We start from the raw sequence: 57,671 nt of genomic DNA, 5'->3' as shown, positions 1-57,671 counted from the left end.
TGGTGCTCAAGGTGCCCAGGTATTGGGTCTTGGCCTGTTGCAGGTCGAGTTCGGCTTGCTGGCCACTGTTGAACAGCTTTTCGGTGATCTCGAAGTTGCGCTTTTGCTGTACCGCGTTTTCCCTGGCGACGCGCAAACGGGCTTCGGTGGTGCGCAGAGAGAAATAAGTCTCGGCCACTTGCGCGCGCAACAGCACCAGCACGTCTTCATAGTTGGCCTGGGCGGCAAAGTAGCTGGCATCGGACGACTCGATGGCGCGACTGAAGCGCCCCCAGAAATCCAGCTCCCAGCCAATGTCGAATGCGGCGCTGTGTTGCCAGAAATGACTGTCCTGGGGATTGGTGCCTCCGAACTGCCGACGGTTGAAGTACAGGCTGTCAACGCTGGCCTGCTGCAGCTGCGGGTAACGTCCGCTTTGCGCGATACCCAGCTGGGCGCGGGCTTCCATTACCCGCAGGCCGGCGATTTTCAGGTCGGCATTGTGCGCATCGGACTCGGCAATCAGCCGATCCAGGACCGGATCGGCGAACACTTGCCACCACTGCCGCAGATCCGGGTTCAGGCTGCGTTGACTGGACTGCTCGAGGGCCGGGCTACCCCACTGCTTGACCCATGCCTCCCCAGGCGCCTGGAAATCCGGCCCGAGCCGTACACAGCCGCAAAGACCCAGCACGCCAAGCAGCAGGAGCCGGCCTGGCCGACACAGCAAGGCTCTACATGACTGCATTTACGCTGTTCCCGGCCGACGAAGTTCACTGGAGCATAGACGCCCAAACGGGCAAACGGCTGCTAAGCTTTTTTAACATCCCCATATCTGCAGCGACCGGTTAAAAGGTACGACACTCATGAATACAAACCAGGCTACTGTTGAACCTCATTCAGCCGGCTGGCGCTTCAAGTTTGGCATCATCATTCTCTGCGTGATGTTGGGCTCCTGGCTGTTGGTACCCCTTGCCGCGCTGTTCGGTGTGGCGGGTTCAAGGATCGCCGCGCTGACCGGGGTGCTGTTCATCAGTAACAAGGTGCTGCTGATCATTGTCATTGCGGTGATGGGCAAAGCCGGGTTCCAGCAGCTGAAGCGCACCGTGTTTGGTTATGTGTCGTCGATGACGCCCAGCATGGATGCCGAAGTCGGTCCGTGGCGGCATCGAATCGGCATCGTCATGTTCTTCGTGCCGCTGGTCTCGGCCTTTCTTGAACCCTACGTCGACACCCTCTGGCCGGGCCTGAGGCCCAACCTCTGGCAGTTGCAGGCACTGGGCGACTTGATGCTGATCGCCAGTTTCTTCGTGCTGGGGGGCAATTTCTGGGAGAAGGTGCGCGCGCTGTTCATACGAAAAGCGCGGGTCGCCAATGCAGAAGCGATCTAACGCGGGACATCTGACGGGGCGCGAATCAGGTTGCGGCATGTCCTTCCCGGACCCGCACCACCAAAGCACTTTGCAAGCAGTGGAGTCCTTATGAACAAGTCCATTTTACCTTGCGTCGCGACGGTGTTCTCCATGGTCTGCCTGTGCGCGACGGCCGAGACCGTGACGCCGCTCAAAGGGCAGTCCCCGGACATCATCCAGCAGGACATAAGCGCCTGCCAGGCTCAGGCCGGCGGTACCGGCAGCACCAGCACCAGCCCTCAAACCGGTGGACGGGCCCGTGGTGCCGCGACTGGCGCAGTCGCGGGCGCGGCGGTGGCCGGGGCCCGCGGTCGTCAGCATGACGAGTTTTACGATCGGGTCGATGACGATGTGAAACAGGAATATCGGCAGAACAAGGCCAAGGATGCGGCGGTGGCCGGCGCAGTTGTCGGCGGTTCCCGGCAACGTCAGGATCGCCGTCAGGATCGGCGCAGTGACGAGCAGAATACGGCTGCCGCTTCTTCCGCCTATGCCAGTTGCATGCAGCAGCGTGGGTATCAGGTCATCCCCTAAGCACACTATTTGTGAATGACCGCGATCCTGTGGGAGCGAGCTTGCTCCGGGCGGCGCTCCGACGAAGGCGGACTGACATCCGGCATCGTAGTCGACTGACACACCGCCTTCGCTGGCAAGCCAGCTCCTACAGGGTTTTGCGCCATCCGGCATCGTAGTCGACTGACACACCGCCTTCGCTGCGGTGCGACGATTCGATCCCGAACTCAAACCGCACCGCCTGGACGATCCCGCCGATGACATCCTCGACCAGCCATTGGCCCTTGTCGGCGCTGGAGCCCCGGGCCGATGACAGCACGCCGCTTTGCGGCACCCATTCGGTTTGCGTCGGGTACATATCGTAAACGGGGAATTGCGCTGGCCCGTGGTCCGGGATCTGGTCCAGGGCAACCAGATGCGGGTGGTAGTGCAACATCATAGAGGTCTCGATGACGGCGGCATGTTCCAGCGCGATGCCGGGAAACCCGTCCGGAAAGATCCTGTCGAGGGTTTGTGACCGGACGAACTCCCAGTGCTCGAGGCGCATGACCCGCAGTCCGGCATCCGGACTGATATCGCGCAGGGCCAGGTCGATGCCCTCGGTGACGAACCACTGATTTTCATAATGACCGATCACCAGCACCAGGCGCTTCACGCCATGGCGATGAAATTCGCGCACAGCGTCGCGGACCATGGCGATCAAGGTGGCGCCATCCACGCTGGTGGTGCCGCAGAAGTGTTGCCCTCCTCCGCATTTTGGCTGGGACTTGTAGCCATAGGACAGCGCCGGGGCGACGACGCCGTCGAGTGCCCTGGCCACGTCTTCGCTGATGGCGCTGGCCAGCAAGGCGTCGGTACCCAGAGGCAAATGCGGACCGTGCTGTTCAGTCGCGCCGATGGGCAGAAAGACCACGGCGCCTGCTTGCACCCGCCGCTCGTAATCGACCCAGCTGAGGTTATCCATTCGTACAGTGTTCATGAGGCAGTACTCCCAATGTCGATTGCACACGACTAAACGTCTCAGCGCCCATCAGCGCTGAGACGATGCCGCGTTGATCAGGCTCGCGGTGGATACCAGGACTCGGGTTCCGGGTAATCCCAATCGGCAGGAAACGCGTAGGTTTCAAAGACAGTGGTGGTATCCGTTTCTGTGCCGAAGAACGCAAAATGATTCACGCCCATCCAGGAACCCGACTGCACGCACTTGAAGCCGCGACGGGTCAGTTCGTTGATGCGATCTTCGAACGGGATGTTGTTGCAGTCGTAGGCGACGTGCTGGATGCCTTCGCCGTGTTGCTCAAGGAAATCGGCGAAAATCGTCGGCCCGGAAACTGGCTCCATCAACTCCCAGACCATGTTGCCGGACTGTGCGAAGCAGACTTTCAAGACGAATTCGGCGGGTTCGCCATGGTAAGTCTGGTTGTCGGTGTTTTGCGGACTGAAGGTGTACACCCGCCATGGGCCGATCCCCAGCTTGAGCAAGCCGTCCATGGTGCGCTGGTGGTCACGGGTCACGATCGCGATCTCCACGACGTTACCGAGGAACGCATCGACTTCGGCTCCTGCGCTCAACGCCGTCAGCACATTGGTTTGTTCAAGATGAGACATGGGTACTTACCTCTTTATTAATTAAATCGTTGAATAAATAATTACTTGACCATCAGCGATGAACGAACAACGTCCGTTCGCCGTGAACGGTGCAAGAAGTAGTAAATCCCACCGCCCACACCAAACCCGGCCAGCCAGGACAAGTCAATGCCGCCAAGTGCCATTGCAATGGGGCCCTGTAGCGATTTAATGGTGCCCACTTGAAATAACCATGCCGCCAGTACGCCTGTCGCAAGGGCACATACTCCTCTCCAGTTAATATCAGTGCAGGCGCTGTCCGAGTGATGGCAATACAGCGACTGCAGATCGATCTGGCCACGGCGGATAAGAAAAAAATCCACCAGGGTGATGCCGGCCCAGGGGCTGATCCACACCACGAAAAACACCATCAGGTTTTCAAAGGCGTGCACGAACTCGCCCGATTGCAGGAACAGATAGAGGATGAACAGCGCCACCACCCCCGAGACCGTCGACACCATCCAGCGTGGCACTCGCAGGTCCAGCGACAGCGTGGCCAGTGCGGCCGAATAGATGACCACGATGTTGGTGGCGACCGGGCCATGTAACAGCACCAGCAGCACCGGCAGCGCCATCGTACCGAACACCGCAATGATCAGTTGCGCAGGGTCCGAGCCCGCGCCGGCCGAGGCGATCGCCGCACCGAGAAAGGCCAGCCAGACGGTGGGCAGGAACATGCCGAGAAAGGTCGAGCTGAACACCTGGCCGTCGGACAGTGTGCTTTGAGTGAACCGGGTGTAGTCCGAGGCGTACACCAGCCAGGAAATACCCCAGCCAATGCCGATGGCCGTCATCAGGCTGCTCATGGCCGACAGCTTGCCGATGCCGGCAGTGGTCGAGGCCTGCCACTGGATGTCCACATGGGTGAACGCCAGCCCGGTCATCACCACCATGATCAGCAGGATCACCGGCATGGTGTAGCGTTCGAAGCACTTGATGGCGTTGAAGCCCCAAGCGGCGATGCCGACCTGGAGCAGCATGACGATCAACGCGATGCCGTACTTGAGCTCCATGCCACCGCTGATGCCGACCCTGTCCAGGGCGGCCACCGCGAGATCCAGGACGATCCAGGTGTTGGTGGCCACCCAGCCCATGGGCATCAATACCTGCATGATCGTTGGCAGGTAGGCACCGCGGCGGCCGAACGCCAGCCGGGACAGCACCATCTGCGGCACGCCCGTGCGGTGGCCCATGATGCAGATGGCGCCGAACAAGGCGGCGCCCAGCAGATTGCCGACCACGATCACCAGCAGGGTTTCGATCAGGCTCAAACCCAGCTGGATACCGATTGCCCCCAGCACCCAGTTGATGGGCGCCACATTCGCTCCGGCCCAGATCCAGAACTGGTCCAGCGGCGTTGAAGTGCGTTGGCTATCGGGCACCGGCTCGATGCCCAGGGCATCGTAGTTGGCCTCGTTGATTAAACTTTTTTCAGACTTGCGACGCATGGACATTATTGTTTTCCTCGCTGACCGGCGACCCCGTGAATCGCCCCGAGCCATTAAAGCGAGGACGGTCAGATAAGGTAATTGATAATAACTAAACCGCTCTTTAGAAAAATTGCCGCTTCAAGTATTACTCAATTGCGTAACGCCCCCGAACATGCAGCCCGCACTTCAAGCTTTAAATAAAAGTGGAGTTAACCCGACACCTCAAACAAAACTCGCTCGTTGAGTTTTATTTGTCGCCACTCAAATAAATGTCAATAGCCTGGCCGTCGAAGATCGTGGCCAACTTGTTGCAGTCACCGAGGCAATCGGGTCTCGGGCTTAACAGGACACTGCACATGACTACCCTTCTTCATATCGATGCCAGCGCACGAACCGATCGTTCCCTGAGCCGTCAATTGTCCCGGGCATTTGTCGAGGCCTGGGTCGAGCGAGATCACCGCACAAACGTCATTGTTCGTGACGTCGGGCTCAACCCTCCACCTTTCGTGACGCAGGACTGGATTGCCGCGGCCTTTACCCCCGAAGAACAGATGACCGCCGAAAAACGCGGGGAGCTACGGCTTTCGGATCAACTGATCGATGAGATCGAGCGCGCCGACGTCATCGTGATCGGCACCCCGATGTACAACTACGGCATGCCGGCCGCGCTCAAATCCTGGTTCGACAAAGTGATTCGTATCGGCAAGACTTTCACCTTTGATCTGGACCGCGGTGACTACCCTCTGGAGCCGGTCCTGAGCGGCAAGAAGCTGGTGGTTTTGTCTTCCCGAGGCGAATTCGGCTTCGGCCCGGGTGGCGTTCGCGAAAAAATGAACCACCTCGACACTCACATCCAGACCTGCGCCCACTACCTGGGTGTCCACGAGACCCACGTCATCGCCATTGACTACCAGGAATTTGGCGACGCGCGCCATGAAGCCTCGATCGCCGATGCATTCGATGCCGTGCCGGTCCTGGCCAGGCAAATGATCGAAGCCCGAGCAAGCCGGTTTTCACTGGTTTGACCGCCCTGACGCACCGCCACCGATGGGAGCAATCATGATCACCCTGCAGCCGAACCACCGCCGGTTCCATTACCCGGTCCGAGGCTGCGCCGTCGCTCAAGGAGGCGTCGGTCAACGGATTGGTCGGGGAAACGCGGATTCGAAGCCTGCGGGTGGAACTGATGTCGACCATCGAGCGCAGCCGGTTTCAAGGGGTAAGCGCCATCTGCTGTCCGGCCAGGTCATCCAGGGTGTTCTCCCGGAATGACCTGGCCTGGTCCAGCAACCAGTCCCTGAACAGCGCCAGACTGCGCCGTGGTACCGACCTTGTGTCTTCGATCAGATGGTAGGTGAACCCGGGCAGGCTCGGTCCTTGCACTCGACGCATTCGCCCGCGGCGAAGCTCGTCGTCGATCAGCACATTGCTGCACAGCAACGGCCCCAGTCCCTGCTCGACCGCATGCAGCGCGAGGGTCTCCTCGCTGTACCAGGAGGTGCGCAAATCCCGCGAGCTGTCGTGTTCGACCGCGGCCAGCCAGGTTGACCACGACGGTGCTTGCAGCGCCTGATTCTTCCATTTGAACGCCAGCAGCGAGCGGTTGTGGAAGTCGTCTATCGTCGGGGTACGCCCGGGCGGACAGATGCTGTTGTCCGCGACCGCGACGTACTTGTCCTCAAACAATACTGACCCGCACCCGTCGGCATCTTTGGGGCCATAGCGAATCGCCAGGTCAACGGCCTCCTCACGCAGGTCCACAACTTTCTCCGAGGCATGAATCGACACCATTATGTCCGGATAGACCGCATTGAACCTGGCCAGACGCGGCATCAGCCAGCGCTCGGCGAAAGCACGGGTGGTGGACACCTGAATGGCATCACCCGCCTTTGGCGCACCCAGTTGGGCAAACGCCTGGGCAATCTGGTCGAAACCGTCGCGCAACAGCGGGTAGATGGCTTTGCCTGCACCGGTGAGGGTCACCGTGCGGCCCCTTTCCAGCAGCTTTTGTCCCAATCCGTCTTCCAGTTGCCGGACTTGATGGCTGACCGCGGCGACCGTGACAGAGAGCTCGTTCGCCGCTGCGGAAAAACTCTGGTGACGTGCCACAGCCTCGAAGGCTCGCACGGAATTCAAGGGGGGTATCTTGCGCATGGCGTTCTCCGGACATCTGATGTTGTGCTGGTATCAAGGCGTTAATCGACATCAGCTGATGCTGTAGTGAACATCCTGCGGCGACATGCCATTGACGGCCGTGATGTCCTGGGGACAGGCGCTGAGCACCACGATGACGTCCATCTCTGCTTTCAGGCGAACGTACTGCCCGGCTTCACTGACCGGCGCCGCGAACTCTATGCGTCCGTCCTGATAAACCGGAACGTTCATGAACAGGTTCAAGGGACTTGGCGTTTCAGTAACCGCCAGCCCCAGCGCATCCAGGGCCAGGAACAGGTTTTCGTTGCAGCTGTCATGATGGCCCACCACCCCCAATTGCCGGTAGCGGGTTGGATCGCAAGCAGCAACGAGCGTGTCGTGTACGCCGGGTGTGGTGTCCTCGGTAAGGGTGAGGATTTTGCGCCGTTGGTTGGTGACGAGGCTGTCACCCTGGCGCGGGTTGAGCTTCAACCAGAAAGGCCGGCTGTGTTCCATCGACATGGCTTCGCGCAGGTCATCCGGGTTGAAGGCCCAGGTGTCCACGACCTGCTGCCCGTGGGTATTGATCAGGGTGAGGATTTGCCCCCGTTCAAGTCTGATCGCGACACCGCGCCGGGCCGGCAAGCGGATCCGTTCACCGGGCTGGATCGACGTCATTGTATTCATGCCTCGTTCTCCTATCAGTCAGGGGCTGAGTGCCTGTAACCAAGGAAAACATATGGGAAAAGCGCAAACCAATAATATAAAGTGGCTTCGGTATAAGCTAAATCTATAGGGTGGTCCATGCGCATCCGCCAGCTCGAATGCTTCAGAACCTTGATGATCCACGGCACCATGACCCGTGCAGCGGAGCTGTTGAGCATTTCCCAGCCGGCCATCAGCAGCACCATTGCCAACCTGGAGCATGAAACGGGCCTGAAGCTGTTCGTGCGCAAGGGCGGTCGCCTGCAGCCCACCCCCGAAGCGCGGCTGTTTTTCGTCGAGGCGGTACGGGCGCTGGAAGCGGTGGAGAAAACCAATCGCATCGCCAAGGAAATTCGAACCGGCAAGCGTGGCCATCTGGCGATCGCCGCCTACGCCAGCATCTCGATCAATCTGCTGCCGCGCTTGATGGCCGAGTTTGCCAAAGAGCGTTCGGGGCTCGAGCTGAAGATCATCACCCGCAACTCGCAGTCGGTGCGTGAGCTGATGACGACCCAGCAATTCGACCTGGCCATTGCCGAGCTGCCCCTGGACTACCCGACTTCGAACATGCAGGTGATTTCCTATGAATGCCAGTGCATGGTGCCGATCGGGCATCCCCTCGCCGAACGGGAGGTGATTACCCCGGCGGATCTGGACGGCGTGCCCTTCGTTTCGCTGTTCAAGGGTGACCCCATCTACCAGCAACTGGCACTGGCCTTTTCGGCATACGGTTCAGCCTGGAACGTGGTGGCCGAGACCGAGTTCTTTTCGACGGCCTGCGAGCTGGTCCGCTCGGGCATGGGGGTCGGGATCGTCGATCCGGTGGTCAGCCTGCCTTTCACCAGGGATCTGGTCCTGAAGCCGTTCTCACCGGCGATCCACTACCAGATCGCACTATTGCTGCCCACCCAGGAAGAGCCCTCGCAACTGGCACGGGAATTTGCCCATTACCTCAAGCAACACCTGTAAAGCGTCTGAAACCCTTCCAGCGTTCGAGGCCACCATGGGCGCGCAGTACCTCCTCCAGCAGATCCTGATGCGGCCCGCTCATGGTGACTGCTCTCCTCACGCCTGTGGCTTGTCCTGCACCCATTGCCAGAATAATTGATACCCGACCGCCAGCACCACCGGACCGATGAACAGCCCGATGATGCCGCTGGTGACCATGCCGCCCAGCGCGCCGATCAATATCACCGGCATTGGCACATCTACGCCGCGGCCCAGCAGCAATGGCTTGAGCACGTTATCGACAAGGCCTGCGACGAAGACATAGATGGCGAAGATGATCGTCGCCGTGCTGGCGCCTTCGGTGGCGAACACAAAGGCAATCACCGGCAGCGTAATCAGGGTCGCCGGCAGTTGCATGATACCCAGCAACAGCACGGCCAGCGCCAGCAGCCCGGCTCCCGGGACACCCTTGAAGACAAATCCGAGGCCCACCAGCAGCATCTGGATGAAGGCAATGCCGACCACCCCCAGCGCCACCGCACGGATCGTGGCAGTGCACAGCGCGGCAATTTGCCGGCCCTTTTCCGGGCCGCTGAGGCGCGATGCAATCTGCACCGAACTGCGGTGCCCGCTTTCGCCATAGGCCATGATGATCCCGGCGATGATCAAGGCGAAAATGAACATCAGCAAACCCATGCCGACGCCAGCCAGCTTGCTCAACAGGCTCAGGCTGGCGTGTTTGATCTGCGGCAGGTACTTCGCGGCCAGGTCGGGAAGGTCGGTGGAAGCCTGTCGCCAAAGGGCCGACAGCGGCTCGCCGATCAACGGCCAACCGGCAACTGATTCGGCGGGTGGCGGAATATGGAAATCGCCACCCTTGACGATCGCCATGGCATGTTCGACCGAATCCGCGATCGAGATTCCCAGCAGGTAGATCGGCACCACGAGGATCAAGATGGCAACCAGCACGATCAGGGTGGCAATCAGCCCATCCTTGTCACCGAGTGGTTCCCTAAGCCGCACTTGCAGCGGGTAAAGGGTGATTGCGAGGATCACCGACCACAGGATGAGGTCGCGGAACGGGCTGAATATCTCGAAGCAGAACAGCACCAGGACCAGAATCAGCCCGAATCGAATCAGCACATCGAGCATACTGCGGGTGAACGTCTTTTCGGAGATCGACGTGGGCTCCATGGATTCCTCTTTGCAGATCACTGCAAGGTAGGGGATCGGTTAGCCCAGCATAGACCCTCGCTGGAAAATGCGAGGTCTCAACGCAGATTCAATGGATCGACCAGCTGCGCGGCGATCGCCATGCCCACCAGGTCCGGCAAGGTGCTGGCCTGCATGCGTTTCATCACCCGCGAGCGATACAGGTCGACGGTTTTGGCGCTCACCCCCAGTTGCTCGGCGATTTCCCTGGTGGTATAGCCCTGCACCAGCGGCAGCAAGACGTCGCGCTCCCGTGGCGTGAGGGTGAGCAGGCGCGCCTGCAAGGCGTCGTGGCCCTGACTGCCCGAGCGGTTGGCCGCGCAGTTGTTCAGGGCCTGGTGCACGCTGTCCAGCAGCAATTGCTCGTTGTAGGGTTTCTCGATGAAGTCATGGGCGCCGGCTTTGAACGCTCGAACCACGATCGGCACATCGGCGTGACCGCTGACGAAAATGATCGGCAGGTTCAGCTCCCGTGCGCGCATTTCTTCCTGCACGTTCAAGCCGCCCATGCCGGGCATGCGCACATCGAGCAGTACGCAGGCATCGAGACTGGCATCACAGGCACTGAGAAACTCCGCGCCACTGGTAAAGGGCAAGGCCTTGAGCCCCACCGACTCCAGGAGCCAGACCGTTGAATCGAGCATGCCTTGATCGTCGTCGACCACATACACCACGTGCTCCGTCGCACCTGCCATTGCATTATTCCTGTTGTTGTTTTGTCGGACCGGCCAGCGGCAAGCGGCAACACATCAGCAACCCGACCGGCTGACGGCGGGCCTGCAACCCGCCACCGAAACCTTCGATGATGCTGCGGCTCATGGACAACCCAAGGCCCAGGCCATCGGGCTTGCTGGTATAGAACGGGGTGAATATCTGTTCGAGTTCCGGCTCGCTGACGCCGGGTCCCTGGTCCTGCACGCTGATTTCCACTGTCGCGCCACCGCCCTGCCCGGCCGCCATCACGATCAGCGAAGGCTGCCCCGGATGCTGTTCGCGGTTGGCATCGATGGCATTGCGCAGCAGATTGAGCAAGACCTGCTCCAGCAGTACCCGGTCGGCGTAAACCGGCGGCAGATTATCCGGCAGTCGATCCTCGATTGTCACTTGGCAATTGTTCGCTTCCCAGGCGCACAAGCGCACGGCTTCGCGGGCGACATCGGTGAAGTTCAGGGCCTGCATGCGCCGCTGGCCCTTGCGTAGAAACGCGCGCAAACGCCGGATGACCTCCGAAGCATGGGTCGCGTGGTAGGTGATGCGTTCCAGGCCTTGCGCGACTCTGGCGGCGGCCTGGGGGTTGGAGTCCAGCGTCTGCAGATAACGCTGGCTGGCGTTGGCGTAATTGACCACGGCCGCCAGCGGCTGATTGATTTCGTGGGCGATGCCCGAGGCCAGTTCCCCCAGGGTCACCAGCCGCGCGGTGTGGGCCAGTTCGTCCTGATGGCGGCGCTGTTGCACTTCGCGCAGTTCGCGCTCGGTCATATCCCGCGCGACCAATGAGTAATAGCGCTCGCCACCGGCGGAACGGTGCGCCAGCAGCACCAGCGAGACCGGCACCGACGTGCCGCCGCCCGGAGGTTGCAGGCGGGCATCGGTGCTCCACACGCCGTTGCGCTCGGCGCCGCTCCAGCCGTCGCGTTGCAGACGGACCAGGTCGCTGCTGGCGAACAACTGCGCCAGGGTCGGCATCGGCTGATGCTCGTCGACCGCGAGGATGCGCCGGGCCGCCGGGTTGAGATAAGTGACTTGCCCCTCGGGGTCGATGAACAGCACCGGATCGGTGTTGACCTCGACCACTTCGGCCAGGCGTCGTTTGTTCTCCTCGGCCTGCACCCGGGCGGTGATGTCTCGGGACACGCTGACCACTTCCACCACCGCACCGGTGTAGGTTTCCCGGATCGCCCGGCTGGCGGTTTCGAACCACAGGTAGTGCCCGTCCCGATGGCGAATGCGATAGGTCATGGTGTGGTAACCGTCCTGCTCCAGGGCATCGCGCGCACGCTGCATCAGGCTGGCCAGGTCCTGGCCATGGAACAGGCCCTGGGCCATTTGCCCGCGCAACTCTTCCGGCCAGTAGCCGAGCAAGGTCCAGGATGCCGGCGATGCATCGAGAAAGCGTCCGTCCGGGGTGTGGCGGGAAATCAGGTCGGTGGTGTTCTCGATGATCAGCCGGTACAGCCGGCGCGCCTTGGTCGCTTCGCGCTCGGCCAGCACTTGCGCGGTGGCGTCGCGGCAACGGGCGAGTACGCGGTTGTCCTGGGGATCGGGGATGAAGGTCCAGATCAGGATCTGCGCTTCGTACCGGGCTTCGACCCCTTCGATGGCGCGTTGCTGGTCGAGACAGGCGCGCACCAGCACCCGATGATTTACCGGCAGAAAACCCGGCAACTCGGTCAGCGGCTTTTCCGCGAGCAACGCCAGCAGCGCCGCATTGAACTCCAGCGGCCGGCCCCGGGCATCGAGTAACAGACTCGGCTGCGGGTCGTGGCCCAACAGCGGCGAGCCGCGCAGCATGCCGTTGACGCTGCTGAGCAGGGTCGTCAGCAAATCCTGCACCCAACCGAGCCAATCAAGGCTTACGCCCTCGCACACTTCCACCAACAACAACCCCGGCTGGTCCGCCTGCAGGGCCAGATCAAATACCTGGCCGTGGCTGATGGCGGCCCGGCGCAGGCGGCCGGCCAGCCAGCAATCGAGTTGCCGCACTTGCGCCAGGTCCAGCCGCCCCGCCTCGACCAGGCGCTCGAACAGCCGTTGATCGCTGGCTTGCGAAGGGTCACCCAGGCCCGGTGGGAAATGCTGGGCGGCACCTTCGTGACTGTAGATTCGCGATTTTGCCTGCCAGCTCAGGTAGACCGCCCGGCGCACCTCGGGGCAATCCTGCAACGCACGGCACAAGGCATCGGCGCGGGCGGCCAGGGACACACCTTCGCGCTGCAGGCGCAACCAACTGTGCAATCGAACGGGGGTCAGGGTCATCACAGGTCCGCTTCGTTGGGGAAACCAAGGATATACGTAATGCCGTTCAGTTAAGAAAGCGGTCCACTGTAGGAGCGAGCTTGCTCGCGATGGGCTCACGAGCGACGCGTTCAGTCAGTAAACACGCGTTATCGTTAACGACCATCGCGAGCAAGCTCGCTCCTACAGTGGCACAAGGATATACCGGCCATGTGGGGTTAGGTCGCATTCATTTAGAGCCACATGAATCATCTATAGTATAAGTACTATACGCTATAGGTTGTACTTCCATATCGATGGCTGAATGTTATATAAAGCACACCGGACATAAAAGGTGGCCTCAGCGGGAACGCTGCAGCGCCACCATAGAGCTAACAATCAGCCACCGAGTACCCGCGCATGTCGATCTATGAACAAGGGCTAGGCCCTGCGGCTGTCAACCACATTGCCCTGTCTCCGCTCAGCTTCATCGAGCGCACTGCCAGCGTTTACCCCAACTACCCTGCCGTGATCCACGGTTCGATCCGTCGCACCTGGGCCCAGACCTACACCCGCTGCCGGCGCCTGGCTTCGGCACTGGCCGGGCGCGGCATCGGCAAGAACGACACGGTGGCAGTGATGCTGCCGAACATTCCCGAAATGCTGGAAGTGCACTTCGGCGTGCCGATGATCGGCGCGGTGCTCAACCCGCTCAACGTGCGCCTGGATGCCGAAGCCATTGCCTTCATGCTGCAGCATGGCGAGGCGAAGGTGCTGATCACCGACCGCGAGTTTCATAGCGTGATCCACGCGGCGATCGGCATGCTGGATCACCCGCCGCTGGTCATCGACGTCAATGATCCCGAGTACGGTGAAGGCGAGGCCGCCAGCGACCTTGACTATGAAGCGCTACTGGCCGAGGGCGACCCGGCCTTCGACTGGCACTGGCCGGTGAACGAATGGCAAGCCATCGCGCTGAACTACACCTCAGGCACCACCGGTAACCCCAAAGGCGTGGTTTATCACCATCGCGGTGCGTACCTCAACGCTCTGGGCAACCAGATGACCTGGGCCATGGGCAACCATCCGGTGTACCTCTGGACCCTGCCGATGTTTCACTGCAACGGTTGGTGCTACCCGTGGACCATCACCGCACTGGCCGGCGTGCATGTGTTTCTGCGCCGGGTCGATCCACAGAAAATCCTCACGCTGATCCGTGAGCATCAGGTCACTCACCTCTGTGCCGCGCCGATCGTGCTCAATGCCCTGGTCAACATGCCGGAATCGGCGAAGGCCGCCATCGATCACCCGGTCAATGCCATGGTCGCCGGCGCCGCACCGCCGGCCAAGGTGATCGGCGCCGTGGAGCAAATGGGCATCAAGGTCACCCACGTCTATGGCCTGACCGAAACCTATGGCCCGGTGACCCTCTGTGCCTGGCACGCCGAATGGGACGAACTGCCGCTGGAGGAACGGGCGCAGGTCAAATCCCGTCAGGGCGTGCGTTATCCAACGCTCGAAGGTGTGATGGTCGCGGACTCCAAGACCCTGGAGCCGACCCCGCGGGACGGTCAGACCATCGGCGAAATCTTCATGCGCGGCAATACCGTGATGAAGGGCTACCTGAAAAACCCGACCGCCACCGCCGAAGCGTTTGAAGGCGGCTGGTTCCACACCGGCGACCTGGCGGTCTGTCACCCCGACGGTTATGTCGAGATCAAGGACCGGCTCAAGGACATCATCATTTCCGGCGGCGAGAACATTTCCACCATCGAACTCGAGGGCGTGCTCTATCGCCACCCGGGCGTGATGGAAGCGGCGGTCGTGGCCCGTCCCGATGAAAAATGGGGAGAAACCCCCTGCGCCTTCATCACCTTGAAGGCCGATCACCAGGACGTGCGCGAGGCCGACATCATCAGTTTCTGCCGCGAACACCTGGCCGGTTTCAAGGTCCCGCGCACGGTGATCTTCACCCTGTTGCCGAAGACGTCCACCGGCAAAATCCAGAAGTACGTCCTGCGCGACAGGGCTAAAGCGCTCTAACCGAATCGACGTTGTAACCACCAGGCGGCAGGTGCCTTTACCTGCCGCTTCGGGCTCGTGCAGGCCGAATTCGGCCCTGCCTAGCCCACCCCACATGCACCGATAACAAAAACAAGGTGGAGCCACCCATGATCGACATCCATTCAACCGATACCCAACGCTGTGAACGTATCCGGGCCAACCCGAAGTTCCTTCAATTAGTGAGCAGCCGTTCGCGCCTGGCCTGGTCGCTCAGTGCCGCGGTGCTCGTGACGTACTACGCCTTCATGCTGGTGGTCGCGTTCGCTCCGCAATGGCTGCATGCACCGATCGCCGAGCACCGGATGTTGACCCTGGGCATGCCCGTCGGCGCTGCGATCATCATTTTTTCCTGGCTGCTGACCGGCTGGTACGTCTACAGCGCCAACACCCGCTTCGATGCACTGGGCGCGGCCATTCTCGAGGAGAGCAAGTGATGACTCAGCTACGTAAACTCATGCTCGCCGCGGCGTGCCTGTTGCCGGCCTCCGTGGCACTCGCGGCACCAGCCCTGGGTGTCGTGGAAAAACAACCGCTGAACCTGCATGCGATCGGCATGTTCTTCGTGTTCGTCCTTGGCACGCTGGCCATTACCTGGTGGGCGGCGCGCCAGACCAAATCCACTTCTGACTTCTACACCGCTGGCGGTGGCATCACCGGGTTCCAGAACGGTCTGGCGATTGCCGGTGACTACATGTCCGCGGCCACCTTGCTGGGGTTGTCCAGCCTGGTGTTCGCCAAGGGCTACGATGGCTTCATCTATACCATCGGTTTTTTCGTCGGCTGGCCGATCATCACCTTCCTGATGGCCGAGCGCCTGCGCAACCTGGGGCGCTATACCTTCGCCGACATCGTGTCCTATCGACTGGACCAGAACAAAGTGCGGATCTTCGCTGCCTTCGGTTCGTTGACGGTGGTGTGCTGCTACCTGATCGTGCAGATGGTCGGTGCCGGCCAGTTGATCAAGTTGCTGTTTGGTCTCGACTACCCGGTAGCCGTCGTCATCGTCGGCGCGTTGATGCTGGTGTATGTGATTTTCGGCGGCATGATCGCCACCACCTGGGTACAGATCATCAAGGCGGTGTTGTTGCTCGCCGGCGGCACGACCCTGGCCGTCATGGCCATGTCGCAGTTCGGTTTCAGCTACGAAGCCCTGGCCACCAAGGCGGTCGAAGCTCACGCCAGCGGCTGGAACATCATGGGCCCAGGCTCGATGCTCGCCGACCCGATCAACACCGCGTCGATGTCCCTGGGCCTGGTGTTCGGCATTGCCGGCCTGCCGCATATCCTGATGCGCTTCTTCACCGTGCCCAATGCCAAGGAAGCCCGCAAGTCGGTGTTCTACGCCACCGGCTTCATCGGTTTCTTCTTCCTGGTGGTGTGCACCCTGGGTTTTGCCGCGATGGTAATCATCGGTACCGACCCGCAGTACTACGTCAATGGTGAAGTCGGCGGTGCCCTGATAGGCGGCGGCAACATGGTCGCCATGCACCTGGCCAAAGCGGTGGGCGGCAACCTGTTTTTCGGTTTCCTTGCGGCCGTGGCCTTCGCCACCATCCTCGCGGTGGTCTCCGGGCTGGCCCTGGCCGGTGCTTCGGCGATTTCCCACGATCTCTACGCCACCGTGTTCAAGAAAGGCAAGGCCAGCGAGAAGCAGGAAATGCGCGTGACCCGCATGGCCACTGTCGGCCTGGGCATCATCGCGATCCTGTTGGGCATCCTGTTCGAGAAGATGAACGTCGCGTTCCTGGTGGGTCTGACCTTCGGCATCGCCGCCTCGACCAACTTCCCGGTGCTGATCATGGCCATGTACTGGAAAGGCCTGACCACCAAGGGCGCGATCATCGGCGGTTTCTCCGGCCTGATCTGCGCGCTGGTGCTGGTGATTCTGTCGCCAGCCGTCTGGGTCACCGTGCTCGGCAATGCCCACGCGATCTTCCCTTACGACCACCCGGCACTGTTCTCCATGCCGCTGGCGTTCCTGGTGATCGTGGTCGTCTCCCGGCTTGACCGCAGCGTGCGCGCCGACAAGGAGCGTGACGCCTACGCCGACCAGTTCGTTCGCGCCCAGACCGGCCTCGGTGCCGCCAGCGCTTCCAGCCACTGACAGACAAGGCACGGCCTGCCACATCGGCGCCGTGCCCTATCGTCCCATTGAGGTTCACGTTATGCCCGAATTCAACGCCCCGTTGCGCGACATGCGCTTTGTGCTGCATGAAGTGTTCGACGCCCCGGCCCTCTGGGCGCGCCTGCCGGCCCTGGCCGACAGTGTCGACGCCGCCACCGCCGACGCGATTCTCGAGGAGGCGGCCAAAGTCACCTCGCACCTGATTGCCCCCTTGAACCGCAGTGGCGACGAGGAAGGCGCCCAGTGGCAAGACGGCCAGGTCAGCACCCCGATCGGTTTCAAACAGGCGTACGCCACCTACATCGAAGGCGGCTGGGTCGGCCTGTCCGGCAACGCCGGTTTCGGCGGCATGGGCATGCCGAAGATGCTCGCGGTGCAGTTCGAGGAAATGCTCTACGGCGCCAACTCCAGCTTTGCCCTGTATTCGGCCTTGAGTTCCGGCGCCTGCCTGGCCCTGGACGCCCATGCCAGCGAGACCCTGAAAAGCCTGTACCTGCCGCCGATGTATGAAGGCCGTTGGGCCGGCTCCATGTGCCTGACCGAAGCCCATGCCGGTACCGACCTGGGGCTGATTCGCACCCGGGCCGAGCCCCGGGCCGATGGCAGCTTCAGCATCACCGGCAGCAAGATCTTCATTACCGGCGGCGATCAGGACCTGACTGAAAACATCGTGCACCTGGTGCTGGCCAAGTTGCCGGACGCGCCGGCTGGCCCGAAAGGCATTTCGCTGTTCGTGGTGCCCAAGGTGCTGGTCAATCCCGATGGTTCCCTCGGCAACCCCAACGCCGTGAGTTGCGGTTCGATCGAACACAAGATGGGCATCAAGGCCTCGGCCACCTGCGTGATGAACTTCGACGGCGCCAGCGGCTGGCTGGTCGGCGAGGCCAACAAAGGTCTGGCGGCGATGTTCACCATGATGAACTATGAACGCCTGTCGATCGGCATCCAGGGCATCGGTTGCGCCGAAGCGTCCTACCAGAGCGCCGTGGCTTATGCCCGTGAACGGGTGCAGAGCCGTGCACCGACCGGTGCCATCGCCCCGGACAAAGTGGCCGACCCGATCATCGTCCACCCCGATGTCCGGCGCATGCTGCTCAGCATGAAAGCCATGACCGAAGGCGGCCGTGCGTTTGCCAGCTATGTGGGGCAGCAGCTGGACCTGGCGAAATTTTCCTATGACGCCCAGGAACGCGACACCGCGCAAACCCTGGTCGCGCTGTTGACGCCGGTGGCCAAGGCGTTTTTCACCGACACCGGCCTGGAAAGCTGCATCAACGGCCAACAGGTATTCGGCGGCCATGGCTATATCCGCGAATGGGGCCAGGAACAGTTGGTCCGCGATGTGCGCATCGCGCAAATCTATGAAGGCACCAACGGCATTCAGGCGCTGGACCTGTTGGGTCGCAAAGTGCTGTCCGACAACGGTTTCGCCCTGCGCCAGTTCACCGGCGAGATCCGCCATTTCGCCCGGCAGCCCGACGCGCCCTATAGCGCTCAATTGCTCGACGCCGTGCAGCGCCTGGAAGACCTGAGCGACTGGCTACAGGACCAGGCCGCGACCAACCGCAACGAAATTGGCGCCGCCTCGGTGGAATACCTGCACCTGTTCGGCTACGTCGCCTACGCCTGGCTGTGGGCGCGCATGGCCCAGGTCGCCGGGCACAAACGCGGCGAAGACGAGACGTTTTACGGCGCGAAAATCGCCACCGCCGATTTCTATATCCATCGCCTGCTGCCGCGCATCTTGAGCCTGGAGCAATCCATCCGCGCCGGCAGTGCCTCCCTCTATGGCCTGTCTGCCGAACAGTTTTAACGGTTGAACCCACGCGGCGCCACGCTCCTCTCTTTTCGGCGCCTGCGTTTTTATCTATAAGCCCTCGCCCGTCCGGCGAGGGTCGCGGGACCTGTCTTTGCATAATAAAAACAAAGGGGCTTCACCATGGACCGTAACACCCGCAACCTCATGACCCGACTGTTGCTGGCCGGTGGCGTCATCAGCCTCTCGGCCCCCGCCGCTGCTGACTTTGTCAAGGACAGCAAGGCCAGCCTGGAGCTGCGCAATTTCTACTTCAACCGTGATTTTCGCCAAGACAACGCTGCGCAATCCAAACAGGAGGAATGGGCCCAGGGCTTTCTGCTGCGCTTCGAATCGGGCTACACCGAAGGCTTGATAGGCGTCGGCTTCGATGGCATCGGCCTGGTCGGCGTCAAACTCGATTCCAGCCCCGACCGCGCCGGCTCCGGCCTGCTCAAGCGCCATGGCGACACCAGCCAGGGCGCACAGGACGAGTACGGCGAATTGGGCCTGACCGCCAAACTGCGCGCCTCCAAAAGCACGCTGAAACTCGGCACCCTGCTGCCCAAGCTACCCACGGTGCTGGCCAACGATTCGCGACTGTTGCCGCAAACCTTCGAAGGCGGTCAGTTGACCTCGCTGGAATTCGAAGGCCTGACCCTGGACGCCGGGCGCCTGACCCAGGTCAACCAGCGTGACTCCTCGGACTACGAGGACATGGGCATTACCCGCACCGGCGCCAAGGGCATCGTTACCCGGCATGCGACCAGCGACAGCTTCGATTTCGCCAGCGTCAACTACAAATGGACCGGCAACCTGGCCACCGGCTACAGCTACGGTCATCTGGATAATCTCTACAGCCAGCATCTGGTGAATCTGACCTACGTGTTGCCGGTCGCCACCGGCCAGTCGCTCAAGACTGATCTGCGGTACGCCCGCTCCACGGACGATGGCGGCAGCAACGTCGACAACAACGCGATTGGCGCAATGTTCACCTACAGCCTCGGCGGGCATGCGTTCGGCCTCGGCTATCAAGGCATGAGCGGCGACACCGGTTACGCCTACATCAACGGTACCGATGCGTTCCTGGTCAACTTCGTACAGATCGGCGATTTCGCCAGCAAGGACGAACAATCCTGGCAGGCGCGTTACGACTACAACTTCGCGGCGCTGGGCGTTCCGGGCCTGACCTTCATGACCCGCTACCTCTCCGGTTCCGATATCGACCTGGGCAACAACCGCCCGGAAGGCAAGGAATGGGAGCGCGATACCGATATCGGTTATGTGGTGCAGAGCGGGCCGCTGAAGAACGTCGGGGTGAAATGGCGCAATGCGACGGTGCGCTCGAGCAACTTTGGCAGTGACCTGGATGAGAATCGGTTGATTGTCAGTTATAGCTTGGCGATCTGGTAGGCCGATTCGGGCTGCATGAGGGGGACTCGCTGGATGGCGCAGTCCCTTTTTTTCTTCTGGATTTGCGGTGTTATGGAGGGCCCCTTCGCCGGCAAGCCGGCTCCTACAGTTGACCGTGTCTTTCTGAAGAACCCGGTCAACTGTAGGAGCCGGCTTGCTGGCGAAGGCGTCTTCGAAGGCAACAAAGATGTCGGCCCCGGGTTCCCCTCCCCGACACCAATCCGCGGCAGTGCCCATAGTAGAGTAAGATGCGCGCTTAACAGGCCCGCCGCGAGACGCCCGCATGACCGATACCACCCCCCGCCTGATCAAGAAATACCCCAATCGCCGGCTGTATGACACCCATACCAGCAGTCACCTGACCCTGGCCGACATCCGCCAGCTGGTCGTCGACAAGGTTCCGTTCCAGGTGGTCGATGCCAAGAGCGGCGAGGATTTGACTCGCAGCATCCTGCTGCAAGTGATTCTTGAGGCTGAAAGCGGCGGCGAGCCGATCTTCTCCAGTGAAATGCTGATGGGCATCATCCAGTTCTACGGTCCTTATCAGGGTGTGCTCGGCAGCTACCTGGACAAGAGCATCCAGACCGTGATCGACATCCAGTCCCAGACCGGCGCGCAATCGTCAGAAGCCTGGACAGCGTTCATGCACCAGCAGGCGCCGGTGATGCAGGATCTGATGCGTCAGTATGTCGATCAGTCCAAGGCGCTGTATCTCAACACCCAGAACATGTTCGGCCTGTTTGGCGCCAAGCCGCCGAAGAAAGACGGTGAGTGAAGCACGGCCTGGTCATTGACAGTAGCGCGACGTCGACTAGGCTCACAGTCATCCTGCCTCCCCAACCGAACCACGGCACTTCGAAACGCAAGGCCTGGTGAGGTCATCAATTTATACAGCCTGTCCGTCGCTGTTCGAATGCAGACATCCGGCATCCCCGGCACAGAGGGCTGACGCTCTTTCGCGCGCGTTCATTCTCACGTACGCAAAGCGACTGAACCGCCACTTTCCACTGCACTTTCACCTTGGGAGGCAGTCGTGCAAAAAGTCTTGAAGCTCGTCAGCTATGCAGTGCTCGTGCTGATGGCCAGCGCGGTCGTTTATGCCGCAATCATCGGCATCACCTATTGGACCGGCATCGGCGTATAGAGAGATCGCAATGAACAAACGTCAAACACGCTCGTTCGCGCTGATATCGACCGCCATCGCCACGGTGGTATTCCTGGGAATGACGGTCGATAGCCATCGACAATTCCCGACACTGACCAACGCCCAGCAGATCACGCCCCAGGTCACCCGCGGCAAGGATGTCTGGCATGAATACAACTGCATCAATTGCCACACCTTGTTTGGTGAAGGCGCGTATTACGCCCCGGACCTGACAAAAATCACTCAGCTGCGCGGCGCCCCTTATCTCACGGCATTCCTCAAAGACCCATCAAAGTTTTATGACGAGCAACGCCATCGCCGATTGATGCCGAACCTGAACCTCTCCGATGAAGAAATCGCCGCCCTGATCGCCTTCATGGACTGGGTGAGCAAGGTCGACAATCAAGGCTGGCCACCGCGGCCGATTCTGGTGACCGGTACCTCGATTCCCGGCATGGACCTCACCGTGGCGCAGCAGAATGTCACCGGCGGCGGCAACCAGCCCCCCGCCGCACGTCCGGTGTCCGGCAAGGACGACCCGATCGCACTGGGCGAGGCACTGTTTCGAACCACCGCCACACCGGTGTGCAGCGCTTGCCATTCGATTGCACCGGGGGTCAATCTCGCCGGGCCGACACTGGCCGGGTTGGCCGGTCGGGCCAGGCAGGTCATTGCCTCGCCTGACTACAAGGGCAAGGCCAAGGACGTCGAAAGTTTCATCCGCGAATCGATCGTCGCGCCGAGCGCCTACCTGCATCCGGGCGACATGTACTCCGCCAGCGGCATGTCCTTCATGCCGGACACCTTCGCCAAATCGCTAACGCCCGAACAGGTCGATCAACTGGTCGCCTACCTGGCGTCGTTCCAGTAACCCAAGGGGATGACCATGCGCTACAGATCTCAATCCGTCGCCTACTGGTACTTCGCCGTGGCCATGGTGCTGTTTGGCCTGCAACTGGTATTCGGCCTGCTCTCGGCGGCCAAATACCTCGGGCCCGACCCGCTGCTGGACCTGTTGCCCTTCGATGTCACCAAGGCCATTCACACCAATCTGTTGATCGTCTGGGTGCTGACCGGGTTCATGGGCGCGACCTACTGGATGGTGCCGGACGAATCCCGTGGCGAGTTGCACAGCACCAAACTGGCCTACATCCAGCTCGGGTTGTGGACGGCCATGGGCGTCACCGCTGTCCTGGGCTACCTGTTCGGATATGGCACCGGGAACAAACTGCTCGAACAGCCGTTGCCGCACAAGATTGTGATCGTGATCTGCATGCTGATGTTTCTCTACAACATCGGCATGACCATCAGGAAAGCCGGACGCTTCACCGCCACCGAAGGCGTGCTGCTGCTGGGCCTGGCCAGTGCCGCCGTGCTCTACCTGCCGGCGTTGCTGCATTATGAAAACTACGTGGTGTCGATCTACTACCGCTGGTGGACGATCCACCTGTGGGTCGAAGGCGTCTGGGAGATGATCCAGGGCGGTTTTCTCGCCTATCTGCTGATCAGACTTTCCGGCGCTGATCGTGAGGTCATGGAAAAGTGGCTGTACGTGATCGTCGGCCTGGTGTTCATTGCCGGCATCCTCGGCACCGCCCACCATTATTACTGGATCGGCGTGCCCCACTACTGGCTGCCACTGGGCGGCTTCTTCAGTGCGCTCGAACCCATGGCGCTGGTCGGCATGGCGATCTATGCGTACAACGCGATGCGCCGCTCCGGTCTCTCCCACCCCAACAAACTGGCCTTGCACTGGACCATGGGCAGTGCCGTGTTCACAATGTTCGGTGCCGGGCTCCTTGGCCTGGCCCACACCTTCCCCGATGTCAACAAATGGACCCATGGCACCCTGATCACCGCCATGCATGGCCATGCCGCCTTTTATGGGGCCTACGTCATGATTGTCCTGGCAATGATCACGTATGCGCTGCCGGGCATGACCCGTCGTCCCGTGGAGGAAAGCAGTATCGGCTATTGGGCATTCTGGCTGCAGTTGGGCGGCATGTTCGGCATGACCCTGTCTTTTGCCACCGCGGGCATTGCCCAGGTGTACCTGGAACGTATTCTCGGCATGGGCTACCTGGATGTGCAGCTGAAAATCCAGGTGCACTTCCTGATGCTGGTGGCCACGGCGTCGATGTTCAGCCTGGGTGCAGGGCTGTTTATCTTCGATTTTTTCCGCCATGCGCCGCAATTCAATGTCGATGAAGCCGATCCGGTGCTGGATGCGCCTCGAGCATCAGGTGCAGCATTGTGATAGATCGTTCGCTGATGCAGCAGCAAATGCAGGCCGCAGAATCCGCATTGCCGCAAGCCGAACCCTATTACCAACCCTGCGGCGACGAGGTAGAGATCTTCGAGCAGTGTCACGCCCGGCAAATGGCGATCATGCTCAAAGGGCCCACCGGGTGTGGCAAGACCCGCTTTGTCGAACACATGGCCTGGCGACTGCAACGCCCGTTGATCACCATCTCCTGCCATGACGACCTGAGTGCCAGCGACCTGGTCGGACGCTTCCTGATCGGTCATCAAGGCACCCATTGGGCGGAGGGCCCACTGACACGAGCAGTACGCGAAGGCGCGATCTGCTACCTCGATGAAGTGGTCGAAGCGCGGCAGGACACGGTGGTGGTATTGCACCCACTGACCGACCACCGGCGCATCCTGCCACTGGACAAGATCGGCGAGATTCTCGAAGCCTCGCCCTATTTTCAACTGGTGGTGTCTTACAACCCTGGTTACCAGCGGATACTCAAGGACCTCAAGCCCAGTACCCGCCAGCGCTTCGTGGCGCTGGATTTCGACTTCCCGCCGGCCGAGCGTGAGATCGCCATCGTTATCCATGAGGGCGCAACCGACTACGCCACCGCCCATGCCCTGGTCACCCTCGCCCATCGGCTGCGCGCCTTGCAAGACCGGGGCCTGGCGGAAGTTCCCAGTACGCGCCTGCTGATCGCGACTGCCCGCTTGATCACCAGCGGCATTGCCGCTCAGGCCGCCTGCCGGGCCGCGCTGATCTCACCGCTGTCCGATGACGCGGTGCTGGTGGCAGCCATGCGCGACCTGGTTGACCTGACCTTTATCTAAATGGCCGAAGCCGAAGACCTCATCACCGATGTCGCACGCCATGCAACGGTGTACGCCCAGGCGCTGTGGCGCCGTCACCGGGGCCCCGCCACCCGTGGAAAAGTCGTCACCCTGGCGGATGTCGCGCAACACCTTGATTTGCTGATCCAGGCTCTGTTTGGCACTCACTATCCGCTGCGCGTCGCACAACCGCCCACGCGCCCCACGTTGCTGAAAAAGCTTTTTCTGCGGAGTGAGAACCCGGGTCGGCAACGCGCCGTGCCAGCGACCGACGGCGTGTCTGTCTGGCTGCCGGAGTCTTCAGGTAGCGACGATGGACTGCTCGCCACGCAACGTTTCAGGACCCAGGCCTTGCAACAGACCATGCGCGCGCAAAGGGGCAGTGCCGACCATCTGCGGGATCTTGCCGATCCGATGCAACGCAGCGTCTATCTGCTGCTCGAAGCCTGGGCTGCCGACCGGGATCTGGTGCGATTGCTGCCGGGGCTGGCGACACCGATCCGGGGGTTGCGCCAGCAGGCACTGGCCATGCGCCCGCCCCTTCAGGCGTTTGCCGAACATCGACGGCCCCTGGAAAATCTGCTTCGTCGAATCCTGGCCACTGAATGCGGCGAATCCGTGGAGGGGCTGGCAATACCCGCCACCGCCACCGATTCGCTGCGTCAGGCACAAACCCTCGCGGCAAGCCTCTTGTCCGCCGACGTAACTCACCGGCATTGCGCACATCTGTTGCTGCTCGATGCCTGGACCGGCGACTTGCGCGAGCCGTCGGCCCAACAAGAGGTGCCGACGCTGCCCGGCGCCATCGATATCACTGACACGCTGCCACGCAGCGCCCGTCTCGAACGCCAGCCAAAGGTGCGCGAGGCCCGGGCCGACGAAGACAACGATCAGGAACAAGGCCCTTGGATGGTGCAATCCGCCGAGCCCCTGGAAAAGGCCGAAGACCCCGTGGGCATGCAACGCCCGGTCGACCGGGATACGGACATCCCGGCAGATGATTTTGCCGACGGATTGTCCGAACTCGACGAAGCCCGACTGGTGGTCGCAGCAGGCAGCCCCAAAGAAGTGTTGCTGAGTGACGATCCACCTCAGACCCGCGTTCGACACCTGGCACCCGCGCTTGCCGAAAACGCAATCAGCTACCCCGAATGGGACTACCGCACTCAGGTCTACCGTGATCCGGGTACAACCTTGCAGCTGTGCCCCGCCCATGAAGGCCCACAGCAATGGGTCGACCAAACCCTTGAAAGCCATCGGTCGATGCTCACTGCCATCCGCCAGCATTTTGAAAAGCTGCGCGCCCAGCGCGTCAGGTTGCGCAAACAAATGGACGGCGATGACATCGACCTGGAAGCCTATATCGACGGTTGTGCCGAGGCCCGCGCCGGCTTGAGCATGCCCCAGGCGTTGTATCAGTCCCAGCGGCGCAGTCGGCGCGACATGGCGATCATGTTGCTGATTGACGTCAGCGGTTCCACCGACAGCTGGCTGTCGCGCCATCGCCGGATCATCGATGTCGAGCGCGAGGCGTTGCTGCTGGTCTGTCTGGCGCTGGAGAGCCTGTGCGAACCCTATAGCGTGCTGGCGTTTTCCGGCGAGGGGCCGCAGCGGGTGACGATCCGCACCCTCAAGGCTTTCGACGAGCGCTACAGCGCTGCCGTGGGTCGGCGCATTGCCGCACTGGAACCGGAGCGCTATACCCGGGCAGGTGCAGCCATTCGCCACGCCAGTACCTTGTTGATGCGACAAGCGGCGACCCACCGGCTGCTCTTGCTGCTCTCCGATGGCAAGCCCAACGATGTCGACCTGTATGAAGGCCGCTATGGCGTGGAAGACATGCGCCAGGCCGTGAACGAAGCCAGGCTGCAAGGTATCTATCCGTTCTGTCTGACCATCGACCGTCAGGCCGCAAGTTACCTGCCGGCGGTATTCGGCTCGCGGCAATATGCCTTGCTGCCCCAACCTGAACTGTTGCCCGGCGTACTGCTCGAGTGGATCAAGCGCCTGCTGTCGGCCTGAGCCCTGCCGATCAGTTTGTTCCAGGCGAAAAAAATGGCGATGGGGAGTAAACCCATCGCCATCGGTACAGCCGGCTTGCTAAGACTTACTTGTTACCAGTCTTGGTGCTTGCTTCCGGAGCTGCTTTGGTGGCTGCGGCAGTCGCTTCGGCGAAACTGGTCTGAGCCGTTTCGGAAGCCTGCTTTGCGGCTTTCTGTGCGTTTTCAAATGCAGTGCCGGCACTTGCCAGGCCCGACTTGAACGCGTTCACTACTGGCTCGGAGCCGGCAGGTGCATTCTTGCTGATTGCTTCAACGAACTCTTGCACTTGCTGGGTGCCGGCTTCAACCTGGCTGGAGGCCAGCTTGGCGATGTCCGACTGGGTTTCGGCGATCAGCGCCTGAACCTGGCGATTGAACTCGGTCAGGCGTTCGGTTTGCTTGTTCGGCTGGGTGAAAGAAGCCTGCAGCTCGGCGAAATCCTGTGGACCGCGTACGGCCAGCAGCTTGCGAACACCTTCAAACTGCTCTTCGGAAGACTCGCGCAGGGCCTTGAACTGCAACTGGCTGAGCTGTTCAACGCTGGCGAAGACCTTGCCGCTGATTTGCTGGATCAGGTCGAGGTTGGCTTTCTGAGTGGCTTGCAGTTTTTCCGAGTTGAAAAAAGACATGCTTGAATCTCCTGGTACTGGAAGGCCCGAATGGGCCAGAGGACGCGATAGCGATCCTGCCAGACATCGCGTTAGCCTTGATATTGCAGTGCACAAAACATTTTGGCAACCCTTATTTTGTGCAGCGCAAAATAAACCTTGTCAGTTGTGCTCTTAATAGGTCTAAACTCCTGACTATCAGACGGCCGGCCCAGCCTTGTTCAATAACGGGTTGGATGCGTCGCTTCTCTTATAAGGCATCAGGAGATCACGATGGGCCAGGAAGAACATATTGCGTTGCAAGATGAAAGGCTTACACCAGGCTCAGGGTTGTTCGAACACCTGAATCACCTGCAACGCCTCAATACCCGCAACGTGCTCGACGCCGTGCAAAAGCGCCAGGCAAAAACCTTTGCCCCCTCAAGTCTGGGGCAACTGAGACAGCCTACCGCGAAGGAATGGCAGGAATATTTCACTGATCTGGCCCAACGCAGCGTGCTGTTCTGGGACACCTTGCGTCAGCGTGGCGACAACACCCTGGCGCACGAACGGGCCGGGTATCCGCTGCTGCTCAAGTTCGATCATGAAACCCTGGTCGCCGGTGCAGACCTGCCCCGCCCGGTCAATTACTCGCTGTTGCAGGTCTTCGGCGGCTCCGGCAAAGCGATAGACAGCAATAAACCGCCGGTGATCATCATCGATCCACGGGGCGGTCATGGTTCGGGCATCGGCGGTTTCAAACAGGATTCGGTCATCGGCGAAAGCCTGCGGGCGGGTCACCCTACCTATTTCATCTCCTTCAGCCACTCGCCAAGACCCGGGCAGACCCTTGCGGACATTAGCGCCGCCCAGGCCAGGTTCCTCGAGGTCGTCAGCGCCCGGCATCCTGCCAGTAGCAAACCGGTGGTGATCGGTAACTGCCAGGCCGGTTGGGCCTTGATGGGGTTGGCAGCTTCCCGGCCGGAGTTGCCGGGGCTGATCATCGTCAATGGCGCGCCGCTGTCCTACTGGGCCGGCGTCAATGGGCGCAATCCGATGCGCTACACCGGTGGCCTGCTGGGGGGCGGCTGGATGGCGCGCCTGGGCAGCGACTTGGGCAACGACCGTTTCGACGGCACCTGGCTGGTGAGCAACTTCGAAAGCCTCGACCCGGCGAACAGCTGGTGGGGCAAGTACTACCACCTGTTCAGCGAAGTCGACAGCGAGGCCGGGCGCTTCCTGGATTTCGAGCGCTGGTGGGGCAGCCCGACGCTGCTCAACGGCGAAGAAATCGAAATGATTGTCGACGACCTGTTCATCGGCAACCGATTGTCCGGCGGCCTGGGGCGCAAGAGCAGCGCGCTGGATCTGAAACGCATCGAAGTGCCGGTGGTGGTGTTCTGCTCCTATGGCGACAACATCACTTCGCCGCAACAGGCGCTGGACTGGATCGCCGACGTCTACCCCAGTGACCTCGCGCTGCAAAGTGCCGGGCGCACCATCGTTTACCTGCGCCATGCCAGCATCGGCCACCTGGGCATCTTCGTGTCCGGTGAAGTAGCCCGGCGCGAGCACCGGGAACTGCTCGGTGCTGTCGATACCATCAATGCCTTGCCGGCCGGACTCTATGAAATGTTGATCGAAGACCTGCCGGAAAACTCGGCGACTGCCTATGCCGTGCGTTTCGAACCGCGGCGCATCGCCGACATTCATGGCGACGAGCAGCCGCGCCGTGACGACGATCGCGAATTTGCCCTGGTCGAACGCGCATCCGCTCTCAACAACAATCTCTATGACAGCTTCATACGCCCCTGGTTGCGGCAGTGGATCAACGAACCGGCCGCCGAAATGATCCGACGCTCCCACCCCTTCCATCAGCAACAAGTGATGTGGAGCAGCATGAACCCGGCCTTGTGGTGGTTGTCCGCCGGTGCCTCCCAGGTGAGCAAGGATCGTCAGCCTGCCGCCCCGGACAACCCTCTCCTGGCCTGGCAGGCTTTGTTCTCCAACCAGATTCAGGATGCCCTGGACAGCTACCGCGATCTGCGCGATGCCACCCAGGAGCTGTGTTTCTACGGAATCTATGGGGTATTGAACAGCCTCACCGGTAATCCAGCGGGGCGAAACCTGCAGGCACATGCCGAGCAGCACGACAAGCTGGTGATCGAACGCCTGCAGGACGCGCTGCCCGTTGGCGGCCTGATGGAAGCCTTGATCCGCATCCTGTTTCTGCTGGGCCGCGACAGCAACGAGCCCGGCCAGCAAAGCGTAGAGAAATTGATCCGCAAATTGCAGGCGCCGCTGCAGGCTGAAGGTGCTGCGCCACTTGACTTGCGCGAAACGTTGAACCTGCAAAAAATGCTGGTCGCCACTTATCCGCAGGAAAGCGTGCAGAGCCTGCCGTTGATACTGCCCGAGGCCGTAGAACGCCAACAAGTGTTGGCGGCGGTGGCCAATCTGCTGCCGGAACTGCTGACAATCGACGGGGCTCAACATCCGGTCTGGTGTGAGCTGCACACGCTGCTCGATGTGCCTTTGCCGGGTTTCAACGCAATCCAGGCGTCAAGTGAAGCCCAAGCGCCAACCCAGGTCGTCAAGCAGGAACCACCTGTGGTAACACCTGAGCCGATGAAACCAACAGCTCCCGTGGCAACACCGCAGCCCGTAGAGAAAAAAGCGCCCGAGGCGCCATCGGAACCTATCAAGCAAAAAGCTCCCGTGGCAACCGCTGAGCCAGTCAAGCAAAAAGCCGTGGGGGTAATAACTCCGCCAGTCGAGCCAAAAGCGCCCGTCGTGATACCTCAGCCAGTCGAGCCAAAAGCTCCCGTGATCGCACCGCCGCCAGTCGAGCCAAAAGCTCCCGTGATCGCACCGCCGCCAGTCGAGCAAAAAGACCCGGTGGCCACACCTGAGCCGAGCAAGCAGCAAGTCCCGGTGGTGGCGGCCAAGCCGCTATCCACCAAGCCGACCGAACCAAAAGTCCCGGCAATACTCCCCAAGCTTGGCGCCAAAGCCGCGAAGCCGGTGCGCACCTCGAAAAAAGGCGTAAAGAAACCTCCTGCCAAATAGCTTTGCTCAGTGATGAGAGGCCGCGTCACATCCGCGCGGCCTCCCGGATCTCGAAGGATTCATCGGCCCGATACTGACCGGGGGTCATGCCGAACCAGCGGCTGCAGGCTTTGTTGAAGCTGCTGTGGTCATGAAAACCAAGGAGATACGCCACATGCTTCATGTTGAAGTGAGAATGGCGCAGGTAGAAATCGGCCAGTTGGCGGCGCACGGCATTCTGCACATCCTTGAACTGGGTCCCGTCCCTTTCCAGGGCGCGTTGCAGAGTGCGCTTGCTGAGGTTCAAGGCAGCGGCGATCGACTCCATGTCGCATTGCCCCTGGCCATGACTCAAACGCTCGGTGAGCAGCGCGCGGATTTTGCCGACAATGGAGAAACCGCACAGCGAATCCAACTGCGCCTCGGCGAAACTGTCATGCAGGACCGCCAGCGCCTCGTTGGCCATGCTCAACGGACGCAACAATTCCTGGCCGTCAAACAGAATGCTGTCGTAGGCCGAACCGAATTGCAGGTCGCAGCCAAACAGCCGCTGATGCTCGGACGTGTCTCGCGGTTCCGGATAGCTGAATTCCACGCTCAGGGGCTGCGGCAGCGTACCGTCGCCCAGCCAGCGGCAGAAGCCCAGCAGGGAAGCCAGCCCGGCATCGGCATATTGCCGAGGCTTGCTCGATCCGCACTGTTGATGATCGAGCGAGGCCATTCGGTAATGCTCAAGCTCCGGAACAAAAAACAGGCTGAACCCGGTGCCGATCAACGGGCTGAACCGCACCAGGCGTTCCAGCGCCCTTTTCAGGTTCAGGCTCGACATCATGGTGTAACCGACGATCTGAAAACTGCCGGGATGAAAATGGCCATAGGCTTTCAAACCGATGTCCGGATCGCCGCTGGCCTGCGCCGCCAGCTGCCAAAGCCGATAGATCACCCTTCGTTCGCACGATGCTCCTGGCGTGTGCGCGATGGTCAAGTCCAGTCCAGCCTCCTGACAAAGGTGGGCGACATCCAGTCCTTCCGCTGACAGCGTATTGACCAGCACGTTGGCGTAACCGGAACTCATTCTATACATGGCGTCCTCATTGACCTGTGGAACCGAACGTCCTGTCCGGAGCCATACTGATCTGCGTTAAAACAAAATATTAACCGGCGGTTCAATTTGCAGAATTGATCTCAGTATAGGTAAAGCTCACTTTTTGCGAGTGGATTAAAAAATCTGCATGGCGCCGTTGGACACCAGACAGTCACCTACCAACACTTCCGCATCCCTCGCCAATACAGAAGAATCACACCCCATCCTGCAACGCAAAAAATAGAAAGGAAAGACTGTATGAAATCGCTTGGTCGTATTGCGTTGGTTACTGGCGGTATGGGTGGGATCGGCACGGCAATTTGTCAGCGCCTGCACAATGAAGGTTTCAAAGTCATCGTGGGCTGCAGCTCGGATTCCGCCCGCAAGAATGAATGGGCAGCGAGCCAGCTGGCGGCGGGTTATCAGTTCGAATTCATCTACGGCGACATCACCGATTGGGAGTCCACCCGCAAGGCTTTCGAGTTGGCCCGTGAACAATTCGGCCCGGTGGATGTACTGGTCAACAACGCCGGCATCACCCGTGACGCGTCCTTCCGCAAAATCACTCCGGAAGACTGGAACGCCGTCATCAACACCAACCTAAACGGCATGTTCAACACCACCAAACAGGTGATTGAAGGCATGTTGTCCAAGGGCTGGGGCCGGATCATCAACATCTCCTCGATCAACGGTCAACGTGGCCAGTTCGGCCAGACCAACTACAGCGCGGCCAAAGCCGGCATCCATGGCTTCACCATGGCCCTGGCCCGTGAAGTTTCAGGCAAGGGCGTGACCGTCAACACCGTCTCCCCCGGCTATATCCAGACCAGCATGACCGCGGCCATCCGCCAGGACATTCTCGACACCATGATCGCCGCTACCCCGGTCGGCCGCCTCGGCCAACCCGAAGAAATCGCCTCGATCGTGGCCTGGCTGGCCTCCGATGAATCGGGCTACAGCACCGGCGCCGACTTCTCGGTCAATGGCGGCATGAACATGCAATAAGTCTGTCAGGGCAAGGACGCCCTGCTCTCGCTTGACACAATCCTTATGAGGTTTTGCATGAACGAAGTCGTAATCGTTGCCGCTACGCGTACCGCCATTGGCAGTTTCCAAGGTTCCCTGTCCGCCATTCCCGCCACCGAACTGGGCGCAGCAGTGATTCGTCGCCTGCTCGAACAGACCGGTGTCGATGCTGCACAGATCGATGAAGTGATCCTCGGCCAGGTGCTGACCGCAGGCTCCGGGCAGAACCCGGCACGCCAGTCGGCCATCAAGGCCGGCCTGCCCCATACCGTCCCTGCCCTGACCCTGAACAAAGTCTGCGGCTCCGGCCTCAAGGCGGTCCAGCTCGCGGTCCAGGCAATCCGTTGCGGCGACGCCGAACTGGTGATCGCCGGCGGCCAGGAAAACATGAGCCTGGCACCGTATGTGTTGCCCAAGGCACGCACCGGCCTGCGCATGGGTCATGCGCAGCTGCAGGACAGCGTGATCCAGGATGGCTTGTGGGATGCGTTCAACGATTACCACATGGGCATCACCGCCGAAAACCTGGCCAGCAAGTATGAGCTCAGTCGCGAAGACCAGGACGCCTTTGCCGCGGCCTCGCAACAGAAAGCCTCTGCCGCCATCGAAGGCGGTTATTTCAAGGCTGAAATCACCCCGATCCTGATTCCCCAGCGCAAGGGCGACCCGGTGGTCTTCGACACCGATGAACAACCCCGCCCGAGCAGCACAATCCAGGCCCTGGGCAACCTCAAGCCGGCGTTCCAGAAAACCGGTACCGTCACCGCCGGCAACGCATCGACTCTTAACGACGGCGCCGCCGTGCTGATGCTGGCCAGCGCCGAAAAGGCCCAGGCCCTCGGCTTGCCAGTGCTGGCCCGTATCAAGGCTTATGCCAGTGCCGGTGTCGACCCGTCGATCATGGGCATCGGCCCGGTGCCTGCCACCCGCCTGGCCCTGACCAAGGCCGGCTGGAGCCTGGACGACCTGGACCTGATCGAAGCCAACGAAGCGTTCGCCGCGCAGTCGCTGGCCGTAAGCAAGGAACTGGGTTGGGACATGAACAAGGTCAACGTCAACGGTGGCGCGATTGCCCTCGGTCATCCGATCGGTGCATCGGGCGCGCGTATCCTGGTGTCGCTGGTGCATGAACTGATTCGTCGCGATGGCAAAAAAGGTCTGGCCACCTTGTGCATCGGTGGCGGTCAGGGCGTCAGCCTGGCCATCGAGCGCTAGACTCACCGAACTGCTTTCCTGGCTGCAGCCGCAGCGCCGAAATCCGGCGCCGCGGTTTTTTTCTGTCTGGTTCTTTTCATGTGGGCAAGGAGTTCCATGGACAATAACGCACATACTTTCAACACCTTCTGGTCCGGCCAGGTTCCGTTCGTTGCCTCTTTTGCGGTGCAACAGTTGCGTCTGTGGGTCGCTACCAATCCGTGGTTCACCGGGCAGGACCACAACGCCTGGTTCGACGTGCCACGCAGCACTCTGGACAGCCTTCAGTCGGATTATCATCAGCAGTGGGCTGAACTCGGCCAGCGCTTGCTGACCGGCCAGGCCTTCACCTTCGACGACCGCCGGTTCGCCAGCGGTAACTGGAGCCAGCCGTTGTTTGGTTCCCTCGCGGCGTTTTACCTGCTCAATGCCGGTTTTCTGCTGAAGCTGCTCGATCTGCTGCCGATCAACGACAAGAAACCACGCCAGCGTCTGTTGTATCTGGTGGAGCAAGCGATCGCCGCCGCGGCCCCGAGCAATTTCCTTGCCAGCAATCCCGACGCGCTGCAACGACTGGTCGATACCCAGGGCAGCAGCCTGGTCACCGGCCTGATGCACTTGGCCGCCGACTTGCAGGAAGGCAAGATGCGCCAGTGCGACGCCGGTGCTTTCAAAGTGGGCGTCGACCTTGCCAATACTCCTGGCGAAGTGGTTTTCGAGAACGAGTTGTTCCAGCTCCTCCAGTACTACCCGCAAAGCGAAACCCAATACCGACGCCCGGTATTTATCGTGCCGCCGGCGATCAACAAGTACTACATCCTCGACCTGCGCCCGGACAACTCGATGGTCCGCCATCTGTTGCAGCAGGGTCACCCGGTGTTCCTGATGTCCTGGCGCAACTTCGACCAGGCACACGCCGGCACCACTTGGGATGACCTGGTCGAAACCGGCATTATCAAAGGCCTGCAGGTGACCCGCGAGATCAGTGGCGAACAACGGCCCAATTGCGTTGGTTTCTGCATCGGCGGCACGCTGCTGGGTTCGGCGCTGGCCGTATTGGCGGCCCGCGGCGACAAGGACATCGCCAGTGTCAGCCTGCTGACCACGTTCCTCGATTACCTCGATACCGGTCCGATCGATATCTTCGTCGACGAGCAATTGGTGGCCTACCGCGAGCGCACCATCGGCGGCGTCAATGGCCCCATCGGCCTGTTCAAGGGCGAGGACATGGGCAATACCTTCTCGCTGCTGCGCCCCAACGACCTGTGGTGGAACTACAACGTCGACAAATACCTCAAGGGCCAGAAACCGATCCCGCTGGATTTGCTGTTCTGGAACAACGACAGCACTAACCTGCCGGGGCCGATGTATTGCTGGTACCTGCGCCATACCTATTTGCAGAACGACCTGAAATCCGGCGATCTGGATTGCTGCGGGGTCAAGCTGGACCTGCGCGCCATCGACGCCCCGGCCTACATCCTCGCCACCCATGACGACCACATCGTGCCATGGCGCAGCGCTTACGCCAGCACCGATTTGCTGTCAGGGACCAAGCGTTTCGTGCTTGGCGCTTCAGGGCATATCGCCGGCGTGATCAATCCACCGGCCAAGGAAAAACGCCACTACTGGACCAACGACCAGGTCAATCAAGACCCGGAAAGCTGGTTCGGCAATGCCAAACAGCATCCTGGCAGTTGGTGGAACGATTGGTTCGTCTGGCTGGCCGATCAGGCCGGGGAACGCCAGCCTGCAGTGTCGCACGCCGGTAATGAGCAATACCCGCCGCTGGAACCGGCACCTGGGAGTTATGTGAAGCAATGACCGTCAGGCCCGCGCTCTAATCTGAGCGCGATGGTGAGTGGGCTGCCGCCTTCGCTGGCAAGCCAGCTCCTACAGGGATTTTCGGTGTCTGGGAAATGTGTGCCCTGGCACCGCTCCAAATGTGGGAGCGGGCTTGCTCGCGAAAGCGGTGTGTCAGTCGCTGCGATTTTGAATCTACCGACGCCTTCGCCAACAAGCCGGTCTCGCTCCCACAGGGAATTGTTGGTGCCTGGGGGGGAGATTTGAAATGGCGGAAGGCAGCGGGAGTCGAACCTGCCCGGGAACGGATGCCGTCCCCCACCGTGTTTGAAGCCCGGCCGCGCCACCGGGCGCGATTGCCTTCCTGAGTTCAGGGCTCGTTCGGTTGAGCCAGTGCATTGTCGAGTCGTAGATGACGCTTGTCGCCGAACCGCCGGGTGAGGCCGATTCGGTCGAAGTATTCAAGAATCTGGATGCTGCGTTTACGCCCCAGGCCCACCTTATCGCGAAACGCCGTGACCTGGATCTGCGGGTTCTCGGCCGCCAGTTGCACCAGCATAGCCGCCAATCGACGCAGCATCGCATCGGTGTAGAACAGATCACGGACTATCTGGTGCAGCAACCCCAGCCGCGCCATCTTGCGCAGCAGCAAGCGTACCGCGACCGGGTCATGGCCAAGGTCGCGCACCCACGGCGGATCGAAGCCTGCCTGCTCGAACACCGGCTGCAAGTGTCGCCACAAAGCTTCGTCCTCTTCGCTCAAACGCACCTGATGATCGGGCAGATGCAACCACGGACCGCTGGCCGCCATCGCGCCGCTGGCCAGCAATGCTTCAAGCAGGCTGATGAAGGCCGCACGATCCAGTGCGGTGCCGGTGAACCGGCGCAAGCGATCCCGGTCCGGTCCCATTTGATCCGGTTCAAGTCGATGAAAACGGGCGAGGTGTTCCAGCACCGATATTTTCAGGGCTTCCCAGCGGGACGCACTGAACAGCAATGAACCTCGCCGTGTGTCGATCAGATGCACATCGCCCGGCAACACCCAGTTATCCCGCAGACGGTTGAACTGACGCTCCAGGCGTCGCGGATCGAGGCCTGTGTCGCTGTTGGCCAGCAATACCGGCAGCACCTGTTCCAGGCTATTGCTGCCGGCCAGTGCCTGCAGCTGCGCCAAACGCTCGGGACTGCGGCGGTGTCGGCTCGGCGCAAACGGGTCGAGTACCCGGCCACCGCCAAGCGTGCGTTGGGCGCTCTGGTCGCGAAGAATCAGCGGATCGCCCTTCACGGCCTGCACCGGTGCATTGAGCAGCAGCTGCGCGAGCATCTGCCCACCGGGGTCGAGGTTTGTGCCTTCGAGCAACGCCACCCGTCCCGTCACGTCCTGGGTAGCCACATGCACATGCACCGATTGAAAGTGCTCCAGGGGCCGATTTTCGCTGGCCAGTAACCGTAATTCGATATCCAGGCGTTGGGTCGGCGCAAACAGCCACTCGGCCAGCAGCCAGTGCCCCCGGTGAATCTGCTCCAGCGCCAGACGCTCGGCACTCAGGTTCAACGCCACGCGCTGGCCGGCCCACGCGCTAGTCGCGGCTTGATTTTGCGCATGCAGGCCACGCACGCGTACCGGTTTTCCATGGGGACCGAGCATCAGCGTATCACCCACCGCAACCTGCCCGGACAACGCGGTACCGGTCACCACGATACCGGCACCGGCCACGCTGAAAGCGCGATCGATGGCCAGGCGGAAACCGCCGCGGGTGCTGCGTTGCAGCACTTCATGTTGCGCCTGGAGCAAGGCCAGGCGCAGGGCCTCGACTCCCGTCCCGGTCACACTCGACAGCGCTATCCGCGGCGCACCGGCATAGGGTCCGGGTGCCAGCAACGCTTCGATCTGTTCGTGCACGGCCTGCACCCTGGCGGGATCGACCCGGTCGCATTTAGTGATGGCAATCAGTGCCCGGGGAATGCCCAGCAGTTCGACGATGGCCAGATGTTCGCGGGTCTGTGGCATGACACCATCGTCGGCCGCCACCACCAGCAGCACCAGATCAATGCCCTGCGCCCCGGCCAGCATGTTGTGGGTGAAGCGCTCATGACCGGGCACGTCGATAAAACCGGTCAGGGGCGCTCCGGGTTCCAGCGCCGCATACAGGTAACCCAGGTCGATGGTCATGCCGCGCTCGCGTTCTTCCCGGCGACGATCGCCGGCCTGGCCGGTCAGGGCCTGGAGCAAGGCTGTCTTGCCATGATCGACGTGCCCTGCGGTACCGACTATCACCCTGGTGCACCCTCCTGCGGCCATTGCTCGAGTTGCGCGAGCCACGCCGCCTCGTCGTCCAGTTGCCGCAGGTCGAGCCACAATGCGTCGTCATCGATGCGTCCGAGTACCGGGATCGGCAAGTCGCGTAGCTTGGTTTCCAGACCGTGCAAGCATCGTCCGCGCAGACGTTTGGACACCAGCGGGCGCAGGCATAACGCGGCACTTGGCAGGCGCGCCACCGGTTGGCTGCCACTGCCGATCATGCCCAGTGCCGTCACTGCGCTGACGCCCCAGCTGTCGCCGAGCACCCTGGCCAGCGCAGGCAGCAGGCGTTCGGCCTGGGCCAGGATGTCCGCTTGTGGCCGGGTCAGCAGGCGCAGACTCGGCAAGCGTTCGGCCAATCGGTCCGGATTGCGATACAGGCCCAACACGGCCTCGAGGGCGGCCAAGGTCAGTTTGTCGACCCGCAAGGCGCGTTTGAGCGGGTTCTTCTTGATTCGCGCGATCAGGTCCTTGCGACCGACGATCAACCCGGCTTGCGGCCCGCCGAGCAACTTGTCACCGCTGAAGGTCACGATGTCCGCGCCATCGAGCAGCGCCTGGCGCACCGTCGGTTCGGCGGGCAATCCCCAGCGTGTCAGATCCAGCAGGCTGCCGCTGCCGAGGTCCTCAAGCAACGGCAATCCGTGTCGGTGGGCTATTTGCGCCAGCTCGGTGGTCGGCACCTGGGCGGTGAAGCCTTCGATGGCGTAGTTGCTCGCATGGACGCGCATCACCAGGCCACTGCGCGGACCGATGGCTGCCTCATAATCCCGGGCATGGGTGCGATTGGTGGTGCCGACTTCGTGCAGCTTCACCCCGGCCCGGGCCATGATGTCGGGAATCCGGAACGCGCCGCCGATCTCGATCAGCTCGCCCCGGGAAATGATGCCTTCCTTGCGCGCGCCCAGGCTGTTGAGCGTCAGCAACACCGCGGCGGCATTGTTGTTGACCACGGTCACGGCTTCGGCGCCGGTCAACTCGCGGATCAAGCCTTCGATCAAGTCGTCACGGTCGCCGCGCCTGCCGCTGTCCAGGTCGAATTCCAGGTTGAGCGGGTAGCGCGCAGCGAGCTGCACCGCTTCAATGGCTTCCTCGGGCAACAGTGCTCGACCGAGGTTGGTGTGGAGCACGGTGCCGGTAAGGTTGAATACTCGGCGGACATGGCTGCGGTGCTGGATCGCCAAACGCTCGCCGACCCTTCCCGCCAATACCTGCGGGTTGATTTCCACCCCCTCCACCGCCCCGTCATGCACCGCCTCGCGCATGTCATCGAGCAATTGCCGCAAGCTCGCCAGCAGCGCGTCGCGCCCATAGCGCTCGGCCAGTGGCTGGCACGCCGGATGACGCAACAAACTGTCTATGGAAGGTAGCCGCAAGGCCTGGCTGGCGGATCTGGAAGACATCAGGGGCTCCCGCAAACGCTGACCGCCTGAGTGTAGCCGTTGAACCCCTGTAGGAGCTGGCTTGCCAGCGAAAGCGGTCTCGAGCCTTGCGGTGCCCATGGCAACGCCTTCGCCGGCAAGCCGGCTCCTACAGGATCACGGGTTCAGTCGCTTCCGGGGGCTAACAACAGATTCGGCGCGGGGCGCTGGTAGCCTTCCTGCTCCAGGCGCATATCGAGCATCAGGCTGCTCAGGTCAGTCGAGAGCGCTTCGGCTTCGGCGTCGTACTCCAGGTACAGCAGCTTCAGGTAGCTGTGACAGCCGGGGCAGGTTTCCGCGCGCAACGGCGCCTGGTCGGCGGCGTGGCGGTCATCGTCGAGGCTGACGTATTCCAGGCCTTTGCTTTGTTCGCAATACACGCATTTGACCCGCACCACGTGCCATTCGCAGGCACACAACGAGCACACCAGATAACGCAGGCCGTTGTATTTGCCACGATGACGAATCACCCCGGCCATGGCCGGCGAACCACAGGCCGGGCATTGGTTGAGACTATCGCCGGGTTTCAGGTGCAGATTCGGCGTGCCCAACAACCAATGGCTCCAGGCTACCTGCAACGCGGCGCCGAGAAACGGCACCAGTGCGGCCGGCAGCAACGTGAACTGGCCGCTGACCAGCGCAATCGCCCAGGCCTTGAGCTGTCCGGCGTTAGCGTTGCGCAAAGCGACCAAGGCTTTTTCGACCGCAGGTTGTGCAGGTGGGGGGTAGCGCTGCAACAGGCCTTCGAGGAACGGCAACCAACCTCCCTCTCGCACCAGGCTGTCGGCAGCGAACGGTGGCAGGCCATGTTGCTGGCAGACCCGCAGGCGTTCGGGGTCCGTCAGTGCGGTTGCGGGTGGATCGTCCATCAGTTGCTGCTGAACATGGCACAGGCCGGCCACCAGGCGCAGATAGTCGGCCAAGGGATGCCCTTCGGCAAATCGTTCCAGGCGCTGCGCCCGCAACATGAACAAGTTGTTCGGTGGCAGGTGCAGAAACGGCGGAGAAGTCGCCGCCGCTTCGATGTCGTCAGGCTCAAGAATCGTCGCCAAGGGTTTATCCTTTTCTGTTGATCGGCCGCTCGGGATGTTCGTCCCGGGTCACTTCCCGGTACCAGAGTTCGTGGTGTTTTTTTGCCCAGGCGCGGCTGACCCAGCCATGCATCATGGCGCTGACCGACCCCTTGATCCAGATGCCGGCGTAAATGTGCACGATGATGCTCAGCACCAAAATCAAGCCGGCCACCGCGTGCAGCAACATCGCCCAGCGAATCGCCGTGATGCCGAAGTAAACGCTGAAATACGCGCGCCAGATCACCAGGCCACTGAACAGCAACACCAGCATGCACAGGAGCAAGGTCCAGAACAGCAGCTTCTGCCCCGGGTTGTACTTGCCGATCGCCGGCACGCCCTCCTCCTCGTTGCGGATCACCCGCCCGACACGGCGCAGCCACAGGCGGTCATTGCTGATAAAGAAATTCGCCCGAAAAAATTGAATCACCAGGCCCAGAAACAGGACGAACATCACCACGCCCATGAACGGATGCAGGATGCGCGTCCAGGGTCCGCCGCCGAACAGGTGGCTGAGCCAGAACAGCGCCGGATGAAACAACGCCAGCCCCGACAGCGCCGCCAGGAAGAAGAAGATCGCCACCAGCCAGTGATTGGTGCGCTGGTTCGCGGTATAGCGCAGGATCTGTCTGCGGATCATGGTCTGTCCTCCCCGCGCGGATCAAAGGTATGCACCGACGGATCGACCTCATGCACCGCCGGATCGACGACGCCCGGGAGCTCATCCTCCTCGACCAGCTGCGGCCCGACTCGCACGTAGTGGAAGAACCCGGCCAGCACCGCCAGGCCCATGGCCAGTAACCCCAAGGGTTTGCTCACGCCCTTCCACAGGTCCACCAGGGGACTGATGGTCGGATGATCCGGCAAGCCGGCGTAGAGCACCGGCGTGTCCGCGTGATGCAACACATACATGACATGCGTGCCGCCGACACCGGCAGGGTCGTACAGGCCGGCGTTGGCAAAACCGCGGCTCTTGAGGTCGACGACGCGCTCGGCGGCGTGTTCTTTCATGTCGTCCTTGGTACCGAACACGATCGCCCCGGTGGGACAGGTTTTCACGCAGGCCGGCTCCAGGCCCACCGCCACCCGGTCCGAGCACAGGGTGCATTTGTAGGCCTTGTGATCCTTCTGCGAGATGCGCGGAATGTTGAACGGGCAACCGGTGATGCAGTAACCGCAGCCGATGCAATGGTCCTGGTCGAAATCGACGATGCCGTTGGCGTGCTTGATGATCGCGCCCGGGCTCGGGCACGCCGCCAGGCAACCCGGTTCGGCACAGTGCATGCAGCCGTCCTTGCGAATCAGCCATTCGAGGTTGCCGGCATCGGTTTCATGCTCGGTAAAGCGCATCAAGGTCCAGGTGTCTGCACTCAGGTCATGGGGGTTATCGTAGGTGCCGAGGTTATGCCCGACTTCGTCGCGCAGCTCGTTCCATTCCGAGCAAGCGACCTGGCAGGCCTTGCAGCCGATGCACTTGGTGGTGTCGATCAGCTTGGCCACTTCGTCCTGAGTGCGCACCGAAGGCGAAACCGTGGTGGTGGCCGAACGGGCGATGATGTCTTGGCTGGCCATTTAGACTTTCTCCACGTTGACCAGGAATGACTTGGATTCCGGGGTCTGGGAATTGCCATCGCCGAGGAACGGCACCAGGGTATTGGTCAGGTAACCGTGGCGCGTCAGGCCGGTGAAGCCCCAGTGCAACGGAATCCCGATGTGGTGCACCACCTGGCCGTTGACCTGCAACGGCCGGATGCGCTTGGTCACCACCGCCACCGCTTCGATGAAGCCGCGCTTGGAGCTGACTCGCACCTTGTCGCCAGCAACGATGCCTTTGTCCTTGGCCAGCACTTCGCCGATCTCCACGAACTGCTCGGGCTGGGAGATGGCGTTGAGCTTGCAATGCTTGCTCCAGAAGTGGAAATGCTCGGTCAGCCGGTAGCTGGTGGCCGCGTAGGGATAATCCTTGGCCACGCCGAGGGTGTCCCACACCGAATCGAAGATCCGCGCCGCCGGGTTGCTGGTGGCGCCCTTGTTGTTGGGGTGCAGCGGGTTGATGCCGATGGGCGTTTCGAACGGTTCGTAGTGTTCCGGGAAGGGGCCTTCGGCCATATTGTCCCGGGTGAAAAACCGCCCGACGCCTTCGGGCGCCATGATGAACGGGTTCATTCCGGCTTCCGGTGGCGAATCGGCCTTGTAGTCCGGGATGTCGGTGCCGGTCCAGGTTTTGCCGTTCCACCATACCAGGCGCTTGTTCTCGGCCCAGGGTTTGCCCTGCGGGTCGCACGAGGCGCGGTTGTAGAGAATCCGACGGTTCGCCGGCCAGGCCCAGGCCCAGCCCTGATGCTGGTGCGTGCCGTAGGGGTCGCTGTTGTCGCGCCGGGCCATCTGGTTGCCCGCCTCGGTCCAGCTGCCGCAGAAAATCCAGCAACCGGACGCGGTGCTGCCGTCATCCTTGAGCTGGCCGAAACCGGCCAGTTGCGCGCCGGCCTTGATTGTCGCGCCGGTGGCGTCGGTGAAGTCGGCGGTGGCGCTGCCGTTGATTTCCTTGGCCAGTTCTTCCGGCGACGGTTCTTCAGGCACTTTGTAGGGCCACGACAGTTTCATCATCGGCTCGGCATAGGCACCGCCATTGGCCTGATAACGCTGGCGCAGGCGCAGGAACAATTCGCTCATGATACGGATGTCGGTCCGCGCCAATCCCGGGCCGTCGGCGCCTTTCCAGTGCCATTGCAGCCAGCGACTGCTGTTGACCAGCGAGCCGTCCTCCTCGGCGAAGCAGGTGGTGGGCAGGCGAATCACTTCGGTCTGGATGTCGGCGCTCTTCACATCGTTGTACGGCCCGACGTTTTTCCAGAACTCGGAGGTTTCGGTGGCCAGCGGATCCATGATCACCAGCCACTTCAGTCTGGCCAGTGCCGCCGTCACCCGGTTTTTATCCGGCAGCGCGGCGATCGGGTTGAAGCCCTGGCACATGTAACCGTTGACCTTGCCCTGGCCCATCATGTCGAACATTTTCAGGATGTCGTAGCTGGGGACGTCGATCTTGGGCAGGTAGTCGTAGCCCCAATGATTCTCTGACGTGGCATTGGCGCCGTACCAGGACTTCATCAGGCTGACATGAAACTTGCCGTAGTTCTGCCAGTAGGACATCTGTCCTGGACGCAACGGCTTCAGCGCCCGTTTGAAGATGTAGGTGTCGTAATCCTGCTCGCTGTCGCTGGGCAGGGTCAGGTAGCCGGTCAAGGTGTTCGACAATAGTCCGAGGTCGGTCAGGCCCTGGATGTTGGAGTGCCCGCGCAAGGCGTTGACGCCGCCGCCGGGCATGCCGACGTTGCCCAGCAGCAGTTGCACCATCGCCGCGCTGCGGATGATCTGCGAACCGATGGAATGCTGGGTCCAGCCCAGGGCATAGAGAATCGTCATGGTCTTGCCCGGTTGCGAGCAGGTGGCGATTTCTTCCCAGATCTTTTTGATCGATTCGGTCGGCATGCCGCAGATCTGGCTCACCAGTTCCAGGTTGTAACGGCTGTAGTGCTGCTTGAGCAGCTGGTAGACGCAGCGCGGGTCTTGCAGGGTCGGGTCAACCTTGGCGAAGCCGTCTTCGGCGTATTGATAGTTCCAGGTGGTCTTGTCGGTATAACGACGCTTGGCCGCGTCATAGCCGCTGAAGATCCCGTCCTCGAACGTGAAACCGGGGTCCACCAGGAACGACAGGTCGGTGTAGTTGCGCACGTACTCGTGCTGGATCTTGTCCTCGGTCAGCAGATAATTGATCAACCCGCCCATGAAGGCGATGTCGGTGCCGGTGCGAATCGGCGCGTAATAGTCGGCCACCGAAGCGGTCCGGGTAAATCGCGGGTCGATCACGATCAGCCTGGCGGCGTTGTGCGCCTTGGCTTCGGTCACCCATTTGAAGCCACACGGGTGCGCTTCTGCTGCGTTGCCGCCCATCACCAGGATCAGGTTCGCGTTAGCGATATCGGTCCAGGTATTGGTCATGGCACCACGGCCAAACGTCGGGGCAAGACTTGCCACCGTCGGGCCGTGTCAGACACGCGCCTGGTTGTCGAACCCCAGCATGCCGAGACTGCGAATGACCTTGTGGGTGATATAGCCCGCTTCGTTGGACGCCGCCGAGGCCGCCAGGAAACCGGTGGTCAGCCAGCGGTTCACTGTTTCGCCCTCTTCGTTCTTCTCGATGAAGTTGGCGTCGCGATCGGCCTTCATCAGATCGGCCACGCGATCCAGCGCTTCGTCCCAGGAGACCCGCGTCCACTCGCTGCTGCCCGGCTTGCGCACTTCGGGGTAGTGCAGGCGACCGGGGCTGTGGATGAAGTCGAGCAGGCCGGCGCCTTTGGGGCACAGGGTGCCGCGGTTGACCGGGTGGTCGGCATCGCCTTCGATGTGGATGATGTTTTGCGCGACGTTCTTGGCGGCATCGCCCTGGCTGTACATGATCAACCCGCAGCCGACCGAGCAATACGGACAGGTGTTGCGGGTTTCATGGGTGTGGGCAAGCTTGAAGTGGCGCACCTGCTCGGCGAAGGCAGTCGCGGGGGCCATGCCCAGCGCGCCGAGGCTCGAGCCCGCAAGGCCGATACCAGCGACCTTGAAGAACTGACGACGGTTGAGGTCCATCGTGCACTCCTGATCAGGTGGAGACCCGGTACTTTGCCTGATGCCGATCAGCGCTCTCTGTAGGAGCGAGCTTGCTCGCGATGGTCTCAAAGGCGACGCGCTTATTCAGACACAACGCGTTATCGTTAACGTTCATCGCGAGCAAGCTCGCTCCTACAAGGTCGGCATTCGTACTTTTGCCGGGTTTTTCTGGACGATCACGGTGCCGGCAGCGTAGCTACCGACACTGGAAACTGTAGACAATGCTGTGGTGCATTGTGTGAAAACCGACAGTCGGGCAATCCCTATCTTCCTGCCTCGCCCCCGATCTGTAGGAGCTGGCTTGCCAGCGAAGGGGCCGTCACATCCAACATCATCGTTGCCTGTGCCACCGTCTTCGCTGGCAAGCCAGCTCCTACAGGGGCTTCCCAGCGAAGAGGCCGTCACATCCAACATCATCGTTGCCTGTGCCACCGTCTTCGCTGGCAAGCCAGCTCCTACAGGGGGGTTGGCGGCGCGCCAGTCGACATTGATGCTGGCTGTGACGGCCTCTTCGCCGGCAAGCCGGTCTCGCTCCTGCAGGGGCTTGGCGCTTATCATGTCTGCCGAATTAATCCCGGCCTTTATGAGATGAGCATGACTTTCGATTTTGATCAGGTGTTCGACCGCCACGACACCGGCAGTACCAAATGGAGCCGTTACGCGGCCGATGTATTGCCGATGTGGGTTGCCGACATGGACTTCGCCGCGCCGCCGGTGATCATCCAGGCCCTGCAAAAACGTCTGGAACACCCGTTGCTCGGCTACAGCGTGGCGCAGGATGATTTGCGCAATGCCATCGTTGCCGACCTGTGGAACAAGTACACCTGGCGCGTCGAACCCCATGAGCTGATCTTCCTGCCGGGCGTGGAGTCGGGCTTCAACATGGCCCTGCACGCGCTGGTGCAGCCTCAACAGACTGTCGTGGTGCAGACCCCCAACTACCCGCCGTTGCGCCATGCGCCGGGGCATTGGGGGCTGAACAAAGTCGAACTGCGTTTCGACGCTCTGCCTGACGGTACCTATGCCACGCCACTGCATGCCTTGCGCCAGTCCCTGGAAGGCGGCGGCGCCCTGCTGTTGAGCAACCCGCATAACCCGCTGGGCAAGGTGTTCCCTCGGGAAGAACTGCAAGCGGTGGCGCAAATCTGCCTGGAACAGGATGCCTGGATCATCTCCGACGAGATCCACGCCGAGTTGTGCTTCGACGGCCGGGTGCATCTGCCGATCGCGACCCTGAGCCCGGATATCGCCAGGCGCACTATCACGCTGATGTCGGCCAGCAAGGCTTATAACATTGCCGGGCTGAAAACCTCGTTCATGATCATTCAGGACAAAGCCGTGCGCGAGCGGGTCAACCATGCGCGCTGCGGCCTGGTCGACAGCGTCAACCCGCTGGGCCTGGAAGCCACCCGCATCGCCTACAGCGAAGCTGGCCCCTGGCTGGCCGGGCTCATGGGTTATCTGCAAGCTAACCGCGATTACCTGGTCGACGCCGTTCGCACCCGATTGCCGGGCGTGACCATGAATGTGCCGCAGAGCACGTATCTGGCGTGGCTCGATTGTTCGGCGCTGGGGCTGGACAACCCGCAACAATTCTTCCTCGAGCAGGCCAGGGTCGGGCTCAGCGCCGGCCTGGACTTCGGCGATGACAGCCAACAGTTCGTGCGCCTGAACTTCGGCTGCCCGCGGGCATTGCTGGAAGAAGGCATTGCGCGGATGGAGCGCAGCCTGATCAATCGCACCCGCTAAAATCACGCAACCCCTGTAGGAGCCGGCTTGCCGGCGAAGGCGTCCTTTCAGCCAGCAATGATGTCGACTGGAAGGGCCTCTTCGCCGGCAAGCCGGCTCCTACAGGGGATTTGTGTAGTGCCAGGGTTTACCGTACAGCAATGAAATCCAACCGAACTCAAGGCAAAACACCAGGGTCAACCCTTTGACTCTTCTGCCTTGAAAACGGAGATTTCCCCATGAACGACTATCCAAAACCACCCTTCCCCAAACAAGGCCAGCCCGTCCCCGGCTCTCAAAAGAAAATGGAGCCCTACCCTGACTGCGGCGAGCAGAGCTACAAAGGCTCGGGTCGGCTGGAAGGCAAGATAGCCCTGATCACCGGAGCCGACAGCGGCATCGGACGCGCCGTCGCCATTGCCTTCGCCCGTGAAGGCGCGGATATCGTGGTGGCCTATCTCAACGAACATGAAGACGCGCAGGAAACCGCACGGTGGGTCGAGCAGGCTGGCCGTCAATGCTTGCTGCTGCCCGGCGACCTGGCGCAAAAGGCGCAATGCCAGGCTTTGGTGGACAAGACGGTCGAACGCTTCGGCCGGATCGATGTGCTGGTCAATAACGCCGCGTTCCAGATGACCCACGAAAACTTCGAAGACATCCCCGACGACGAATGGGTGATGACCTTCGATGTCAACATCACCGCCATTTTCCGTATTTGTCAGGCCGCGCTGAAGCATATGCAACCCGGCAGTTCGATCATCAACACCAGTTCGGTCAATTCGGACATGCCCAAACCGACCCTCCTGCCTTACGCCACGACCAAGGGCGCCATCGCCAACTTCACCGCCGGCCTGGCGCAGATGCTCGGCGAGAAGAATATCCGGGTGAATTGCGTGGCACCGGGACCGATCTGGACGCCGTTGATCGTCTCGACCATGCCTGATGAAGAAGTGCAGAACTTTGGTGGACAGACGCCCCTCGGACGGCCGGGCCAGCCGGTGGAGGTGGCGCCGATCTATGTGCTGTTGGCGTCGGACGAAGCCAGTTACATCACGGGTCAGCGTTATGGGATCACAGGCGGCAAGCCGATGCTTTGAACGCCCCCGGGTCAATGAATGACCCGTGGTTTTGCGTGTGCCCCCTCGTAGGCGCTGCCGCAGGCTGCGATCTTTTGATCCAGATCTTTTCAAAGACGCGTAAAGCAAGATCAAAAGATCTCAGCCTTCGGCAGCGCCTACAGGGACCGTGGCGTTTGTCCCAAGCCACCTGCCTCAGGATTCTCTGTATCGCAGGTCAAGATTGCTCCTGAGCAATCACCGAGATCTTGCCGTTGCGTTCCAGGATCGCGAACTTGATTTGATCCAGGGTTTCGATGCCCTGGCTGGAACGCGCGGCCTCCATGACATCGGCCTCGATCAATCGCGCGTGGCGCAAGCGTTTGTGCAGCAGCTTGCCATTCTCGACGATGATCGTCGGCCCACCATCGATCAGCTGCGAGACCCACTGCGAGCGCTGTTTGAGCAGCGACAGGCCAACGTCTATGGCAATCAACGTGACGATGACCAGCATCGAGTTGGTCATGGAAAAGTCATCACCCAGCAACGCCTGCTGCGTCGCCTCGCCGATGATCATCAACAGCACGAAATCGAATGTCGTCAACTCGGCCAGGGAGCGCCGGCCGGCGATCTTGAACAGCACCATCAGCGCCAGATACATCGCGGTCGCGCGCAGTACCGAGTCCATAGGTCACCTAAGGGAAAATGAATTGATCGAAGTCCACCGCGGTGGCGCCCGGCGAAGCGATACGGCTGTGAAACAGCCCCAGCCCATCTCCGCGCAAGGTCAGATGCAGGTTGGCCCGGCCTTGCGCGTCGGTCTGGACCCACAGCTTGATGCCTTGTCCGGCACTGACGGCTCGGATGGGTTCCGGCTGCAGGCTCTCGATACTGAAGCCATCGAGCATTGCTCCGGACAGTTCCAGCTCGACCATGGCATCGGGCGCACCGACCACGCTGAGCTGCATAGGGTTGATCGATCCATTGCGGTGGAACATCTCGTATTGGACCCTGACCTTGCCATCGCCGCCCTGCACATCCCGGGTGCTCAGCGGCCCACGTGAAAACAGCCCAAGCAATGCCAGCACCACCAGCAACACCAACGCGTACCAGCCCGAACGCTCGAATCGCCAGACCTTGACCTGATGCGCCATGTTTTCACGCACGGGATAGTCGCGGCTGCGGTAATCGGTATGGCCGGATTCATCGTTCATCGAGTACTCCCGGGTCGTGCTCACCGGCCAATGCCCGCTGATGGAAATGCGGCAGCAGCTTCAAGGCATGCTCGGAGGCCAACAACTGGACCTGCGAACGTGTCCCGAAGAACCGCGACTGCTGACTGAAAACCCTGCACCCCTGCGCCGTCTGGAAGGCCCAGGCAAAACAAATGGTGCCGGCCGGAATGCCATCGACGTCTTCCGGCCCAAGGATGCCAGTGGTCGCCACCGCGACATTGGCCGTGCTGTCGCGCAGAGCACCCGAAGCCATTTCCCGGGCAACTTCACAACTGGTCAGGTTGAAGGTTTCGATGGTATCGGGGCTGACATTGAGCAATCGTTGCTTGGCCTCGGGGGAATAGACCACGTACCCGCTTTCGATCAGTTCTCCACTGTGCGGCACCTCCGCCAGCAGCGTGATGATCTTGCCGGCCGTACAAGACTCTGCGGTGCTCAGCAGCAAGTCGTTTTGACGCAGATACTCGACCACCGATTGGCTGACGTTCATGGCGAATAATCCATTTTGGGAACTGCTCGGTTGACCTTGGCCACCTGCAAACATTCCCTTTATCGGCGCGCCTGCCGCTCGCACAGAAAAAATGAACCCCTGGCAAAACTTGCCCCTCAATACGTTAAGTAGCCCCTGTCACGGGCCGCTCTGGAGGTCGTCATGTCCGCACCTATCGTCAAGCTGTTCACTCAACCGAACTTCGCGTGGACGGATATCCGCAAGGAAGAGGAAGCGCATCCGCGCCATTACCTCGCCCATTTGTTGCTACTGGCCCTGATCCCCGCCGTGTGCCTGTTTATCGGGACCACGTATGTCGGCTGGAGCCTGGCCGAAAATGAAATCGTCAAGCTCAGCGCCGGCAGTGCCCTGCAACTGTGCGGGTTGCTCTACGTGACCATCGTCGCCGGCGTGGCGCTGATGGGATTGTTCATCCGCTGGATGTCGCGCGCGTTCGACTCGCGGCCGACCGTCAATCAATGCATCGGATTTGCGGCCTATACCGTGACCCCGTTTTTTCTTGCCGGTATTGCCGGGCTGTACCCGAGCCGCTGGCTGGCGATCGCAGTACTGGGCGCCGCCTCGCTCTATTCGACCTTCCTGCTGTTCGTCGGCCTGCCGACCTTCATGCACGAGCGCAAGGAACAAGGTCTGTTGAATGCGGCTTGCGTCTGGGGCGTCGGCTTGCTGGTGCTGGTCACCATCCTGGTGGAAATGATCCTGATCTGGTTCAACGTGTTGACGCCTGAATACCTGCGCGCGACTGTCGGGTGATGATGCCGGCCCTTGGGGCTCAGGCCGCCCGCTGTGAACGCCGATCATGAGTTTCATTGTCTGGGTGGCGGTATTGGGGGCCGTGCTGCTGACGCTGGCCCTGACCTCGTCGTACCTGCGCTGGATGCCGGTGACCACCTCCGCCGTGTGCCTGCTATTGGGCATGGCGATTGGTCCGGGGGGGCTCGGGCTGCTGAAACTGGATACGCCGGACGCGTCCATATGGATGGAGCACCTGACTGAAGTCGCGGTGCTGTTTTCCCTGTTCGTCTGCGGCCTGAAGTTGCGCTCGCCTCTCAAGGAAAAAAACTGGCGGATTGCAATCGGGCTGGCCGGTCCAGTGATGCTGTTGACCATTGCTGGCGTCTGTCTGTTATTGCATTACGCCTTCCAGTTGCCGTGGGGTGCGTCGGTGCTGATCGGCTCGATCCTGGCCCCCACCGACCCGGTACTTGCCTCCCTGGTGCAAGTCAACGACGCCCGCGATGACGACAGTGTGCGTTTCGGCCTGTCGGGTGAGGCCGGGCTCAATGACGGGATCGCCTTTCCCTTCGTGATTCTCGGTCTGCTGTTGGTGCAACACGACGGCAACCCTGGTTGGCTGGGCGACTGGGTGCTGCGCAGTGTGCTGTGGGCAGTACCTGCCGGCCTGCTCACCGGCTATTGGATGGGTCGCGGCATTGGCCGAGTGACCTTGTCGCTGCGGATCCGCAATGACGACAGCACCCTTTCACCAAACGATTACCTGGCCCTCGCCTTGATCGCCCTGTCGTATGTCGTGGCGGAGTCGATTCAAGGCTACGGCTTTCTGTCGGTGTTCGCGGCGGGCCTGGGTCTGCGTCAGGAAGAGGTCAAGTCCACGGGCACTGACGAGCTTCCCGCCGAGCACCTGGTTCAACCCGTGGTCGGTCATCAGAACGTCGAGCCCCAGCATGCCGTTCATGGCGACACCGCCCGCCTTGAAGACACTCAGGTTGCAGCGGGCATCATGATGAGCGACATGCTCGCCTTCGGGGGGCTGGTGGAGCGTGCCATGGAAGTCTTTTTGGTGACGCTGCTCGGCGTGGTCCTGATCGCTCATTGGGACTGGCGCGCGTTGGCCATTGCCGGCGGGTTGTTCTGCCTGATTCGACCGTTGAGCGTGGTCGCCATGCCTTGGGGCGGTTTGCTGGACAAACGCCAGCGCCTGTTGATCGGCTGGTTCGGCATACGCGGCATCGGCAGTCTGTTCTATCTGTTTTATGCCTTGAACCACGGATTGGCGCCGTCCATCGCAACGCTGTGCATCGATCTGACCTTGTCCGTGGTCGCGCTGAGCATTCTTATCCACGGAATCAGCACCCAACCCATCCTGGCTCGATATGAACGGCGGAAAAAACAGGATATTTGATTTTACCCCTGAGCTTTACCGCTGAACGCATCGAATTTTCGCCTGCATAAATTTGAAATCCTTGGGCGATCCCGCAGGTCACACACTTAATCCCGCCGTTTTTTTATACGGAAGGATGGTTCAGGTTCGGTTCCCCTGTGGCTCCAAGCCTATTAGAAGGGACCTCGAAAAATAAGGTGCTGGTCATGGTCCACTATTCAACCTGCGAAGAAATCAAAGCCTGCCGGGCGTTTGCCCTGGAACGCAATCGACAAATGTTTGACGAAGCCCAGGCGCTCAACCGCAGCGCGTTCGAGTTGCTCGATGGCAGCGAGATGGATGGGGAGCTGTTCGATCGCTATCTGGAAATACGCAGGAAGGCTAACCTGAAGTTCAAGGAAGCGATCGAACATTTGCGCGTGCTCAATACAGATTTCCCTCCGGTTTCGCCGTCTACGCAAAACGCGCAACGTCTGCATCGGGAAGCCGAGTCCAGGGTTTAACGGCAGGTGTACGCGGCCTCTTCGCGAGCAGGCTCGCTCCCACAAGGAATCGAGGCTGTAAACAATCCCGCGCCGGCAAAGATCCCTTGCAGGAGCTGGCTTGTCGGAACGCCGCACCGCAGCGAAGGCGTCCTTGAGCCATGCAGTGCCTATAAAAATGCCTTCGCTGGCAAGCCAGCTCCTACAGTTGATTCGGCGCCAGAAGTGAATGGGACCTATAACGCTGGTATCGGCGCAGTTTCCACCGTTTCGGCCAGCGGCACATCATTGGAACCGGGCGTGAGAATCACCTTGCGGCACTCCTCCTCTTTTTTGTCGAAAATCCTGTACCCCTCGGCCACCTGCTCCAAAGACATGCGATGAGTGATGATCGCCTCCGGCTGCAGGCGTCCTGTTTCAATGTGCCCGAGCAATTCCGGCAAATAGCGTTGCACATGGGTCTGGCCCATTTTGAACGTCAGGCCCTTATCGAACGCATCGCCAAACAGGAAACCGTGGATAAATCCGGAATAGACGCCTGGCACACTTACCACCCCACCCCGGCGCACGGAGGCGATGCACTGGCGTAGCGCCTTGCCGCTGCTGCCTTCGAGTTTTAGCGTGGCGAGCAGCGTTTCCGTGGTACTGCCCTTGGCTTCGAACCCGACGGCATCGATCACCGCGTCCACTCCACGGCTGCCCGCCGTCTGGCGAATGATGGTGTCCGCCGGATCGTCGTCGTCATCGAAGTTGATCGCAATCACGCCATAGGTGCGCTGGGCATATGCCAGCCGATAGTCGTGATGGTCGACCATGAAGATTTGCTCGGCACCGAACATCTTCGCGCACGCCGCACTCAACAGCCCCACCGGCCCGGCGCCATAAATTGCAATGCTGGAGCCCGGCCCGATCCCGGTGTTCAATACCGCCTGCCATGCCGTGGGCAGGATGTCCGACAGAAACAACACTTTCTCGTCCGCCAGCAGTCCGGGAATCTTGAAGGGCCCGATGTTGGCCTTGGGCACCCGGACCAGCTCGGCCTGCCCACCGGGGATGCCGCCATACAGGCGACTGAAACCGAACAAGGCGGCCGGCGGTGGAATCGCTTTTTTATTTATGATAGCGCCACGTCCGGTGTTGGTGGTTTCACAACTGGCGAACAGATCGCGCTGGCAAAAAAAGCACTCGCCACACGCAATCACGAACGGGATCACCACCCGATCACCGCGCTGCACCGCCGTCACCGCCGAACCGGTTTCTTCGACGATGCCCATGAACTCATGACCAAAAATGTCGCCGTGCTCGACGGTTGGAATCTTGCCTCGATACAGGTGCAAATCCGATCCGCAAATGGCGGTGGCCGTCACCCGTAAAATAATGTCGTCGGGGGCTTCAATAACGGGATCGGGGACCGTTTCGATTTTGACGTCATGGGCTCCGTGGTATGTCATTGCACGCATGGCTACATCCTCACTGGTCAATAAAGACATCGGTTGTCTGTATTAAGGGAGTGAGGGGCAACCGTGAGTTCAGTCGCATGGCGGGCGAATCTGATCAGTGGTCAAGGCTGAAAATCACCCTGTCACCGGGGTGAAAAGACAACGCCGCGAACTGCATGAGTCAAATTCCAGACTCATGCAGCCTGCACGACTTCAGTTTGCCATCAATGATCGCAATCTATTGATTTATAAGTATTTTGCATTAGCGAAAAACCGGCACGACAAATGCTCCTGAACCATGAGCGACCTTCGGCCTTGAGACCGTTCGCGCTCATTACCTGACTAGCAGAGAGACTCGACCATGAATGCCATAGACCTGTTGAAAGCCGACCATGAACGCGTAAAAAACATCCTGACCCAATTAAGCGAATCCACCGAACGCGGGATCAAAAAACGCGGCGAACTGCTGGCCAAGCTGGAGATGGAAATCACCATCCATACCCGTCTGGAAGAAGAGGTCTTGTACCCAGCCTACAAGAAAGCCGGGGGCAAGGAACAGGACGTGATGTATTACGAAGCCAAGGAAGAACATCGCACCGTCGATTCGCTGGTGCTGCCCGACTTGAAAGTCACCGACCCCTCTACTCCAGAGTTCGCCGGTCGTGTGAAAGTGGTCAAGGAATTGCTGGAGCACCACATCGAAGAGGAAGAAACGGAGATGTTTCCTCAGGCGAAAAAGCTGTTGGATAAAGCCACCCTCGAAGAACTGGGGGCGCAAATGGAAACCTTGAAGGCCCAATACAAGAAAGAAATGAGCAACATGGCGGCTTAAGGGTGGGTTGTGCCTCTGGCAAAGCGGGCCGACTCCTGTAGGAGCGAGCTTGCTCGCGATGGACGTCAACGATAATGCGTGCTGTCTGAATGAACGCGCTGTTTTTTAGTCCATCGCGAGCAAGCTCGCTCCTACAGGACCTTTTTGAACTGCCGAACCTTTGCCGTCCGCTTCACCCACCGGGATTAGTCACCTGGATATAAACCGCATAGGTACCCAGCAACACCCAGAACGTGGCGAAAATCCACGGTGTACGCACCGAAAACAGCAAGGACTTGCGATAGCCCTTATGGGACGACTCCATCTCACTGAACAACGGCGATTCATCATAGGCGAGGCCCATCAGGGGCTCGCTGCGCAACAACTCACTCTGCTTGAAATGCCAATGATCGATAATGTCGTATGCCGCGCGAATACCCGGCCACGCGTTGAGCGAGCTGAGCACCCCCAACAACGCCAGGAAGGGAGGCACCACCAGGGTAAAGAGCTTGCCCCATTCCGGATTGAGGTTGGACATGCACGAGGCAAAGGCGATCAGCAAAAACGATTGCGCGGCCAGGTAGGCGTCGGTGCGATTGGCCAGAATGCTGGTTTCGTACTGGATTTCCCTGCGATAGAAATCCAGCCTTTCCTTGGGCGAACCAAACATTTTGGCATTATGTTCGGTGAGGGTTTCTTCGGCCGTGGCCTCGGTCAGTATTCTTGGCACAGGATTCACCCGAGGGCTGCAAAGAACTTTAGAAGAAACCGCTGCTGACAAGTTCATCTGGATTGACCACACAAGAGGACAGCAATGGACTATCTCGATTGGGTGCAATGGCCAGCCATGCTGGTCACGGTGCTGGCGGCATGGCTGATTGGTTCGCAAAACCCCGAACGGAGGGTATCGGGCTTCGTCTGTTTTATTGTGAGCAATGTTTTGTGGGTGATATGGGGTTACCACACCCAGGCCTATGCCCTGATCGTGCTGCAGTTTTGCCTGTGCGCGATGAACCTGCGCGGCTTCAGGAAGAATGCGCATTCCACGACCTGATGATTTCGTACGCAGGTGATCATGTAGGAGCTGGCTTGCCGGCGAAGGCAATCTCGAGCCTTGCGGCGCCATGAAAAACGCCTCGCCGGCAAGCCGGCTCCTACAGGGTTTCGTGTTGCCACAATGCATCGGTACGCAGGTAATCATGCAGGAGTTGGCGATGGCCACAATTCATCAGTAAGAAGATGTTCATGCAGGCGCGGTGATCATTTCATGGTAGATGCGATGATCTCCACCAGATTGAGCTGGGTATAGGGTTTGGACAGGCGCGGCAGTCGCGTGGCAAAGCCTTCCAGCCGTTCCGCGTAGCCGGTCGCCAGGATGATCGGCAGGTCTGGTTTCAGGGTCCGAATGGCCTGCGCCAGTTGCGCGCCATCCATCTGTGGCATGGCCATGTCAGTAATGACCAGGTCGATGGTGGGCTCGGCGTCGAGCGCTTTCAGCGCCAGGGCCCCGGACACTGCACTGATCACCCGATGCCCGAGGTCTTCGAGCAACAGGCTGGTACTGGTCAACACCAGGCTGTCGTCGTCCACCACCAGTACACACAGGCGAGGCACCGGCGGAGCGGTCTCGTCGCCGATAACCGGCTTGGCAACCGAACCGGTCGTGGCGACAGGTATCCACAGTTCGGCGGTGGTGCCATTGTCCTTCTGGCTCTTGAGTATGAATCGCCCGCCCAGTTGTTCGATAAAGCCATGCACCATCGACAACCCCAGGCCCGTGCCTTTGCCCACCCCCTTGGTGGTGAAAAACGGGTCCATCGCCGACGCCAGCGTAGCCTCATCCATACCTTCCCCCGTGTCACTGATACTCAGGCAGGCATAGCGGCCTGTCATCGGGGTGAACTCGAGCTGGTCGTGAACCTCTGCCGTTCGGGCACTGATGACCAATTTCCCGCCATGGGGCATGGCATCCCGGGCGTTGGTCGTCAGGTTGAGTATCGCCAATTCAAGCTGATTGACGTCCGCCAGGACCGGCTCAAGCTCGGGTGAAAAACGGGTTTCAAGGACCACCGAAGGTCCGAGGGAGCTGCGCAGCAAACCGGAAATCCCCTGGACCAATGTCGGGATCTCGACGGGCTCGGCCTTGAGTTCCTGGCGTCTGGCAAATGCCAGCATGCGCTGGGTCAACGATACGCCACGCAAGGCGCCCTGAGTGGCATTATCCACCAACCGGGTAATGCGCGGGTCGTCCCCCAGGCGCTTGCGCACGATTTCCAGATTGCCGAGGATTACCGTCAGCAAGTTATTGAAGTCGTGGGCAATGCCCCCTGTCAGCTGGCCGATGGCTTGCATTTTCTGCGCCTGGAACAGCGCCTCGCGGGTTTGCTCGAGGACCTGTTGGGCCTGGGTGACTTCGGTGATATCCCGGGTGATCTTGGCAAAACCGAGCAAGGTTCCGGTGTCGCCCCAGATCGGGTCGACCACGACGTGCGCCAAAAACCGTGTGCCGTCTTTGCGCACGCGCCAGCCTTTGTTTTCGAACCGCCCATCACGGATGGCAATGGACAGGGTCCGTTGCGGTTCGCCGGCCTCGCGGTCTTCCGGGGTATAAAACATCGAAAAATGTTGCCCTATCACTTCTTGGGGCAAGTAGCCCTTGATCCTCTGGGCCCCGAGATTCCAGTTGGTAAGTCGTCCGTCCGGGGCGAGCATGTAGATCGCGTAGTCGGTGACGCTTTGCACCAGCAGGCGAAATTGCTGCTCGCTTTGCTTGAGGGTTTCTTCGGCCATCTTGCGGTCAGTCAGGTCCCGGGTAATCTTGGCGAATCCCAGCAAGGTACCCGACGGGTCGATAATCGGATCGATGACCACGTGGCACCAGAAGCGCGTGCCGTCCTTGCGCACCCGCCAGCCCTCACCCTCGAAGCGCCCTTCGTTGATTGCAGTGTTCAGCGCGCGCTGAGGCATACCGCTACGGCGATCTTCGTCAGTGTAGAAGCGCGAAAAGTGCTGACCGAGAATCTCGGCCTCCTCATACCCCTTGAAACGCCGGGCGCCAGCGTTCCAGCTGGTGATGATGCCATCGGGATCAATCATATAGATCGCATAGTCAATCACAGCATCGATCAACAGACGGAAACGACTGTCATCGATGGTGGTGGCTTTGCTTCGATCTTCGCTCATTGATCCCTCACGTCATGGATGTATTTGTGGAGTATGCGACAAAGCGCCAATTTGGAAAGGCACAAAACCGGCTCTCGTCGCCAAGTGTCATCGATTGACGTATTTGGTGATGAAGGCGTAAAGGCCGTTGTAGACGAAATCAGGGACATACTGGGCATGGGCCTGGGTCTTGAGCAGCGCCAGATGGCATTCCTTCAGAACCTCGTCCCGGTCTCGAGTCGCGAAGACGTTATTATCGACGATGCTGGCGTACACGCCATACGTAAAATTTATCTCAGTGGTCGTAGAGGTAACGGAACCATCGGCAGCCTTTGAGTAGGTACTCTGAGCGATCAATGCCCGCTCTTTCAAC

At 60.7% G+C, this 57,671-nt stretch carries 49 protein-coding genes and 1 tRNA gene (2 of these 50 cut by a window edge); 25 read left to right on the top strand and 25 right to left on the bottom strand.

Annotated elements, in window-relative coordinates; translation table 11 throughout:
• Positions 1-727 carry the 5' portion of an efflux transporter outer membrane subunit gene (locus J2W17_RS04380; RefSeq protein WP_307329819.1) on the bottom strand. 827 nt of this gene lie to the left of the window's left edge, so 727 of the gene's 1,554 nt are visible here — the first part of the coding sequence; it begins with the start codon at positions 725-727; its stop codon lies off the left edge, out of view.
• A 118-nt stretch (positions 728-845) separates the two neighbouring features.
• On the opposite strand from J2W17_RS04380, the gene J2W17_RS04375 reads away from it, so the two are divergent.
• Positions 846-1,370 carry a transporter suffix domain-containing protein gene (locus J2W17_RS04375; protein WP_307329816.1) on the top strand — a complete coding sequence of 175 codons (525 nt, stop codon included), beginning with the start codon at positions 846-848 and terminating at the stop codon, positions 1,368-1,370.
• Positions 1,371-1,460: 90 nt separating this feature from the next.
• A complete protein-coding gene (locus tag J2W17_RS04370; RefSeq protein WP_307329813.1) occupies positions 1,461-1,925 on the top strand; it encodes a YMGG-like glycine zipper-containing protein in 465 nt (154 codons plus the stop codon).
• A 127-nt stretch (positions 1,926-2,052) separates the two neighbouring features.
• Here the strand turns inward: J2W17_RS04370 and J2W17_RS04365 are convergent, their stop codons facing one another.
• From J2W17_RS04365 to J2W17_RS04355, 3 genes are all read right to left on the bottom strand, one after another.
• A complete protein-coding gene (locus J2W17_RS04365) occupies positions 2,053-2,883 on the bottom strand; it encodes a creatininase (RefSeq protein WP_307329811.1) in 831 nt (276 codons plus the stop codon).
• Positions 2,884-2,960: 77 nt separating this feature from the next.
• Entirely contained in the window at positions 2,961-3,512 is a 552-nt protein-coding gene (locus tag J2W17_RS04360; protein ID WP_307329808.1) for a VOC family protein, read from the bottom strand.
• A gap of 41 nt (positions 3,513-3,553) precedes the next feature.
• Complete coding sequence (locus J2W17_RS04355; protein ID WP_307329805.1) at positions 3,554-4,984, bottom strand: purine-cytosine permease family protein; 1,431 nt, start codon at positions 4,982-4,984, stop codon at positions 3,554-3,556.
• 332 nt (positions 4,985-5,316) lie between these two features.
• Here J2W17_RS04355 and J2W17_RS04350 point away from each other — a divergent pair, with 332 nt between their 5' ends.
• On the top strand, positions 5,317-5,985 hold the full coding sequence (locus J2W17_RS04350; protein ID WP_307329802.1) for an FMN-dependent NADH-azoreductase: 669 nt from the start codon (positions 5,317-5,319) through the stop codon (positions 5,983-5,985).
• Between the two features lie 187 nt (positions 5,986-6,172).
• Here the strand turns inward: J2W17_RS04350 and J2W17_RS04345 are convergent, their stop codons facing one another.
• Positions 6,173-7,114: a LysR substrate-binding domain-containing protein gene (locus J2W17_RS04345; protein ID WP_307329799.1), complete on the bottom strand. Its 942-nt coding sequence runs from the start codon at positions 7,112-7,114 to the stop codon at positions 6,173-6,175.
• 51 nt (positions 7,115-7,165) lie between these two features.
• Positions 7,166-7,780, bottom strand: a complete 615-nt coding sequence (locus J2W17_RS04340; RefSeq protein ID WP_307329795.1) for an urea carboxylase-associated family protein — start codon at positions 7,778-7,780, stop codon at positions 7,166-7,168.
• 117 nt (positions 7,781-7,897) lie between these two features.
• Here J2W17_RS04340 and J2W17_RS04335 point away from each other — a divergent pair, with 117 nt between their 5' ends.
• Complete coding sequence (locus J2W17_RS04335; protein WP_307329792.1) at positions 7,898-8,767, top strand: LysR substrate-binding domain-containing protein; 870 nt, start codon at positions 7,898-7,900, stop codon at positions 8,765-8,767.
• A 96-nt stretch (positions 8,768-8,863) separates the two neighbouring features.
• On the opposite strand, the gene J2W17_RS04330 is transcribed toward J2W17_RS04335, so the two are convergent.
• From J2W17_RS04330 to J2W17_RS04320, 3 genes are all read right to left on the bottom strand, one after another.
• The gene (locus J2W17_RS04330; protein ID WP_307329789.1) at positions 8,864-9,940 is read right to left on the bottom strand and encodes an AI-2E family transporter; all 1,077 of its coding nucleotides are present in this window, start codon (positions 9,938-9,940) and stop codon (positions 8,864-8,866) included.
• Positions 9,941-10,017: 77 nt separating this feature from the next.
• A complete protein-coding gene (locus J2W17_RS04325; RefSeq protein ID WP_307329787.1) occupies positions 10,018-10,653 on the bottom strand; it encodes a response regulator transcription factor in 636 nt (211 codons plus the stop codon).
• Positions 10,654-10,657: 4 nt separating this feature from the next.
• On the bottom strand, positions 10,658-12,934 hold the full coding sequence (locus tag J2W17_RS04320) for a PAS domain-containing sensor histidine kinase (RefSeq protein ID WP_307329785.1): 2,277 nt from the start codon (positions 12,932-12,934) through the stop codon (positions 10,658-10,660).
• Between the two features lie 378 nt (positions 12,935-13,312).
• Between J2W17_RS04320 and J2W17_RS04315 the strand changes: the two genes are divergently transcribed.
• The 10 genes from J2W17_RS04315 (at position 13,313) to J2W17_RS04270 (ending at position 26,542) form a co-directional block, all read left to right on the top strand.
• The gene (locus J2W17_RS04315) at positions 13,313-14,935 is read left to right on the top strand and encodes an acyl-CoA synthetase (protein ID WP_307329782.1); all 1,623 of its coding nucleotides are present in this window, start codon (positions 13,313-13,315) and stop codon (positions 14,933-14,935) included.
• A 128-nt stretch (positions 14,936-15,063) separates the two neighbouring features.
• Positions 15,064-15,390, top strand: coding sequence for a DUF485 domain-containing protein (locus J2W17_RS04310; RefSeq protein ID WP_064677698.1), 327 nt, complete (start codon positions 15,064-15,066; stop codon positions 15,388-15,390).
• Positions 15,391-15,410: 20 nt separating this feature from the next.
• Complete coding sequence (locus tag J2W17_RS04305; RefSeq protein ID WP_373459962.1) at positions 15,411-17,060, top strand: cation acetate symporter; 1,650 nt, start codon at positions 15,411-15,413, stop codon at positions 17,058-17,060.
• 61 nt (positions 17,061-17,121) lie between these two features.
• The gene (locus J2W17_RS04300; protein ID WP_307329775.1) at positions 17,122-18,894 is read left to right on the top strand and encodes an acyl-CoA dehydrogenase C-terminal domain-containing protein; all 1,773 of its coding nucleotides are present in this window, start codon (positions 17,122-17,124) and stop codon (positions 18,892-18,894) included.
• A gap of 126 nt (positions 18,895-19,020) precedes the next feature.
• Positions 19,021-20,289, top strand: a complete 1,269-nt coding sequence (locus J2W17_RS04295) for an OprD family porin (protein ID WP_307329771.1) — start codon at positions 19,021-19,023, stop codon at positions 20,287-20,289.
• A gap of 283 nt (positions 20,290-20,572) precedes the next feature.
• Positions 20,573-21,064 (top strand): polyhydroxyalkanoate synthesis repressor PhaR, encoded by a 492-nt coding sequence (phaR, locus tag J2W17_RS04290; protein WP_307329767.1) that lies wholly within the window; start codon positions 20,573-20,575, stop codon positions 21,062-21,064.
• A gap of 379 nt (positions 21,065-21,443) precedes the next feature.
• Positions 21,444-22,304, top strand: coding sequence for a c-type cytochrome (locus J2W17_RS04285; protein ID WP_307329764.1), 861 nt, complete (start codon positions 21,444-21,446; stop codon positions 22,302-22,304).
• A 15-nt stretch (positions 22,305-22,319) separates the two neighbouring features.
• Complete coding sequence (locus J2W17_RS04280) at positions 22,320-23,690, top strand: cbb3-type cytochrome c oxidase subunit I (RefSeq protein ID WP_307329762.1); 1,371 nt, start codon at positions 22,320-22,322, stop codon at positions 23,688-23,690.
• A gap of 14 nt (positions 23,691-23,704) precedes the next feature.
• Positions 23,705-24,520: a CbbQ/NirQ/NorQ/GpvN family protein gene (locus J2W17_RS04275; RefSeq protein ID WP_307330945.1), complete on the top strand. Its 816-nt coding sequence runs from the start codon at positions 23,705-23,707 to the stop codon at positions 24,518-24,520.
• Positions 24,521-26,542: a nitric oxide reductase activation protein NorD gene (locus J2W17_RS04270; protein WP_307329759.1), complete on the top strand. Its 2,022-nt coding sequence runs from the start codon at positions 24,521-24,523 to the stop codon at positions 26,540-26,542.
• 85 nt (positions 26,543-26,627) lie between these two features.
• On the opposite strand, the gene phaP is transcribed toward J2W17_RS04270, so the two are convergent.
• The gene (phaP, locus tag J2W17_RS04265; RefSeq protein ID WP_064677690.1) at positions 26,628-27,191 is read right to left on the bottom strand and encodes a TIGR01841 family phasin; all 564 of its coding nucleotides are present in this window, start codon (positions 27,189-27,191) and stop codon (positions 26,628-26,630) included.
• Positions 27,192-27,443: 252 nt separating this feature from the next.
• Between phaP and J2W17_RS04260 the strand changes: the two genes are divergently transcribed.
• Complete coding sequence (locus J2W17_RS04260) at positions 27,444-30,218, top strand: DUF3141 domain-containing protein (protein ID WP_307329752.1); 2,775 nt, start codon at positions 27,444-27,446, stop codon at positions 30,216-30,218.
• A 25-nt stretch (positions 30,219-30,243) separates the two neighbouring features.
• On the opposite strand, the gene J2W17_RS04255 is transcribed toward J2W17_RS04260, so the two are convergent.
• Positions 30,244-31,281, bottom strand: coding sequence for an AraC family transcriptional regulator (locus tag J2W17_RS04255; RefSeq protein WP_307329746.1), 1,038 nt, complete (start codon positions 31,279-31,281; stop codon positions 30,244-30,246).
• 258 nt (positions 31,282-31,539) lie between these two features.
• Here J2W17_RS04255 and phbB point away from each other — a divergent pair, with 258 nt between their 5' ends.
• The 3 genes from phbB to phaC all read left to right on the top strand — a co-directional run bounded on the left by phbB (position 31,540) and on the right by phaC (position 35,322).
• A complete protein-coding gene (gene phbB / locus J2W17_RS04250; protein WP_307329743.1) occupies positions 31,540-32,286 on the top strand; it encodes an acetoacetyl-CoA reductase in 747 nt (248 codons plus the stop codon).
• A 57-nt stretch (positions 32,287-32,343) separates the two neighbouring features.
• Complete coding sequence (locus J2W17_RS04245) at positions 32,344-33,522, top strand: acetyl-CoA C-acetyltransferase (protein WP_307329740.1); 1,179 nt, start codon at positions 32,344-32,346, stop codon at positions 33,520-33,522.
• Positions 33,523-33,618: 96 nt separating this feature from the next.
• The gene (gene phaC, locus J2W17_RS04240; protein ID WP_307329737.1) at positions 33,619-35,322 is read left to right on the top strand and encodes a class I poly(R)-hydroxyalkanoic acid synthase; all 1,704 of its coding nucleotides are present in this window, start codon (positions 33,619-33,621) and stop codon (positions 35,320-35,322) included.
• A gap of 248 nt (positions 35,323-35,570) precedes the next feature.
• On the opposite strand, the gene J2W17_RS04235 is transcribed toward phaC, so the two are convergent.
• From J2W17_RS04235 to fdnG, 7 genes are all read right to left on the bottom strand, one after another.
• Positions 35,571-35,666: transfer RNA gene (locus J2W17_RS04235), tRNA-Sec, on the bottom strand.
• Between the two features lie 5 nt (positions 35,667-35,671).
• Positions 35,672-37,579, bottom strand: a complete 1,908-nt coding sequence (gene selB, locus J2W17_RS04230) for a selenocysteine-specific translation elongation factor (protein WP_307329735.1) — start codon at positions 37,577-37,579, stop codon at positions 35,672-35,674.
• Positions 37,576-39,006, bottom strand: a complete 1,431-nt coding sequence (selA, locus tag J2W17_RS04225) for an L-seryl-tRNA(Sec) selenium transferase (RefSeq protein ID WP_307329732.1) — start codon at positions 39,004-39,006, stop codon at positions 37,576-37,578. The genes selB and selA overlap by 4 nt, the downstream gene beginning before the upstream one ends.
• A 143-nt stretch (positions 39,007-39,149) precedes the next feature.
• Positions 39,150-40,076, bottom strand: a complete 927-nt coding sequence (gene fdhE, locus J2W17_RS04220; RefSeq protein ID WP_307329727.1) for a formate dehydrogenase accessory protein FdhE — start codon at positions 40,074-40,076, stop codon at positions 39,150-39,152.
• A gap of 4 nt (positions 40,077-40,080) precedes the next feature.
• Positions 40,081-40,734 carry a formate dehydrogenase subunit gamma gene (locus J2W17_RS04215; protein ID WP_307329724.1) on the bottom strand — a complete coding sequence of 218 codons (654 nt, stop codon included), beginning with the start codon at positions 40,732-40,734 and terminating at the stop codon, positions 40,081-40,083.
• Positions 40,731-41,666: a formate dehydrogenase subunit beta gene (gene fdxH / locus J2W17_RS04210; RefSeq protein ID WP_307329722.1), complete on the bottom strand. Its 936-nt coding sequence runs from the start codon at positions 41,664-41,666 to the stop codon at positions 40,731-40,733. Before fdxH ends, J2W17_RS04215 begins: the two co-directional genes overlap by 4 nt.
• Positions 41,667-44,732, bottom strand: a complete 3,066-nt coding sequence (fdnG, locus tag J2W17_RS04205; protein WP_307329719.1) for a formate dehydrogenase-N subunit alpha — start codon at positions 44,730-44,732, stop codon at positions 41,667-41,669. It abuts the gene before it with no gap.
• Positions 44,733-45,347: 615 nt separating this feature from the next.
• On the opposite strand from fdnG, the gene J2W17_RS04200 reads away from it, so the two are divergent.
• Together J2W17_RS04200 and J2W17_RS04195 are read left to right on the top strand one after the other, a co-directional pair.
• Positions 45,348-46,502: a MalY/PatB family protein gene (locus J2W17_RS04200; protein WP_307329716.1), complete on the top strand. Its 1,155-nt coding sequence runs from the start codon at positions 45,348-45,350 to the stop codon at positions 46,500-46,502.
• A 218-nt stretch (positions 46,503-46,720) separates the two neighbouring features.
• Positions 46,721-47,578 carry a glucose 1-dehydrogenase gene (locus tag J2W17_RS04195; protein ID WP_307329713.1) on the top strand — a complete coding sequence of 286 codons (858 nt, stop codon included), beginning with the start codon at positions 46,721-46,723 and terminating at the stop codon, positions 47,576-47,578.
• Positions 47,579-47,774: 196 nt separating this feature from the next.
• Here the strand turns inward: J2W17_RS04195 and J2W17_RS04190 are convergent, their stop codons facing one another.
• From J2W17_RS04190 to J2W17_RS04180, 3 genes are read right to left on the bottom strand one after another with little or no spacing between them, the layout of a single operon-like run.
• Positions 47,775-48,224, bottom strand: a complete 450-nt coding sequence (locus J2W17_RS04190; RefSeq protein ID WP_307329709.1) for a DUF421 domain-containing protein — start codon at positions 48,222-48,224, stop codon at positions 47,775-47,777.
• A gap of 7 nt (positions 48,225-48,231) precedes the next feature.
• Entirely contained in the window at positions 48,232-48,750 is a 519-nt protein-coding gene (locus J2W17_RS04185; RefSeq protein ID WP_307329706.1) for a hypothetical protein, read from the bottom strand.
• Entirely contained in the window at positions 48,740-49,261 is a 522-nt protein-coding gene (locus tag J2W17_RS04180) for a CinA family protein (protein WP_307329703.1), read from the bottom strand. Before J2W17_RS04180 ends, J2W17_RS04185 begins: the two co-directional genes overlap by 11 nt.
• A gap of 162 nt (positions 49,262-49,423) precedes the next feature.
• Between J2W17_RS04180 and J2W17_RS04175 the strand changes: the two genes are divergently transcribed.
• The 3 genes from J2W17_RS04175 (at position 49,424) to J2W17_RS04165 (ending at position 51,907) form a co-directional block, all read left to right on the top strand.
• A complete protein-coding gene (locus J2W17_RS04175; protein WP_307329700.1) occupies positions 49,424-50,035 on the top strand; it encodes a Yip1 family protein in 612 nt (203 codons plus the stop codon).
• A 46-nt stretch (positions 50,036-50,081) separates the two neighbouring features.
• Positions 50,082-51,425, top strand: a complete 1,344-nt coding sequence (locus J2W17_RS04170; protein ID WP_307329697.1) for a cation:proton antiporter — start codon at positions 50,082-50,084, stop codon at positions 51,423-51,425.
• A gap of 185 nt (positions 51,426-51,610) precedes the next feature.
• Positions 51,611-51,907: a hypothetical protein gene (locus J2W17_RS04165; protein ID WP_307329692.1), complete on the top strand. Its 297-nt coding sequence runs from the start codon at positions 51,611-51,613 to the stop codon at positions 51,905-51,907.
• Between the two features lie 215 nt (positions 51,908-52,122).
• Here J2W17_RS04165 and J2W17_RS04160 read toward each other — a convergent pair whose 3' ends face one another.
• Entirely contained in the window at positions 52,123-53,346 is a 1,224-nt protein-coding gene (locus tag J2W17_RS04160; protein ID WP_307329688.1) for a zinc-dependent alcohol dehydrogenase, read from the bottom strand.
• Between the two features lie 340 nt (positions 53,347-53,686).
• Between J2W17_RS04160 and J2W17_RS04155 the strand changes: the two genes are divergently transcribed.
• Positions 53,687-54,157, top strand: a complete 471-nt coding sequence (locus J2W17_RS04155) for a hemerythrin domain-containing protein (protein ID WP_307329684.1) — start codon at positions 53,687-53,689, stop codon at positions 54,155-54,157.
• A gap of 172 nt (positions 54,158-54,329) precedes the next feature.
• Here J2W17_RS04155 and J2W17_RS04150 read toward each other — a convergent pair whose 3' ends face one another.
• Positions 54,330-54,866 carry a hypothetical protein gene (locus tag J2W17_RS04150; RefSeq protein WP_154851972.1) on the bottom strand — a complete coding sequence of 179 codons (537 nt, stop codon included), beginning with the start codon at positions 54,864-54,866 and terminating at the stop codon, positions 54,330-54,332.
• An 84-nt stretch (positions 54,867-54,950) separates the two neighbouring features.
• Between J2W17_RS04150 and J2W17_RS04145 the strand changes: the two genes are divergently transcribed.
• Complete coding sequence (locus tag J2W17_RS04145) at positions 54,951-55,190, top strand: hypothetical protein (RefSeq protein ID WP_307329674.1); 240 nt, start codon at positions 54,951-54,953, stop codon at positions 55,188-55,190.
• Positions 55,191-55,396: 206 nt separating this feature from the next.
• Here the strand turns inward: J2W17_RS04145 and J2W17_RS04140 are convergent, their stop codons facing one another.
• Both J2W17_RS04140 and J2W17_RS04135 read right to left on the bottom strand, forming a co-directional pair.
• Positions 55,397-57,319 (bottom strand): hybrid sensor histidine kinase/response regulator, encoded by a 1,923-nt coding sequence (locus J2W17_RS04140; RefSeq protein WP_307329672.1) that lies wholly within the window; start codon positions 57,317-57,319, stop codon positions 55,397-55,399.
• 87 nt (positions 57,320-57,406) lie between these two features.
• Positions 57,407-57,671, bottom strand: the final stretch of a protein-coding gene (locus J2W17_RS04135; protein WP_307329669.1) for a zeta toxin family protein. The gene runs 644 nt beyond the window's last position; only the last 265 of its 909 coding nucleotides appear in the window; its start codon lies beyond the right edge, outside the window — the gene reads right to left on this strand; its stop codon occupies positions 57,407-57,409.

The organism is Pseudomonas lini, from assembly GCF_030812475.1.
GTDB lineage: Bacteria > Pseudomonadota > Gammaproteobacteria > Pseudomonadales > Pseudomonadaceae > Aquipseudomonas > Aquipseudomonas lini_A.
This window is presented reverse-complemented; position numbering and strand designations above follow the sequence as displayed.

What these genes read in the sequence shown, in the direction of transcription:
- J2W17_RS04305 (WP_373459962.1), top strand. Translation starts at nt 15,411, where the DNA reads ATGCTCGCCGCGGCGTGCCTGTTGCCGGCCTCCGTGGCACTCGCGGCA.
- J2W17_RS04245 (WP_307329740.1), top strand. Translation starts at nt 32,344, where the DNA reads ATGAACGAAGTCGTAATCGTTGCCGCTACGCGTACCGCCATTGGCAGT.
- J2W17_RS04175 (WP_307329700.1), top strand. Translation starts at nt 49,424, where the DNA reads ATGTCCGCACCTATCGTCAAGCTGTTCACTCAACCGAACTTCGCGTGG.
- J2W17_RS04285 (WP_307329764.1), top strand. Translation starts at nt 21,444, where the DNA reads ATGAACAAACGTCAAACACGCTCGTTCGCGCTGATATCGACCGCCATC.
- phbB (WP_307329743.1), top strand. Translation starts at nt 31,540, where the DNA reads ATGAAATCGCTTGGTCGTATTGCGTTGGTTACTGGCGGTATGGGTGGG.
- J2W17_RS04325 (WP_307329787.1), bottom strand. Translation starts at nt 10,653, where the DNA reads ATGGCAGGTGCGACGGAGCACGTGGTGTATGTGGTCGACGACGATCAA.
- J2W17_RS04315 (WP_307329782.1), top strand. Translation starts at nt 13,313, where the DNA reads ATGTCGATCTATGAACAAGGGCTAGGCCCTGCGGCTGTCAACCACATT.
- J2W17_RS04335 (WP_307329792.1), top strand. Translation starts at nt 7,898, where the DNA reads ATGCGCATCCGCCAGCTCGAATGCTTCAGAACCTTGATGATCCACGGC.
- J2W17_RS04300 (WP_307329775.1), top strand. Translation starts at nt 17,122, where the DNA reads ATGCCCGAATTCAACGCCCCGTTGCGCGACATGCGCTTTGTGCTGCAT.
- J2W17_RS04215 (WP_307329724.1), bottom strand. Translation starts at nt 40,734, where the DNA reads ATGATCCGCAGACAGATCCTGCGCTATACCGCGAACCAGCGCACCAAT.
- J2W17_RS04280 (WP_307329762.1), top strand. Translation starts at nt 22,320, where the DNA reads ATGCGCTACAGATCTCAATCCGTCGCCTACTGGTACTTCGCCGTGGCC.
- J2W17_RS04375 (WP_307329816.1), top strand. Translation starts at nt 846, where the DNA reads ATGAATACAAACCAGGCTACTGTTGAACCTCATTCAGCCGGCTGGCGC.
- phaP (WP_064677690.1), bottom strand. Translation starts at nt 27,191, where the DNA reads ATGTCTTTTTTCAACTCGGAAAAACTGCAAGCCACTCAGAAAGCCAAC.
- J2W17_RS04310 (WP_064677698.1), top strand. Translation starts at nt 15,064, where the DNA reads ATGATCGACATCCATTCAACCGATACCCAACGCTGTGAACGTATCCGG.
- J2W17_RS04140 (WP_307329672.1), bottom strand. Translation starts at nt 57,319, where the DNA reads ATGAGCGAAGATCGAAGCAAAGCCACCACCATCGATGACAGTCGTTTC.
- J2W17_RS04340 (WP_307329795.1), bottom strand. Translation starts at nt 7,780, where the DNA reads ATGAATACAATGACGTCGATCCAGCCCGGTGAACGGATCCGCTTGCCG.
- J2W17_RS04260 (WP_307329752.1), top strand. Translation starts at nt 27,444, where the DNA reads ATGGGCCAGGAAGAACATATTGCGTTGCAAGATGAAAGGCTTACACCA.
- J2W17_RS04160 (WP_307329688.1), bottom strand. Translation starts at nt 53,346, where the DNA reads ATGCGTGCAATGACATACCACGGAGCCCATGACGTCAAAATCGAAACG.
- J2W17_RS04155 (WP_307329684.1), top strand. Translation starts at nt 53,687, where the DNA reads ATGAATGCCATAGACCTGTTGAAAGCCGACCATGAACGCGTAAAAAAC.
- phaC (WP_307329737.1), top strand. Translation starts at nt 33,619, where the DNA reads ATGGACAATAACGCACATACTTTCAACACCTTCTGGTCCGGCCAGGTT.
- J2W17_RS04370 (WP_307329813.1), top strand. Translation starts at nt 1,461, where the DNA reads ATGAACAAGTCCATTTTACCTTGCGTCGCGACGGTGTTCTCCATGGTC.
- J2W17_RS04295 (WP_307329771.1), top strand. Translation starts at nt 19,021, where the DNA reads ATGGACCGTAACACCCGCAACCTCATGACCCGACTGTTGCTGGCCGGT.
- J2W17_RS04320 (WP_307329785.1), bottom strand. Translation starts at nt 12,934, where the DNA reads ATGACCCTGACCCCCGTTCGATTGCACAGTTGGTTGCGCCTGCAGCGC.
- J2W17_RS04345 (WP_307329799.1), bottom strand. Translation starts at nt 7,114, where the DNA reads ATGCGCAAGATACCCCCCTTGAATTCCGTGCGAGCCTTCGAGGCTGTG.
- J2W17_RS04200 (WP_307329716.1), top strand. Translation starts at nt 45,348, where the DNA reads ATGACTTTCGATTTTGATCAGGTGTTCGACCGCCACGACACCGGCAGT.
- J2W17_RS04190 (WP_307329709.1), bottom strand. Translation starts at nt 48,224, where the DNA reads ATGGACTCGGTACTGCGCGCGACCGCGATGTATCTGGCGCTGATGGTG.
- J2W17_RS04270 (WP_307329759.1), top strand. Translation starts at nt 24,521, where the DNA reads ATGGCCGAAGCCGAAGACCTCATCACCGATGTCGCACGCCATGCAACG.
- selA (WP_307329732.1), bottom strand. Translation starts at nt 39,006, where the DNA reads ATGTCTTCCAGATCCGCCAGCCAGGCCTTGCGGCTACCTTCCATAGAC.
- phaR (WP_307329767.1), top strand. Translation starts at nt 20,573, where the DNA reads ATGACCGATACCACCCCCCGCCTGATCAAGAAATACCCCAATCGCCGG.
- J2W17_RS04355 (WP_307329805.1), bottom strand. Translation starts at nt 4,984, where the DNA reads ATGTCCATGCGTCGCAAGTCTGAAAAAAGTTTAATCAACGAGGCCAAC.
- J2W17_RS04145 (WP_307329674.1), top strand. Translation starts at nt 54,951, where the DNA reads ATGGACTATCTCGATTGGGTGCAATGGCCAGCCATGCTGGTCACGGTG.
- J2W17_RS04170 (WP_307329697.1), top strand. Translation starts at nt 50,082, where the DNA reads ATGAGTTTCATTGTCTGGGTGGCGGTATTGGGGGCCGTGCTGCTGACG.
- J2W17_RS04350 (WP_307329802.1), top strand. Translation starts at nt 5,317, where the DNA reads ATGACTACCCTTCTTCATATCGATGCCAGCGCACGAACCGATCGTTCC.
- J2W17_RS04330 (WP_307329789.1), bottom strand. Translation starts at nt 9,940, where the DNA reads ATGGAGCCCACGTCGATCTCCGAAAAGACGTTCACCCGCAGTATGCTC.
- J2W17_RS04165 (WP_307329692.1), top strand. Translation starts at nt 51,611, where the DNA reads ATGGTCCACTATTCAACCTGCGAAGAAATCAAAGCCTGCCGGGCGTTT.
- fdxH (WP_307329722.1), bottom strand. Translation starts at nt 41,666, where the DNA reads ATGGCCAGCCAAGACATCATCGCCCGTTCGGCCACCACCACGGTTTCG.
- J2W17_RS04360 (WP_307329808.1), bottom strand. Translation starts at nt 3,512, where the DNA reads ATGTCTCATCTTGAACAAACCAATGTGCTGACGGCGTTGAGCGCAGGA.
- J2W17_RS04195 (WP_307329713.1), top strand. Translation starts at nt 46,721, where the DNA reads ATGAACGACTATCCAAAACCACCCTTCCCCAAACAAGGCCAGCCCGTC.
- J2W17_RS04275 (WP_307330945.1), top strand. Translation starts at nt 23,705, where the DNA reads ATGCAGCAGCAAATGCAGGCCGCAGAATCCGCATTGCCGCAAGCCGAA.
- J2W17_RS04185 (WP_307329706.1), bottom strand. Translation starts at nt 48,750, where the DNA reads ATGAACGATGAATCCGGCCATACCGATTACCGCAGCCGCGACTATCCC.
- J2W17_RS04180 (WP_307329703.1), bottom strand. Translation starts at nt 49,261, where the DNA reads ATGAACGTCAGCCAATCGGTGGTCGAGTATCTGCGTCAAAACGACTTG.
- J2W17_RS04255 (WP_307329746.1), bottom strand. Translation starts at nt 31,281, where the DNA reads ATGTATAGAATGAGTTCCGGTTACGCCAACGTGCTGGTCAATACGCTG.
- J2W17_RS04365 (WP_307329811.1), bottom strand. Translation starts at nt 2,883, where the DNA reads ATGAACACTGTACGAATGGATAACCTCAGCTGGGTCGATTACGAGCGG.